44 protein-coding genes (1 of these 44 cut by a window edge) are annotated in these 57,671 nt (G+C 43.1%); 20 read left to right on the top strand and 24 right to left on the bottom strand.

The annotated features are described in order from the left end of the window. Positions 1-320, bottom strand: partial view of a 30S ribosome-binding factor RbfA gene (gene rbfA, locus F0145_RS11760; protein WP_150088598.1) — the 5' portion only. The gene continues 73 nt to the left of window position 1, outside the view; only the first 320 of its 393 coding nucleotides appear in the window; the start codon lies at positions 318-320; its stop codon lies off the left edge, out of view. A gap of 165 nt (positions 321-485) precedes the next feature. Here rbfA and F0145_RS11755 point away from each other — a divergent pair, with 165 nt between their 5' ends. Then, the gene (locus F0145_RS11755; RefSeq protein WP_150088597.1) at positions 486-1,892 is read left to right on the top strand and encodes an LTA synthase family protein; all 1,407 of its coding nucleotides are present in this window, start codon (positions 486-488) and stop codon (positions 1,890-1,892) included. A gap of 75 nt (positions 1,893-1,967) precedes the next feature. Here the strand turns inward: F0145_RS11755 and rpiB are convergent, their stop codons facing one another. The 4 genes from rpiB to F0145_RS11735 all read right to left on the bottom strand — a co-directional run bounded on the left by rpiB (position 1,968) and on the right by F0145_RS11735 (position 8,906). Beyond that, positions 1,968-2,402 (bottom strand): ribose 5-phosphate isomerase B, encoded by a 435-nt coding sequence (gene rpiB, locus F0145_RS11750; RefSeq protein ID WP_150088596.1) that lies wholly within the window; start codon positions 2,400-2,402, stop codon positions 1,968-1,970. 329 nt (positions 2,403-2,731) lie between these two features. Then, positions 2,732-3,568 carry a twin-arginine translocase subunit TatC gene (tatC, locus tag F0145_RS11745; protein ID WP_317133174.1) on the bottom strand — a complete coding sequence of 279 codons (837 nt, stop codon included), beginning with the start codon at positions 3,566-3,568 and terminating at the stop codon, positions 2,732-2,734. 25 nt (positions 3,569-3,593) lie between these two features. Then, the gene (locus F0145_RS11740) at positions 3,594-4,865 is read right to left on the bottom strand and encodes a serine hydroxymethyltransferase (RefSeq protein ID WP_150088595.1); all 1,272 of its coding nucleotides are present in this window, start codon (positions 4,863-4,865) and stop codon (positions 3,594-3,596) included. 414 nt (positions 4,866-5,279) lie between these two features. After that, positions 5,280-8,906: a beta strand repeat-containing protein gene (locus F0145_RS11735; RefSeq protein ID WP_150088594.1), complete on the bottom strand. Its 3,627-nt coding sequence runs from the start codon at positions 8,904-8,906 to the stop codon at positions 5,280-5,282. Between the two features lie 968 nt (positions 8,907-9,874). Here F0145_RS11735 and F0145_RS11730 point away from each other — a divergent pair. Then, complete coding sequence (locus F0145_RS11730) at positions 9,875-11,059, top strand: S8 family peptidase (RefSeq protein WP_150088593.1); 1,185 nt, start codon at positions 9,875-9,877, stop codon at positions 11,057-11,059. Between the two features lie 422 nt (positions 11,060-11,481). On the opposite strand, the gene F0145_RS11725 is transcribed toward F0145_RS11730, so the two are convergent. The 6 genes from F0145_RS11725 to F0145_RS11700 all read right to left on the bottom strand — a co-directional run bounded on the left by F0145_RS11725 (position 11,482) and on the right by F0145_RS11700 (position 20,239). Further along, positions 11,482-11,706: a hypothetical protein gene (locus tag F0145_RS11725; protein ID WP_150088592.1), complete on the bottom strand. Its 225-nt coding sequence runs from the start codon at positions 11,704-11,706 to the stop codon at positions 11,482-11,484. Between the two features lie 906 nt (positions 11,707-12,612). Continuing rightward, complete coding sequence (locus F0145_RS11720) at positions 12,613-13,041, bottom strand: hypothetical protein (RefSeq protein ID WP_150088591.1); 429 nt, start codon at positions 13,039-13,041, stop codon at positions 12,613-12,615. Between the two features lie 420 nt (positions 13,042-13,461). Continuing rightward, complete coding sequence (locus tag F0145_RS11715; RefSeq protein ID WP_150088590.1) at positions 13,462-18,024, bottom strand: IPT/TIG domain-containing protein; 4,563 nt, start codon at positions 18,022-18,024, stop codon at positions 13,462-13,464. A 518-nt stretch (positions 18,025-18,542) separates the two neighbouring features. Further along, the gene (locus tag F0145_RS11710) at positions 18,543-18,785 is read right to left on the bottom strand and encodes a hypothetical protein (RefSeq protein WP_150088589.1); all 243 of its coding nucleotides are present in this window, start codon (positions 18,783-18,785) and stop codon (positions 18,543-18,545) included. A 26-nt stretch (positions 18,786-18,811) separates the two neighbouring features. Beyond that, positions 18,812-19,276 (bottom strand): hypothetical protein, encoded by a 465-nt coding sequence (locus F0145_RS11705; RefSeq protein ID WP_150088588.1) that lies wholly within the window; start codon positions 19,274-19,276, stop codon positions 18,812-18,814. A 108-nt stretch (positions 19,277-19,384) separates the two neighbouring features. After that, entirely contained in the window at positions 19,385-20,239 is an 855-nt protein-coding gene (locus F0145_RS11700) for an SDR family oxidoreductase (protein WP_150088587.1), read from the bottom strand. Positions 20,240-20,513: 274 nt separating this feature from the next. Between F0145_RS11700 and F0145_RS11695 the strand changes: the two genes are divergently transcribed. The 7 genes from F0145_RS11695 (at position 20,514) to F0145_RS11665 (ending at position 26,549) form a co-directional block, all read left to right on the top strand. After that, positions 20,514-22,223: a GH39 family glycosyl hydrolase gene (locus F0145_RS11695; RefSeq protein ID WP_150088586.1), complete on the top strand. Its 1,710-nt coding sequence runs from the start codon at positions 20,514-20,516 to the stop codon at positions 22,221-22,223. Positions 22,224-22,363: 140 nt separating this feature from the next. Continuing rightward, a complete protein-coding gene (locus F0145_RS11690) occupies positions 22,364-22,615 on the top strand; it encodes a 4a-hydroxytetrahydrobiopterin dehydratase (protein WP_150088585.1) in 252 nt (83 codons plus the stop codon). A 127-nt stretch (positions 22,616-22,742) separates the two neighbouring features. Then, the gene (gene rsmI, locus F0145_RS11685) at positions 22,743-23,432 is read left to right on the top strand and encodes a 16S rRNA (cytidine(1402)-2'-O)-methyltransferase (RefSeq protein ID WP_150088584.1); all 690 of its coding nucleotides are present in this window, start codon (positions 22,743-22,745) and stop codon (positions 23,430-23,432) included. A gap of 16 nt (positions 23,433-23,448) precedes the next feature. Continuing rightward, positions 23,449-24,696, top strand: coding sequence for an Lnb N-terminal periplasmic domain-containing protein (locus tag F0145_RS11680; RefSeq protein WP_150088583.1), 1,248 nt, complete (start codon positions 23,449-23,451; stop codon positions 24,694-24,696). A gap of 19 nt (positions 24,697-24,715) precedes the next feature. Further along, entirely contained in the window at positions 24,716-25,522 is an 807-nt protein-coding gene (locus F0145_RS11675) for an inositol monophosphatase family protein (protein WP_150088582.1), read from the top strand. A 34-nt stretch (positions 25,523-25,556) separates the two neighbouring features. Then, positions 25,557-25,730: a FeoB-associated Cys-rich membrane protein gene (locus tag F0145_RS11670; RefSeq protein ID WP_150088581.1), complete on the top strand. Its 174-nt coding sequence runs from the start codon at positions 25,557-25,559 to the stop codon at positions 25,728-25,730. Between the two features lie 480 nt (positions 25,731-26,210). Continuing rightward, the gene (locus F0145_RS11665) at positions 26,211-26,549 is read left to right on the top strand and encodes a hypothetical protein (RefSeq protein ID WP_150088580.1); all 339 of its coding nucleotides are present in this window, start codon (positions 26,211-26,213) and stop codon (positions 26,547-26,549) included. Between the two features lie 64 nt (positions 26,550-26,613). Here the strand turns inward: F0145_RS11665 and F0145_RS11660 are convergent, their stop codons facing one another. The 5 genes from F0145_RS11660 to radA form a co-directional block, all read right to left on the bottom strand. Further along, entirely contained in the window at positions 26,614-27,537 is a 924-nt protein-coding gene (locus tag F0145_RS11660) for a mechanosensitive ion channel family protein (RefSeq protein WP_223815994.1), read from the bottom strand. 6 nt (positions 27,538-27,543) lie between these two features. Further along, positions 27,544-27,978 carry a putative signal transducing protein gene (locus F0145_RS11655; RefSeq protein WP_150088579.1) on the bottom strand — a complete coding sequence of 145 codons (435 nt, stop codon included), beginning with the start codon at positions 27,976-27,978 and terminating at the stop codon, positions 27,544-27,546. A 14-nt stretch (positions 27,979-27,992) separates the two neighbouring features. Beyond that, entirely contained in the window at positions 27,993-29,015 is a 1,023-nt protein-coding gene (locus tag F0145_RS11650) for an SPASM domain-containing protein (RefSeq protein ID WP_150088578.1), read from the bottom strand. 182 nt (positions 29,016-29,197) lie between these two features. After that, positions 29,198-30,586, bottom strand: coding sequence for a TlpA family protein disulfide reductase (locus F0145_RS11645; RefSeq protein ID WP_190277531.1), 1,389 nt, complete (start codon positions 30,584-30,586; stop codon positions 29,198-29,200). Positions 30,587-31,216: 630 nt separating this feature from the next. Next, positions 31,217-32,593, bottom strand: coding sequence for a DNA repair protein RadA (radA, locus tag F0145_RS11640; RefSeq protein WP_150088576.1), 1,377 nt, complete (start codon positions 32,591-32,593; stop codon positions 31,217-31,219). A gap of 735 nt (positions 32,594-33,328) precedes the next feature. Here radA and F0145_RS11635 point away from each other — a divergent pair. Beyond that, a complete protein-coding gene (locus F0145_RS11635) occupies positions 33,329-33,715 on the top strand; it encodes a DUF7793 family protein (protein ID WP_150088575.1) in 387 nt (128 codons plus the stop codon). 255 nt (positions 33,716-33,970) lie between these two features. Beyond that, positions 33,971-34,258 carry a GNAT family N-acetyltransferase gene (locus F0145_RS11630; RefSeq protein WP_150088574.1) on the top strand — a complete coding sequence of 96 codons (288 nt, stop codon included), beginning with the start codon at positions 33,971-33,973 and terminating at the stop codon, positions 34,256-34,258. Between the two features lie 357 nt (positions 34,259-34,615). On the opposite strand, the gene F0145_RS11625 is transcribed toward F0145_RS11630, so the two are convergent. The 7 genes from F0145_RS11625 to F0145_RS11595 form a co-directional block, all read right to left on the bottom strand. Then, positions 34,616-35,596: an outer membrane beta-barrel protein gene (locus F0145_RS11625; RefSeq protein WP_150088573.1), complete on the bottom strand. Its 981-nt coding sequence runs from the start codon at positions 35,594-35,596 to the stop codon at positions 34,616-34,618. Positions 35,597-35,952: 356 nt separating this feature from the next. Beyond that, positions 35,953-36,930 carry a DUF5777 family beta-barrel protein gene (locus F0145_RS11620; protein WP_223815992.1) on the bottom strand — a complete coding sequence of 326 codons (978 nt, stop codon included), beginning with the start codon at positions 36,928-36,930 and terminating at the stop codon, positions 35,953-35,955. A 19-nt stretch (positions 36,931-36,949) separates the two neighbouring features. Continuing rightward, the gene (locus tag F0145_RS11615) at positions 36,950-37,522 is read right to left on the bottom strand and encodes a YceI family protein (protein WP_150088572.1); all 573 of its coding nucleotides are present in this window, start codon (positions 37,520-37,522) and stop codon (positions 36,950-36,952) included. Positions 37,523-37,533: 11 nt separating this feature from the next. Continuing rightward, the gene (locus F0145_RS11610; protein WP_150088571.1) at positions 37,534-37,893 is read right to left on the bottom strand and encodes a hypothetical protein; all 360 of its coding nucleotides are present in this window, start codon (positions 37,891-37,893) and stop codon (positions 37,534-37,536) included. Between the two features lie 117 nt (positions 37,894-38,010). Beyond that, positions 38,011-38,478, bottom strand: a complete 468-nt coding sequence (locus tag F0145_RS11605) for a CHRD domain-containing protein (protein WP_150088570.1) — start codon at positions 38,476-38,478, stop codon at positions 38,011-38,013. 89 nt (positions 38,479-38,567) lie between these two features. After that, the gene (locus tag F0145_RS11600; RefSeq protein WP_150088569.1) at positions 38,568-40,010 is read right to left on the bottom strand and encodes a hypothetical protein; all 1,443 of its coding nucleotides are present in this window, start codon (positions 40,008-40,010) and stop codon (positions 38,568-38,570) included. Next, positions 39,988-40,554 (bottom strand): RNA polymerase sigma factor, encoded by a 567-nt coding sequence (locus F0145_RS11595; protein ID WP_223815990.1) that lies wholly within the window; start codon positions 40,552-40,554, stop codon positions 39,988-39,990. The genes F0145_RS11600 and F0145_RS11595 overlap by 23 nt, the downstream gene beginning before the upstream one ends. 366 nt (positions 40,555-40,920) lie before the next feature. Between F0145_RS11595 and F0145_RS11590 the strand changes: the two genes are divergently transcribed. The 8 genes from F0145_RS11590 to F0145_RS11555 all read left to right on the top strand — a co-directional run bounded on the left by F0145_RS11590 (position 40,921) and on the right by F0145_RS11555 (position 55,692). Next, entirely contained in the window at positions 40,921-41,529 is a 609-nt protein-coding gene (locus tag F0145_RS11590) for a hypothetical protein (protein ID WP_150088568.1), read from the top strand. A 201-nt stretch (positions 41,530-41,730) separates the two neighbouring features. Continuing rightward, a complete protein-coding gene (locus tag F0145_RS11585; protein WP_150088567.1) occupies positions 41,731-42,024 on the top strand; it encodes a hypothetical protein in 294 nt (97 codons plus the stop codon). A gap of 195 nt (positions 42,025-42,219) precedes the next feature. Beyond that, positions 42,220-47,520 carry a translocation/assembly module TamB domain-containing protein gene (locus F0145_RS11580; protein WP_150088566.1) on the top strand — a complete coding sequence of 1,767 codons (5,301 nt, stop codon included), beginning with the start codon at positions 42,220-42,222 and terminating at the stop codon, positions 47,518-47,520. Positions 47,521-47,539: 19 nt separating this feature from the next. Beyond that, positions 47,540-49,924: a translocation and assembly module lipoprotein TamL gene (tamL, locus tag F0145_RS11575; RefSeq protein ID WP_150088565.1), complete on the top strand. Its 2,385-nt coding sequence runs from the start codon at positions 47,540-47,542 to the stop codon at positions 49,922-49,924. Positions 49,925-50,078: 154 nt separating this feature from the next. Further along, complete coding sequence (locus F0145_RS11570) at positions 50,079-50,807, top strand: DUF72 domain-containing protein (RefSeq protein WP_223815988.1); 729 nt, start codon at positions 50,079-50,081, stop codon at positions 50,805-50,807. Positions 50,808-51,151: 344 nt separating this feature from the next. After that, a complete protein-coding gene (locus F0145_RS11565; RefSeq protein WP_150088564.1) occupies positions 51,152-54,226 on the top strand; it encodes a PD40 domain-containing protein in 3,075 nt (1,024 codons plus the stop codon). A gap of 637 nt (positions 54,227-54,863) precedes the next feature. Next, complete coding sequence (locus F0145_RS11560; RefSeq protein WP_150088563.1) at positions 54,864-55,229, top strand: hypothetical protein; 366 nt, start codon at positions 54,864-54,866, stop codon at positions 55,227-55,229. 145 nt (positions 55,230-55,374) lie between these two features. Beyond that, complete coding sequence (locus F0145_RS11555; RefSeq protein WP_150088562.1) at positions 55,375-55,692, top strand: hypothetical protein; 318 nt, start codon at positions 55,375-55,377, stop codon at positions 55,690-55,692. Positions 55,693-55,738: 46 nt separating this feature from the next. Here F0145_RS11555 and F0145_RS11550 read toward each other — a convergent pair whose 3' ends face one another. Beyond that, the gene (locus F0145_RS11550; RefSeq protein ID WP_150088561.1) at positions 55,739-56,755 is read right to left on the bottom strand and encodes an SDR family NAD(P)-dependent oxidoreductase; all 1,017 of its coding nucleotides are present in this window, start codon (positions 56,753-56,755) and stop codon (positions 55,739-55,741) included. Between the two features lie 232 nt (positions 56,756-56,987). Here F0145_RS11550 and F0145_RS11545 point away from each other — a divergent pair, with 232 nt between their 5' ends. Next, entirely contained in the window at positions 56,988-57,539 is a 552-nt protein-coding gene (locus tag F0145_RS11545; protein ID WP_150088560.1) for an inorganic diphosphatase, read from the top strand. Positions 57,540-57,671: the final 132 nt, after the last annotated feature.

Raw genomic sequence — 57,671 nt, 5'->3', positions numbered from 1 at the left:
TCCATGTGCGCGGCGTATTCGGCACTGTCATCGAGGTAAAATATTAATTCGGGAATTACCCGCACCTGGTTTTTTATGCGTTGGGCCAGCGCGTGCCGAATGGCTTTGGTATTGGTTCTGATTACCTGCAATACCTCCTGCTGGTTATTGGCCAGTAACAAACTCAGGTAAATTTTAGCTACGCCCAAATCCGGCGATACCCGCACCTGGGTAATAGATACATAAGCGCCATTAAATAAATGCGAAACATCGCGCTGAAATACTTCGGCTAATTCTTTTTGTAATACCCGGCTAAACTTTTGTTGTCGTTTACTTTCCATAGAAGCTGCAAATATCATATTATTTTCCCATTTTTACCTCTTTTATCCGGCTTTAGTTATGAGTTGGCCACTACCCTGCTGCTACTTGGGCTTATTCTGTACAAAGTCTGGTTGCTGGTTGGGTTTAGGTTGGCTTGTAACAAAAGCGCCAAATATTTCGGCTCCTTGATAAGTTATTTTAAAGGCATATTACTTTCGCGGCTTCTGGTGTTAATCCTGCTGTTTCTGGCCATCCGGATTCCGCTCATATTATTTAATTTTCCGGTTTCGCTATCCGAACTGAAGTACATGATTTTGGGCGAACGCCTGGCGGCTGGCGCTACTTTATACCGCGATGTGTACGACAATACGGCCCCGCTGGCAGCTATTATTTACCAATTGCTAGATGTAGTTTTTGGCCGGAATATTCTGGTTTACCGGTTATTGGCATCGGCAATTATATTCTTACAAGGCATGCGCCTGAATTCTATCTTGAACCAGAACGGAATTTTTGCGGAAAAAAGCTTTTTACCAGCCCTCCTCTACTTTGTGTTTGGCAGTATATTTTTTGAGTTCGATATGCTGTCGCCGTTATTGGTGGGATTAACTTTTTTAATATTTGCGCTTAATTATTTAATTGTACCGTCTAAAGAAGGCAGCAGCAATCCCAAACTATTTAAAGCGGGCTTTTTAATTGGGCTGGCGGCTCTTTGTTATTTGCCCTTAATGCTTTTTCTGCTTTGGGCTTTTATGGCGCTTATTTATTTTGCCTTTAATGCGTTCCGGAGTTCGCTGCTATTACTCTGCGGCTTTTTATTTCCGTACGCAGTGGCTTATACCTTTTTCCTGTACGCCGATTCGCTGCCCAACTTTGTGCAGTTTAATTTGCTTTCGGCCTGGAGTTTATACATTAATATGTTATTAGCGCCGCTGGATCTAATAAAAATTCTGGCTATACCGGTGCTGTTTTTAAGCTTTTCGGTATTTCACGCTATTATCAATGCCCCTACCCTTAATTACCAGCTTAAATTCTTACAATTAATGTTGTGGTGGGTTTTCGTTGCGGTGCTCGTTACCCTGGCCGGACAAACCATTTCGGCGGTTTCGTGGCTGTTGTTTTTACCGGCGGCAGCTTATTTTGGCACCTATCTTTTTCTGCGCTCCGGCCGCTTATGGATTACCGAGCCTTTTTTTCTGGTGCTGTTGGGCAGCCTCCTGGTTATTCGGTATAACTTTTTATTGCCCTCCATGCCTTATACCAAAATAAATATTTCGCACCTGTTGTTACAACCCAATGCTAAATATAGGGCGGTACAAAATGCGCACGTGCTGGTTCTGGGCAATAACTTAAATTATTACGCTTACAACCAATCGGCTACGCCTTACTTAAACTGGCAATTAGCTAAACAAGATTTCGGGCAGCTTAATACGTATTACGGAATATTTAAAATCCGAAGAAACATAACGGTTTCGGAACCAGATTATATTATAGACGAAGTTGGCTTAATGCAGGAACTGACCTACAAAATTCCGGATTTATTTTCGCGCTACGAAAAAATTGGACAAGACGGAATTTATAAACGGGTGCGGTAAAGGAGAAATAAAAGAGGCGCAATATTTTTCGGTAAAAGAAAATATTGCGCCTTTATCTTTATTCAGGCTATTGTATTAGCAAGGAATTTTATTTACCCGGGTAGCATGGCGGCCACCTTCAAAATTGGTATTTAAAAATATATTTACCATTTCGCTAGCTACCTCTTCTGATACAAACCGGGCCGGAATGCACAATACATTGGCGTTGTTGTGCTCGCGGGCTAATTTGGCTATTTCTGGTACCCAACACAATGCGGCCCGTACTTTAGGGTGTTTATTGGCAGTTATAGCCACGCCGTTGCCGCTGCCGCACACCAGAATAGCCGTATCAAATTCGCCGTTATCAATGGCCGAAGCCAACGGATGAACATAATCCGGATAATCTACCGAAGCATCGGACCCCGGACCGAAATCCTGCACTTCGTAGCCATTGCGCTGCAACTGGTCTATTAAAAAGCTTTTATAGGTATAACCGGCATGATCGCCCCCAATCGCTATTTTCCGGGCCATACTTTTAGTTTTATTTTAAGTTAAATATTTATTCTTAGCCGTTAATACTGGCGTAATTTCTTTTCGATTATTTAAATCTGATGTTCCACAAAAATTAAAACAATTCACGCAGAAGTCCTTTCCTATCACTTCTGCTATTCTGCAGAATTCGCAAAATTCCAAAAGAATCTTATCGGCTACCTGCTCATAAGATTCTTTCAGAATGACAGGGGTGAGTAGACTTTAGTCCTGTATTTTATGCTTTTTTGCGTTACAGCAGTTAAACTTAATAATTAATCAGGTTTTACCCGTTAACGGCTGCTATTTCTTACCTAAACGCTGCTCTTAATTTAATCAGTCTGTTGGTTTAAGCGTTTTAAGGTGCTGCGTTGTACCCCCTTGGCAATCAGAATACTTACCTCGTATAACCCAATTAGCGGTAAAGCAAAAATGGTCATACTTAATACGTCGGGCGGCGAAATTAAAGCCGCTATTATCAGAATTACCACAATGGCATGGCGCCGGTATAACCGCATTAATTCCGGCGAAGCAATGCCGGCTTTGGCCAGGAAAAACACAATCATGGGCAACTCAAACATAATACCGCAAGCCAGCGTCATACGCGTGAGGGTACCAATGTAAGACGATAAATCGAACTCATTCAGAATAGATGGATCTACCGTGTAAGAAGCAAGAAAGTTAATGGATAGGGGAGCAGCAATAAAATACCCAAACAGCACCCCGGTTATAAACAGAATGGTTACAAAAAACACGGCACCCCGCGAATTTTTACGTTCGTTGGGATAAAGGCCCGGTTCAATGAAACGCCAGATTTCCCAGAAAGCGTACGGGAAAGCCAATATTAACCCAATAATTAAGGAAACGGTAATGTGGGTAGTAAACTGACTGCTCATTTCCCGCGATTGCAGGGTAAACGGAATTTTATCGATGCATAAACCTTTATTACCCAAATAATTACCTAAATCGCATAGTTTGCGATAGGTATAGAAATCGGGGCGGGAAGGGCCCAGGATCATATAATGGAAAACAAAGGTTTTGGCCATAAAGGCGCCAACCGCAAAAACTACTATCGACGCTAATGCCCGTAAAATATGCCACCGGAGTTCTTCCAGGTGGTCAATAAACGACATTTCGTGCTCGCCGGTTAATTCCTCTTCTTCCGCCACGGGTGCCTGATTCTGCTTTTAAATATTAACTAAATAAAGGAAAATTCTTCATCCAGTTATTAATTTCACCTTTAACAGCCGAAATCTTGGACTCATTTTCGTGGTTTTGCAGCACGTCATCAATTAGGGTAACCACCCGCTCCATATCTGCTTCTTTTAAGCCCCGCGTAGTAATAGCCGCTGAGCCAATGCGCATACCGGAAGTTACAAACGGCGATTTATCATCGAACGGCACCATGTTCTTGTTAATGGTAATATCGGCTTTAATTAATGTATTTTCGGCTTGCTTACCCGAGAGGTTTTTCGAGCGCAAATCAATCAGCATTAAATGGTTATCGGTGCCGCCCGAAATAATATTGTAACCGCGGTCGGTGAAGCCTTTGGCCAGCGCCTTGGCATTTTTCTGCACCTGAATAATGTAGTTTAAATAATCATCAGATAAAGCCTCGAAGAACGAAACCGCTTTAGAAGCAATTACGTGCTCTAAAGGTCCGCCCTGGGTACCCGGGAAAACCGCCATATCCAGCACCGATGACATCAGGCGAAGCTCACCTTTGGGAGTTTTCAGGCCAAACGGGTTTTCGAAATCCTGGGCCAGCATTATCATACCACCCCGCGGGCCACGCAGCGTTTTGTGGGTAGTTGTAGTTATAATATGGCAATATTCAAAGGGGTCGTTTAATAAGCCCCGGGCAATTAAGCCCGCAGGGTGGGAGATATCGGCCATTAACAAGGCACCTACTTCGTCGGCAGCGGCCCGTAAGGCTTCGTAATTCCAGTCGCGGGAATAAGCCGAGGCTCCGCAAATAATTAACTTTGGTTTTTCGCGGCGGGCAATATCCGCTACTTTTTCCCAGTCTATCAATCCGGTATCGGGCTCTACGCCGTAAAATACCGGCTGGTACAGTTTACCCGAAAAATTAACCGGCGAGCCGTGGGTTAAGTGGCCACCATGCGCTAAATCGAAACCTAATATTTTATCGCCGGGGTTTAATACTGCCAGCATAACAGCAGCATTGGCTTGGGCGCCTGAGTGCGGCTGCACGTTTACCCACGCCGCGTTAAATAATTCCTTGGCCCGGTCGATGGCTAATTGCTCTGCCTGGTCTACAATTTCGCAGCCTCCGTAATACCGTTTGCCCGGTAATCCTTCGGCGTACTTATTGGTTAGTTCGCTGCCCATGGCCTGCATTACTTGTTCCGAAACAAAGTTTTCGGACGCAATCAGTTCCAAACCATGCATCTGGCGCTCTTTTTCCTGGCGGATTAAATCAAATATTAGGCTGTCTTTTTGCATTTTACTAGTTATAATAGGGCGCAAAATTAAGGTAAGAACTTTAATAAACCAATTGCTTTTATGCTTTAAGTAAATATCTTTTAAGATAGTTACCCAGACATAGCTACCGGCAGGAGAGGAGGCTGAAAATTTATTCCTTTTGCGGTCAATAAAAACAAATAAGAAATATTTACCAATAAAGAATATTCTGAAGACTCGCGTTAATTAAGACAGGAGAGGAGTAACCTAAAAACCGGGACAAAATTTATGTTCTTTATTAGTCTAATAGTTCTAACGTGTTGCTAATTTATTTCTCTTGCTTTACAAAAGTTTTTTGATGCAGAGCCTAGAAAGAAGTAAAACCAGAAGCAAATAAAAAAGGAGGCCTAAGTAGAGCCTCCTTTTTATAATTATGCCTATTACGCTGCGTAATAATTACCGAACTATTACTTTGGCGGTTTGGGTTTGATTGTTTTGCAAATCGGAGCAACGTATTATGCACAAGCCTTTTACTTTAGCTGTAATCCGAATTGGAATAAATAACTCCTGAACATTGGTTTTTAATTCAATGGGCAACTGGTAAAGCAAACGGCCCTGCATGTCGATAACCTCAATCAGGTAGTGCTGTTTGGCATTGCCGGTTAACCAAATATGCAGTTCTTCCTGGTTACTTAACGGATTCGGGAACACGTTCATATTAAAAGCCGGTGCCGTGCGAACTGATTTACTTATAATGCCGGTGTAAGTAAATTTCTCATCTAAATCAACTTGTTTCAGGCGATAATATACGGTGCCGGCCAGCACGTTTTTATCGGTATAAGTATAAGATTTAATTTGTTTGCTGTTGCCGGCGGCTTGCACCTGCGCTATTTTTTCAAAATTACGGCCATCGGTAGAGCGTTCCACGATATAATAATCGCTGTTGTGCTCGGTGGCCGTTTCCCAGCTTAGTACTACCTGCCCATTAACTACAGTAGCTTTCCAGGTAATGAGTGTAACAGGCAAAGGTTTAAAAATGGCTTCTTCGCCGCATTGCGTTACATTACCATCGTCTGGGTCGGTATCAAAAGTACCCCATTCGATTAAACCATAATTGTTATCTACAAAGTTTTTACCTGCTTCCCGGCTGCTATCACAAATATCAATACCGCCTTTTATAACCGCGCCTTTTGCATTTTCAGATATTCCGGCAATGGCAAAGCTTCCTAAATCACCATCAATCAGGGCTTTGTTATAAAAATCGGTAACGGTAGCTACGCCAAAGAAATTTGTAAAATGCCCCTCAATATTGTTGGTAAACTTGCCATTAACTACCAGGCTTCCAATGCCATCCATACCATTATTCAGGAAGATTGCACTGGTAGTTAAATCTCCTTCCACAACCAGTTCGCCGGCGTTCTCAATATTTACTTCGGCTTCGCTGCTAAAATGCTGCGCTATGTTTAAGGCACCATAATTAGTTATAAAATTACTGCCCGACCCTTTTACAACTGTTAAATCTGTTGCTATTTGAATAGTGCCGTTATTCGTTATATTACCTTCATTTACAACCATAGCGTTGCTTACCTGAAGCGTGCCATTATTAGTTACAGTAGCTGCAACATTATCGTCTTCGGTGTTAAGGGTAATTGTGCCCCCAACCTTTACAGTACCTGATGCATTATTGGCAAGCGTTCCGTTTAAGTTAACATCTTCGCTAACGGTAAGTGAACCGCCGTTAATAGTTAAGGTAGTACCGTGGTCGATGGTAATATTTTTGGCTACGGCACTCCCCGATGTTATTACGGGTTTCCGGGTACCGGTAACCGGAATAACCACTTCGGAAGTGCTAACCGGCACCAGATTACACGACCAGTTAGCCGGATTATTCCAATCGGTTGAAACTGTACCCAGCCAGCGGGAAATAATTGTTCCTACCACCACTTCATCGGCCCCAATAACCGGGTTAGCAGCCCGGGTGTCTCCATCAATATCCTGGGTTATGCCGGCAATAGCGGGTCCTTTAACAGGCGTATAGCACGAACTCAAGTGCAAATCGGTAGCCGAAACAAAGCGTGGGTCTTCGCTAACAGCAGCACTTTCCCGGGTTGGTCCTAAACGGGTTTTATAAGCCGAAAGCGTTTGAACCGCATTGGTGCCATCGTAAAATAATAGTTTTTTAGCAGAAGGTGTCCCGGCAAATAACAAGTTGTTGTTAGAAGCAGCCGCAATATTGGTATAAGAAGTACTGCTTTTAAACAGCGCTACTGCCCTGGTACCCGTCGAAACGCTATAATTATTATACAGAATATTGTTGCGCATGTTTACACTGCCGGGTGTGGCGGTAATATATAGCGTAGCCGAAGAGTGTGAAGAAGTAGTAGAAACGCCGCTTAAGTGCAGGCTGTTAAAGAATAAATTAATGGTAGTACCACCTTCTAAACTAATAGCTCGCACCGATGGATTGGCCGCAGAAGCATTAGCCCGCAAATCCGAAACCATATTATTAACCACATTATGGGTACTGCCGCCTTTGGTTAAAATACCATTTACAATGCCGCCGGTACCGGTTGAAGCATTATTAAAATTAGAGATTAGATTATTGTAAATATTGCTGGTGCCGGCATCTACTTCTATGGCCTGAATAGTTGCGGTGCTGGTACTGGTGGCAGTGGCCGTAAAATTAGTAAGGGTGTTAGCATAAATATTGGTGCTGGCCGCAACTTCGGTATGTATGCCTATTAATTTACCGGTGGTACTGGCCGTACTAAAGCCCAATAAATTATTTTCATAAATATCTACGCTGCTATTAGGGCCAATTACGTGTATGCCGGTTATTGCGGTTCCTACGCCCTTGGTAATATTATTATTAAACACTTTAGCTCCTAGCTGCTGCCCCATATGAATGGCTTCGTCGTTGAAGTCTGTCAGGGTATTGCTGAAGGTCTCGCTACCTATTTCGTTGCCGGAATCGTAATAAGTATTATTACCATTTAAATAAACAGCATAGGCCACATTCTGAATAGTATTATTATAAAAACTATTGTAGCTGTTGGCACCAGCGGCCGATGTGGCCGTAGTGTTGTTGGCAAAAATACCGTAAGTAATATTGGTATTGTTTTTATCGAGGGTAATACTGCTGTTGGTAATGGTATTGTACATGCTGCCGTTAGTAGCAGTATTATTAAAATGAATACCATGTTCCATCTTGGTAGTTGCAGTAGTATTGGCTGGGTTATCCTTAAAAGCAATACCATCAAAGGTGATATAATCGCCGGAGTTAATGGTAATAATATTATCCAGAGCGCCCACGCCGCCGGTACCTTGTAATATTGGGTCGGCTGCGCTGCCCGATTTTTCAAATGTAATAGGATTAGCGCTGGTACCGGTGGCCGTAATAGTTAAAGGGGCTTCATTAAATGTTTGACCCGAAGCAACCTGGTAAGTAACCCCACCATTAGCTACTCCATTAGCATTCAGGGCGGCTATAGCAGCACTAAAAGAAGTAAAGTTGCGGGAACCCGTACCGGTTTTGTTAATGGTATACACATTAAATAAAGGCGCTTCTATTGTTCGGGCTCCGGTTGGAGCAGTAGTAGAAGGTGTACGGGTAACGCCAGCTATAATAAGCGAAGTACATCTGGCATCTACCAGGTTACCTGCCACCGCAGTAGCCGGAATATCATAAGTAAGCCAAAAATAATTAGTGCCCGCTACTAAAGCGCGGGTACCAGTAACCGAAAAACTACCATTAGGAGCTGCCACTACCGTACCAAACTGATTAGTAGCAGCAAACGTAGCAGAAGTGCCGGTGTAAAAAATACGGGCATTGCTTATATCTGCGGCACGCGTAGTTCCCAGCGTACTTAAGTTAAACCGCGAAACACTTAGTGCATTCGTAGAGCCGGAAGTAACAATCCGGATGCCAATTACCTGTTGGTTAATAGACCCGGATAATACCTTAGTTGTATTCTGAGTTACGGTACTGGATGAGTAAGTCATCTGCGCACTGGCAATTAGTGGGGTAAGTAGCAGCAGTATAACCAGCAACGGTAATAGCTTTTTCTTGTAAAAATTAATCATATGCGTTCAAGTAATTAATAAAAGGAAATATTTTTATAGATTTTTAATGGTGGAATAACTTTACCAGGAGAGATATTAAAATTATAAATATTACTACTACAAGCAGCCGAAAATATTAATCAATATAAGTATAGCACTTGCATTTATATTATATAGCATTCTTAACACACCACCAACTCCTATACAACCAAAATATAACTCTACAATTATAGCTGATTTAATATATAAAAAATTTTATATTCGACGAACACCCGTTTTTACTCGACGAACACAGTTAAAATCAGATGAAAATGGCTATTTCTTAGGTTAATGCTATTTATAAGGCACCCGAGGATCATTTTGGTTTGCATTAAAAAATTTAACAAAATAAATATCCCCTATGTGACATTATCCCCAATAATTAAAAAACACCTCCTTTCATTTATAACTTTTTTCAAAATAATATTTATTATATATAACAAATCACCCCAAATATTTTGTGATAAATTTAATATTAATGATCGCTTTATAAGTTTAAACAGTAAAATCAACCGAAGAGGCGTTAATATTGCACTATTATTGCTATTGCAATACAACATTAACGTTATTAGAATAGCCGGATTAATTAATTGTTATTTAACTTTCTACACCCTGTAATTATATAATCCTAAACATAGCAATGAATAACGGGTAATTTATTGGTTATAAATTTTAATAAAAGCAATTGCAACATAACATCCAATTTGCATTATTAAAAATAATCGCTTTGAAAATCAACAAGTTAATAATTATTTTATTATATAATATTGCTACTATATTTATTTATTATTAACATTGCAACACTATTACACAAAAACAATAACCAAACTCCCCCTTTAAATATTAATGTTTAAAATATTCAAGCACCGGATTATTCCCAAGCCTGAATAAATTATTATAACCTCGTATTAAAATAAATTTTTTGTATTATTCCTTAATTAAAAACCCAAATGAATTTGAGAAGAACTTTTTACACAAAAACACTTACTTGTATTGCACTAGCTTCGGCTTTTACCATGTATGGCTGCCAGAAAGATGATTTTCAGGCTAGCCCTGAATTAAAAGCTACGGCTGTTGCTAATGCCTTACAGGCAAATAATAAAGTTGAAGGCCAGTATATTGTGGTATTTAAAAACAACGGCAAAAAAGCACAAGGCATAGTTAAGTCGTTAATTGCCAGAGGTATTATTAGCCCAGTCGAAAAGTCTGATATTCTGGAAGGCGTTGTGAATGGATTTGTAGCTAAATTATCTGCAAACCAAGTAGCGCAACTTCAGAAATATGCCGATGTAGCGGCTATTGAACAAGACCAGTATCTTACTTCTGACGGAGTAGCGAGTACTACTACCACAACCAATACTTACACTGTTTTACCTGGCGAAACTGTGCCGCAAGGCGTAGCAATGGTAGGTTACGGTGATGGCACCGGCAAAACCGCCTGGATAATTGATAGCGGTGTTGACATTAATAATTCGGATTTAAACGTAGATGTAGCCCGCAGCAAAAGCTTTCTGACAGGTGTTACCAGCGTACAGGATGGTTACGGTCACGGCACCATGATAGCCGGTATTATTGGGGCTAAAAATAATGGCACCGGTATTATTGGTGTAGCGCCAAACGCCACTATTGTAGCCTTACGCGTAGTAGACAATGCCGGAGTTGGCACTGCTGCTAATGCCATTAAAGCCGTAAACCATGTAAGCACCTACGGCAAAGCCGGCGATGTAGTTAATATCAGTGGTTCTTCTGGGGTATCAGCTACTTATGATACAGCCGTTAAAACAGTAGCCGCCAAAGGTATTTTCTTTGCTATTGCAGCTGGTAACAGCTCCGTAGATTGCATTAACAATTCGCCGCAGCGGGTAAATGTTACCAACGTTTATACCGTATCGGCAATGGATTACAATAATTATTTCTGGACCGGTTCTAACTTTGGTTCATCGGTAGATCTTTCTGCCCCAGGTGTAAATATTACTAGCTTAAAGATTGGTGGTGGCACTACTTACGGCACTGGTACTTCGTTTTCTGCGCCACACGTAGCCGGCTTATTGTTACTACAAGGTAATGCTATCGGTACCAATGGCACCGTAATCGGCGACCCTGACAGCACACCAGACCCTATTGCTCACTTTTAATATATTACCTTTCGTAAGTATTTTTTACTTAATACAAAACCAAAACAAAGAAGCCGCTTTATTGCGGCTTTTTTTGTTTTGGTTTAAACTCATGAAATAATATTTATACTAAAGCATTGCTGCGTTTTTCAATAAAGCAAAGGCTGTACCTTCCATTGCGGTCATTCTGAAAGAATCTAATTGGCGACTTGCTGGTAAGATTCTTCCAGAATGACCGCGGTGAGTGAATATTTAGTTATAATTATTTTATTTAAAGCATCCTACCTGTTTAATATGGGTATAATATTTATATTAAAGCATTCTTGCGCTTCTGAAAACCAGAACTGCTAACCCGGCTTACTTAGAGTTTAAAATAGCGGGATGCTGCCGTTAAATAGAGAGCATCCCGCCCAATGTTTTAAATAGTGTTTTATGGTAGTGCCTTATAAACAAATAGGAATAGGCACAATGGCACATTTGGGTAATATTACGGTTTTCTTAAAATCGGCTTCTCCGTTTCGGGTTAAAGGATGGCAGAAAAAATAATACCTATCGTCTACATCTTCATATATTTGGTGCTTATCGATGGTATAAACATAATAGTTATTATTCCCGCGTAATTGCACCGGTGAGTACCGGGTGTAATCAACATTTCTTAACCTAATCATATTAATAACTAATTTTTTATTTAAGCTTTCAGCTCGTTTATTATTTCTTATTTAGTAGCTTCCTAAATAATTATAGCTACTTGCTTGTATATTACTAATTCAAGGAACAGCTTCCGGGTGGCTGGTGCCATCTTATTAAACTGGCATGTGCCGTATTAACCTAAAGCTGTTCTAAGCATATCCTAAACCGGGTTACTCCTGGCCTATGATAAACTGGTTCTTATAGTTTTATTGGCGTTTTAAGGGTATTGGGTTCAGCGAAAGATTAGTATTCAAAAAAACTTCGGAGAAGAATGGCCTATAGCTTATAGGCTGAATAATGGTATTTGTAATTGTTAGGAATAAGCCAGTAACAATTAGAGTAATCGTGAACATTATTGTTATTTATTAATATATATAAAAAACTATATACTAACCCCGTGCCAAATTCCTTTTTGAAATATAACCTATTGTTATTCAGCATTTTAAAATATTACCTAATACTTTTTCCAATAATATTTAAAACTATATTAAACTAAACATTAATTTATAATTAGAAATATCCAATTATCACCGCGTTAATTTGTAATTAATATGGGAAATTATAGAACCAGATATTTGGACGAAAACAATTAAATATTCACAAAAACCAACTATTAACCCGTTTAAACAAGCTATAAATTGTACTTTTAAAAACTTCAACTTAAGTCAACAACTTTAAGAGCATGCAAAAAAGACAATTCCATATTTTGGAACGCTTAAAATACATAATAGAAGATGGGAGATTTTAGCGATATAGCTGGCAAAATAGTAAATATTACCGCTATTTACTTACCTGTGTAAGTTTAGAATGATTGGGAAAATTCCAGATACTGGAATAAATCTGAATAGAGAATAGGAAATGGAATATTAATTCTTTAACCCGAATCAGGCAATATTATATTGCAAATAGAGTTTGCCTTCAATGGTTAATTTCACCAAAAGCTTTTCTGCTACTGCTTTCGGTTCAATCCATCCTTCGGCTATCAGGTACTGCGTAACGTTGGCTAATTGCTCCCAGCTTTCGGTTTCCAGCCCTGGTATGTCAAACATATCATGAAAGCGCTCGGGCTCTGTATTTAAAGTATTCAGAATAACCTGCGTCAGAAAATACAATTCTTCGGATGTGGTTGTTTGGTATTCTAATGCAACCGCAAAATTAGCATCAGGTATTCTTTTTGACTCACACCGATAGTAACTTCTAATCTCACCACCTTCGGCTACTTCTAAACCGGTAAACTGGCTAAAAAAAGAATCTTGTAAGGAACTCAGCGTATTTGAGATATTGTAGCCTGGCAAATGCGTTCTGCCTTTCATTTCACTATTCAATGATCTATTAACAAATACCAATGGGTTCATCTTTTCACTTTTAAGCTATACAAATATATTATATGTAATATATATAATAAAGGACAATGTGCCCACTCGCGTAACATTAAATTTACTGGATACAACACACCTAATTAACTCTTATTTACTTCATTATCAGTCATTTGCAAATTTCTAATTTTAAAAATTAATACGATTTTTTAACAAATTAAAAAGTATATAATGTATCTTTTTTGAAATTATTTTTAAAGCAGGTATTGCCAGGCTGCTGTTATTATGCTTTTATCAGCAAGCTCTTTACTCATAACAAGGCCAGATAATTAGCCTACTTAAGTATATTAAAAGCAGAAACCATAAAAAAAGGGAAGCTTTTAGCTTCCCCCTTTAAACATTAAGTATAAATTCTTCTTACTTTTTAACCATTTTCAGGTTCTGCTGAAAATTATTAGTAGTTATGTTGATGATGTAAATGCCGGATGGATATTGGTTGCCCAAATTGAACCTTACATCGTTTGAGCCTTTAGTTAAGGTTACCGTTTTCTCCATTACTTTTTTACCTACCGCGTCGGTAATAGTTAAGCTGGCAATCTTCTGCGCGTCGGCATTAACTACTACTGTAAAACTTTCATCGAATGGATTGGGGTAAGCGGTTGCGGTTATGGCAATTTGCTCTTTCTTATAAGTTACTGCTTTAACTGCCGAGTAAGTTTCGGTGCCATCAAAATCAACCTGCTTTAAGCGATAATAAAGTACATCGGCTGGCTTGGTTTTACTGTCTAAGAAACTATACTGCTGCAGTTCTTTGGAGTTGCTGTTTTTAGAATCTACAAAACTTACTGGTTCAAAATTTTGGGCATCGGCAGAAACCTGCACCTCAAAACCTTTATTGTTGAGTTCCATGGCAGTAGCCCAGTTTAACTGTACATTCTGGCCCCGGCGTGTAGCGGTAAACTGTACTAATTCTACCGGCAGCAAAATACTTTGTTCGCCTAAAGTCCAGGAAGAGAAACCAGTTACTCCCATTAGAGAAATTGTTCTTTGAACCGGAGTGCGCGTATACGACCCAGCTTGCTCCAACCAAGGATTAGCTCCTTCTTTCTTATACATGCTCAGTTTTGCTTCATCCTGTCCCGATGATAGTTCGTTAGGTGCATATTTAAGGGTAATAGCGGTATTTAGGCCAGTACTGTTAGCCGCCGTAATGTCATAAACCCGTGTAATGCTTTGTCTTTCTTCGTTTAGCTGTATAGCGGCAATACCGGTAGAACGCACCACTCTGGTAGTACCAGGGCTTAAGCTGCCGGCCGTTGGGGCAAGTGTAAGCCCAACGCCGCCAAAGTTCTGCGTAAAACCTGCTGTTACGTTGCGGGTAGCTTCTACTTTACCCATTATATAACTGGTTTGGCTTTCGCTAAGGCTAGCCGTATTATTTAAAATAATTCTGTTTGCACCCGTATTAATGGTAGCGGCTATTACGTTTACATTACCATTTACCGGAATATTGCCGGCTAAAGACTTTGCAGCAGTACCAGCCGCAACTAAGTTATGATAGGGCAGCACCGGAATAATCTGCGAGCCCCCGTTAAATTCTACCGTATTATTGTTTGCACTATAGGTAACAATAGTGGCCGGAATGGTAAATGCTTCTGCTATCTTAATAGTACCAGGTGCCAGCGTAACGGTGTTGCCGGAGCGATTGCCCGAAATAATTAAATTTCTGTAATCAATGGGGCTTACTGTTTGAGCTCCTAGGGCATTATATTCTACAACAGATCCTGCATTTAGCACCGGGGTTACACCACTGTTGAGAGCAGTAGCTGCTCCGCCGGCAAATCCTTCTTCTACGTTGGTTTTAATAGCACCATCTACTATTACCTGACCAGTACCGGAAATTTGTTTTCTTAAATCAACGGTGATGCCCACCGGAACATTTAACCGGGCATTTGCGCCTAAAGTTAGTATTCCGGACCCATAAATAATTTTTGTACCATTAACGCTCATATTTATGTTGTTAGCAGAACCCGGGTTGAAGTTTAGGGCTCCGGCAACAGCATTAATATTACCGCTTATATTAATGTTACCAGATAAGTTAAGATTAAAATTAATAGCATTTGTAATGGTAAGGTTGTTCAGGTTTAAATTACCGATACCTGCCACTGTTTGCTCAAAAGCAGCATTATTTAACTCAAAGTTACTGTAAGTACGATCATTTAAATCCGGCGCAGTATTGCTTTCGTGCCGATACAAGCTACCCGGATCGAATATTAAAACCGAGTTAGGAGCGGCTGCACCAAAAGGAGAGCCTCCGGCTGCATTCCGGTAAGTAGCGCCCGAAGCAAAGCGTACGGTATTCAGGTTGATGGTACCAAACGGATTGCCGGAGAAATTTAGTCCTGTCCGGAAAGTACTGCCATTCTGAAAAATTAAGCCATCTACTTCTTCGGTAAATATGCGGTGTTCTGCTATACCGGCACCACCTCTTAAAGCTAAGGTTCCGGCTATTACACCTGTTTCGCCGGCGGTAACCCTTAAAGTAAGTTCCGCATCCGGCGAGGTATTATCTATAGTTACAGACGAGTTAGCCGCAATATCTAAATCTGCTCCGGTTACGCCATTATCTAAAATTAAGGATTTATCGGCTGCCACATGCAGGTTGGCAATTACACTGTTAATAAATTTAAGCTGACCAACGGTTTGAGAAGAGGCAAAATCCAGGTTTACAGTTGGGTTGGTGGTTTTGCTACCATCAAAGATTAATATATCAGCATTAGTAAGGGTATTACGTACAGGAGTCCAACTATTCGGGTCAGTCCAGTTACCTGAGCCTACGTTCCAGGTATACGTGGTATTAGGCACAATAACATTAAATATATCGCTGGAAGCTGCTCCCCCAGCAGTAGTTACTGTAACTGGCCCCGAAGTAGCACCGTTTGGTACCTGCACGGTTATCTGGCTGTCATTGTCTACGGTAAAGGAAGCCGAAGTACCATTAAAGCTTACATTTACCGCATTGGCAAAGTTAGTTCCGGTTATGGTTACTAATGCCCCTATTTTACCGGAAGACGGAGAAATACTTGTAATTGCTGGCGCCGGTACTACTAAAGTAAAAGTCTCATTGTTTGCTGTGCTGCCAGTAGTAGTAACCGTAACAACAACCGGTCCGGCAGCAACGCCAGTTGGCACTTCCGCAATAATTTCACCATCGCTGATTACTTCATAAGCCGCTATTTCCCCATTAAATCTTACATCGGTAGCACCTGAGAAATTAACGCCCGTTATGGTAATTATTTCTCCTGCCATAGCTGCACTTGGCGTTACTTCAGAAATAAAGGGTGCCGACACAACAATCGTAAATGTTTCACTGGTAGCGGTACCGCCCGTTGTAGTAATTGATATAGGCCCTGTAACAGCGCCAACCGGTACTTCTGCAATAATTTCGCCATCGCTATTTACTTCGTAAGCAGCTGGCAGACCGTTACTAAAACTTACATCGGTAGCACCGGTAAAGTTAATACCGGTAATGGTAATAATATCGCCTACCGAACCAAAATCCGGTGAAATGGCATGAATTTCCGGAAGCAGTAAAACGTTGAAGTTATTAGCACTGGCAACTGTACCGCCCGAAGTAGTAATGGTAATAGATCCGGTAGTAGCACTTGCCGGTACAGTAGCGGTAATCTGAGTGTTGCTATTTACGGTATATGCCGCTGGCACAGCGTTAAACTTTACACTAGTAGCCCCGGTAAAATCGGTACCCGTAATAATTACCGTTTGCCCAATGGGTCCGCTGGCCGGCGTAAAACCCGAAATTGTAGGTGCCGGCTGCGATACAACGGTAAACGTTGGTCCATTAACTGAACTTTTTGCGTTAGAAACATTAATAGCACCAGAACTAGCACCTGCCGGTACGGTAGTGGTTATTTGCCCATCGTTATTAATAACAAAGCTGGCAGCAGTACCATTAAAGGTAACATCGGTGGTATTAATTAAGTTAGTACCCGAAATAACTACCGTATTACCTATCTGGCCGGAAGCCGGAGAAATATTACTTATAGTAGCCGGCAAGATATCAGCACTACCGGTTAAATTAATGGTATAGGTACCTTCGTTGCTATCGTTATTTAAAACTGTAATAGTAGCTGTTTTATTCCCGAAACTGGTAGGCGCAAAAGAAACCGTATAAGTAGTATTACCGCCAGGCGCAACCGTAGCGGACGTAGCACTCTGATCAATTTTAAATTCATTTGCATTAGTGCCGGCAATAGAAACAAGCGGCATACCAGATAAATTTAAATCTACTGTACCCGTGTTTAGGATGGTGAAAGCAATGGCATTACCGGTTGTTTTAACATTTTGCGTAGCAAAGGTATAGGTACTTCCAGTAAGGTAATCTACAGCTCCTTGCCTAATATTTATTTCTGGCCCGTTGTTAGCTGCTATATGAACACCATCTAGTTGAAAATTTTGTGTTCCATTTTTGGCTATAAACCGGAACCGAATATACCGGGAAGTACTACTGGGATAATCGGTGATGGCAGTATTAGCATTAGCTCTTTTTAAATCTGCAGCAATTGTTCTTAGCACAGTATAAGCCGAACCATCAGCAGATTCTTCAACCAAAACAGTACCGCCAAATGCAGTACTAATTCCGGAATAACTGGCAAAATAAGTAAGCGCCCCGGGAGAACCGGTAAAATTGACAATAATATTATCGCCAACACCATCAAAATTAGCGGTACCGCCGCTCGAAGAAGCCCCAATAGAATTACCGCCCATTTCAGAACTGTAATCTACGCCCAAGCCAGTTTGTGTCCAGCCAGTTTTATTCATGCCTTGCCACGGGCCATCATGTCTGGCCGGCAGCGTTGCCTGGCCCAGAGCATCTGTTAGGGATAGACTTAGCAAAACCAACCAAGCCCACAAAAATAGGCTTCTGGTATGCACCCTCATAAACTGTAGATTTTTTTTCATACGCACTTACTTTTTTACTAACTATTAACCTTCTATTTATCTAGAAACAAAAACATTTATTAAAATTCATTTTTATACTTTTCGTATAAATTGCATTTTAGCACGCAATATAATTTTAATTATTAACATGCTATAATATATTTTTCAAAAAAAATATACAAAATAAATAATATTAGTTATACAATATTATTTATATGAAAATTATACAATATATATAGGCATTTAAAGTGCACTAAGAAATATATAGTATTATAAAACCCAATTAATGCCGCAAGCCACAATTACAATATTTCACTAAAACATAAATAATAGCCAGAACAAAGCTTAGCTTTTTCAAATAAATAAATCTCAAATAGCAATATTATACCGGGTATAAATTATAATTATTTAAACATCAACTTAAATTATTATTAAACTATATATAAAGCTGGGAGCAGATTTGCATTCGGGAAAAGCACAAAAAAAAGCTCCTGCCAATTAAGACAGGAGCTTTTTAAACTATGAGGTATTATTAATAATTAACCGTAAGGTGGTTTATCAATTTTTGGTTTGTTTGTATTCCGGTTCGGATGGCTGCCTAATTTGGTATCAATAGTTGGCTCATCTATATCATCGGTGTACTCGGCGCGTAATCTTTCGTGCAGTTCATCTTCGCTATCGGGGCTTACCGGCTTTACGCCGGCGTTGCTTTGGCCGTTGCCGGCCGGATCGCCGGTATGCTCTTTAGACTGCTTATTGGTTGAATTGCTTTTATAAGGCATATCTTTTTTCTCCTTCCATCATTAGGTTAAATATCATCATCGTCTTCATCTAAATCCTCATCCAGATCCAGATCGTCGTCGTCCAGGTCATCGTCAAAATCCGTATCATCAAAATCAGTGTCATCAATATCGTCGTCGCCAACATCATCTATGTCCACATCATCTAAATCATCTTCCTCATCCAAATCATCTTCATCCGCTCCAAGTTTGCTGTTAATAGAGCTTCTGCCATTTAACTGAGAGCTTACCGGAATGCCATCGGTGTGCACATTCGGGTCTACAGTATCTTCGTTAATCGAAATCGCTGTGGCACCATCACCGGTATCTGTGCCAAAACCATTGCGGCCATCGCGGTCGCCGAAACCACCCCGGGCATGGTCATTTTTTGGAGGATCCGCGCCCGGAATGATATGACCGGCTTGCATTTCTTCATAGTCGGTGTTGCTTTCAATCACCCGAACACGTCTTTCGCTATTCTTTACTGGTGCCATAACTTTCTTTATTATGCTGTTATTGTAATAACTAGTTTAAGGTTTATAAATACACGAGAATCGTAATTTCTGTTTTTTACTCAATTTAGGCTATTGGGGTTTAATTTTTTACCCTGCTACTAATTCGCCGCCGTTTACATGTATTACCTGGCCAGTAACGTAAGAGGCATCTTCGCTAGCCAGAAAAACATAGGCCGGCGCTACTTCAGACGGCTGCCCCATGCGCCCCAATGGCGTATTTTTGCCAAAATCTTCTACATTTTCCAGCGTAGCCGGAATCAGGGGTGTCCAGATGGGGCCTGGAGCCACGGCATTTACCCGAATGCCTTTGCTGGCCAGGTTTTGCGAAAGCGAACGCGTAAAAGTAGTAATGGCGCCTTTTGTAGCCGAATAATCCATTAGATGGCTGCTGCCCCGGAAAGAAGTAACCGAAGTAGAATTTATGATAACATCGCCTTTTTGCAGATGTTTTAAAGCCGCTTGCGTTACAAAAAAGAAAGAGAAAATATTGGTCCGGAAAGTTTTTTCTAATTGCTCCCCGGTTATTTCTTCCAGGTTTTCCTTTTCGTGTTGTTCGGCCGCGTTGTTAACCACAATATTTAAACTGCCTAGCTCATCTACGGCTTGCTGTACCAACTGCTTACAAAACTGTTCATCGCGCAGGTCGCCGGGCAATAATAAACATTTCCGACCTTCGGCTTCCACCATTTTTTTAGTATCCTGGGCATCTTTGTCCTCATTTAGGTACACAATAGCTACATCGGCTCCTTCGCGGGCAAAATGTACGGCTACTGCCCGGCCAATACCGCTATCGCCGCCGGTAATCAGGGCAACTTTACCTTCTAGCTTATTGCTTCCTTTGTACGATTGCCGGATAATTTCCGGCTCTGGATTCATTTTGTGCTCTTTCCCCGGTTGCTCGGCCTGATGCTGGTCGGGCACCGACGTTGGTTTATTTTCCATAGCTTGGTAATGGGTTGAGGGTTGGTCGGTTAAAAGGGTTTTCTATACGACCATCTAAACCACTGGTTTTGTTTAAGCCTGAATTTATCCGAAATAATGCTTAAATATTTCCGGAATAAGGCGGTTTGCACCCAATCTTGTTTTATAAATTTCTTTTAGTAGCTTACCTTATTAAATTTTAGAGCCTGAAATTAAGAAATACCTAATTATAATAATGCCCTGCTTTGTACCCGGTGGCAGCATAAAAAGCGCTACCCGTAACCATGTTTTTGTAATGAAGAAAACACTTCTGCTTTGTTGTATAATATTACTAGCGGCCTGTCCATTTAGCGGCTGGAGCCAAAGCCAAAACAATCAGGCAAATCCAGAACCTGTTACCATAGAAGTAAATTTAGCGCAGGAAAAAGGTAAGCTAGACCCGGTTTGGGCGTGGTTTGGGTACGATGAACCCAATTACACCTACATGAAAGATGGCAAAAAACTGCTCTCGGAACTGGCAGCTTTAAGTCCGGTGCCGGTATACGTACGGGCACATAATTTACTTACTTCCGGCGATGGTACACCTGGTTTAAAGTGGGGTTCTACCAATGCTTACACCGAAGACCAGAACGGCAATCCGGTTTATAACTGGACGATTGTTGACAAAATAATGGATACGTACGTAGAGCGGGGTATGCGGCCACTGGCCCAATTAGGCTTTATGCCCGAAGCTTTATCTACTAAACCGCAACCTTACCGGCATACCTGGCAACCCGGCCAACCCTACGAAAAAATATATACTGGCTGGACTTACCCACCCAAAGACTATAAAAAGTGGGCCGATTTAATTTATGCCTGGGTACAGCACTCCGTAGAACGTTACGGCAAAGAAAAAGTAGAAACCTGGTATTGGGAACTATGGAACGAACCCGATAGCCCGTACTGGTCAGGCACCGTAGAAGAATATTGCAAGCTCTACGATTATTCGGCTGATGCGGTAAAACGGGCTTTACCTACGGCTAAAATAGGCGGGCCGCACGTAACCGGGCCGGCCGGTAACCGGGGCGCTAAGTTTCTGCAAACCTTTTTAGAACATTGCGTGCGGGGCACCAATTACGTAACCGGCCAGAAAGGCAGCCCCCTCGATTTTATTGCTTACCACGCCAAAGGAGCGCCGCGCCTGGTAGATGGCCGGGTACGCATGGATATGGGCCGGCAGTTGCGCGATATTTCTAAAGGTTTTGAAATAGTAGCTTCTTACCCGGAGTTAAAGCAGTTACCTATTATTATCGGCGAATCGGACCCGGAAGGCTGCGCAGCTTGCGGCATGCAAACCAACCCCGAAAATGCTTACCGTAACGGTACCATGTACGCCAGCTACACCGCCGCTTCTTTTGCCCGCAAATATGCGTTGGCCGATCATTTTGGCATTAATTTTAAAGGTGCCGTATCGTGGTCTTTTGAGTTTGAAAACCAGCCCTGGTTTTACGGCTTTCGCGATTTAGCCACCAACGGCGTAGATAAGCCAGTACTGAATGTGTTCCGGATGTTTGGCATGATGCAAGGCAACAGGGTAGGGGTGAGCGGGAATTTAGCTTACGATTATTTAGCCGTACGCGACCAGAGCATAAGAGGGCCGCAACCCGATGTAAATGCCTTAGCCAGTAAAGGTGCCAATACTGCCGCGGTAATGGTTTGGAACTACCATGACCTGGATGTGGCCACACCGGCCGTACCCGTAACAATAAATATTAAGGATATCCCCGCTAAAAAAGTAACGCTCACCCATTACCGCATCGATCAGGAACACAGCAATTCTTACACAGTTTGGCAAAAAATGGGTTCACCGCAAAATCCTACCTCTGAACAAATTGCGCAACTCGAAAAAGCCGGACAACTACAAACATTGGGCAAGCCTAAAAAACATAAAACAAAAAACGGTTCGTTAGCTCTAAATATGTCGTTGCCCCACCAGGGAGTTTCTTTACTAAAATTAGATTGGTAAGTAAGTTAACGGTTATTTATTAAAAATTAAAGGTTGAAAATTATGTGAGTGGCAGCTGCCATAAAGTATATTATTATTGGTCAGAGCTCCTTTATTTTGGTTAAAATTATTGTGGTTTAGAACTATAAACAACTAATAAAATGTGGCAGGAAGAAGATAATAAACTGAAGCGTTCTTTTACCTTCAGGAATTTTAAAGAAGCATTTGCCTTTATGACCGAAGTAGCCGAAGTAGCGGAGAAAATAGATCATCATCCGTGGTGGGCCAATGTGTATAATAAAGTAGATATAGAATTATACACACACGATGCCGGCAACACCGTAACCATCCGCGACCACCGGCTGGCCGAATCCATCGACCAAATAGCCGCCAAATACACTTTAAAGAATTAATCTATTTTACCAACTCAATTTATTCAACAATCCGGTGGGATAAAGTAACCCTCCGGGGAAATAGATTATCCAGATATCCGGTGCCGGCTAATTATTTTCTCTTGACTTAATTATTTAACTTTGAGCCATGTCAGCAGACGAGGAAACCCGTTTATATTTAGTGCCCACGCCCATCGGTAACCTGGAAGATATTACCTTGCGGGCTATTCGGGTGTTAAAGGAAGTAGATACGGTATTGGCCGAAGATACCCGTACCAGCGGCAAGTTGCTGCACCACCTGGGCATTGATAAACGCATGCACAGCCACCATTTGCACAACGAACACAAAGCCGTAGCCCACCTGATAGAGCGTTTAGCCAAAGGCGAAAAAATGGCTTTGGTTTCGGATGCCGGTACGCCGGGTATTTCGGACCCCGGCTTTTTACTCGTACGTGAATGCTTGCGGCATAATATTAAATTTGAGTGTTTACCTGGCCCTACAGCCTTTGTACCGGCTTTGCTAAAATCAGGCTTCAGCGCCGAGCGTTTTACATTTGAAGGTTTTCTGCCGCAGAAAAAGGGCCGCCAAACGCGTTTGCAACAATTGGCTACCGAAACACGGACCATGATATTTTACGAATCGCCGCACCGCCTGCTAAAAACGCTTACCCAGTTTAGCGAATATTTAGGTCCGGAACGGCGGGTATCAGTATCGCGGGAACTAACCAAATTATTTGAAGAAACCATTACCGGCACCCTTACCGAAGTGCTCGCAGCTTTTGAGCAAAAAGCCATTAAAGGCGAGTTTGTAATTGTGGTAGAAGGTACCGATAATTAAAAAACCAACAGTATCTATGCGCATTAAGGCACTTTGCTATACCTTCATCTGTCTTACTTTTTGCTTCTTCCTGAGCCTGCTTCATCCGGCCAAAGCCCTGGATTTATCGCCGCAGGCCCAAATAAGTTTAATTACGGTTTCGCCGGGCGAAGAACTTTATTCTATGTATGGGCACAGTGCCATTCGGATTTACGACCCAACCATGGCCCTGGATATTGTTTTTAACTACGGCACCTTCGATTTTAACACCTCTAATTTTTACGTAAAATTTATCCGGGGTAAGTTGCCTTATAACCTCTCCATGAATTATTACGAAAACCTGAAGCAAGGCGCCATTCAGGAGAACCGGTCGGTTTACGAGCAGGTTTTTGACCTAAGCCCCACTGAAAAACAGAGGGTTTTTGCTTTACTGGAAACCAATTATTTACCGCAAAACCGGGCATATTTTTACGATTTTTTCTACGACAACTGTGCTACCCGCATCCGCGATGTGTTTATGAACGGCATAGGCAATAATTTAAACTTTAAACACAAGCCGCAGCCAGAAGCCCCCACTTTCCGGCAACTAGTAGATATTTATCAGCGTCCGCACCCTTGGGTAGATTTAGGCATTGATTTACTCATGGGCCTACCCGCCGATAAACTGGCTACTCCGCTGCAGCAAATGTTTTTACCTGATTTTTTAATGGAAGGCTTTGCACCGGCCCAGGTAACAGCGTTAATCAAGCCAGCGCAGGCTGGTGGCCAAGCAGCAGCAGGCCGACCTTTGGTAAGCCGGGTGCAACAGGTGTATAAAGCCCCTGCATCGTCAGCTACTCCCACTAAATTTACCCCAACTATATTTTTCTGGATCTTGTGCGCGATGGTAGCAGTTATTACATTTTTACAGATAAGAAAAAAAGTAGCTCGTCACGGAATAGATGTATTGCTTTTTGGTTTGGCTGGGCTTTTGGGAATATTATTAACCTTTTTGTGGTTTGGCACCGATCACCAGACTTTCGGGAATAATTTAAATTTGTTGTGGGCTTTTCCATTACACTTGCCTCTGGCATTTATGTTATTAGGCCGCCAATTATCACCGTTTGTTAAAAATTATTTCCTGGTTTTTTCCGTTTTACTGGTTTTAATTGCTTTAATCTGGAAAATATTTCCCCAGGATTTTCACCCGGCCGTATTGCCCATCGTAATAATGCTGGCCCTGCGGGCCTGGTATATTGCCAAAGCGGCGCCAAAACTCCGGAAAGGAGCTAACCCGTACAAATAATTTATTCAGCATTAACCTTATGAATTTAACCCAACTTCGCGAGCAGGTAATTGCCATTACTAAAAAAACCGGCCAGTTTATCCGGACCGAGAGCCAATCTTTCGACCCCAGTAAAATAGAACATAAAGGCGTAAACGACTTGGTATCGTATGTAGATAAAACCGCCGAAGAGCAAATTGTAGCGGGGCTGAAAGAAGTATTTCCGGATGCCGGTTACATTACCGAAGAAGGTACCGCCCAGGATAAACACGATGTTTACAACTGGATTATCGACCCGCTCGATGGCACCACCAATTTTATTCATGGCTTACCTATTTTCTGCATAAGTATTGCTTTAATGGAGCGCGGCGAAGTAGTTTTGGGCGTGGTGTACGAAGTAAACCAAGACGAATGCTTTTCGGCTACCAAAGGCGGCGGCGCTTTTTTAAACGGCAATCCTATACAAGTAACTAAAGTGCAGCACCTCCGCGACAGCCTGATGTGTACTGGCTACCCCTATACCGATTTTGGTTTGCTGCAGGTATATTTACAAATGTTAGGCGCTTTTATGGGCAAATCGCACGGGGTACGCCGCCTGGGCTCAGCTGCCGCCGACCTGGCTTATGTAGCGGCCGGCCGGTTCGAAGGCTTTTTCGAGTACAACCTGAAACCCTGGGATGTGGCGGCCGGCATACTGCTGGTACAGGAAGCCGGCGGGCGTGTCAGCCAATTTAACGGCAGCCCCGGCGACCCGGTTTTTGGCAAAGAAACCCTGGCTACCAATGGCTTAATACACGACGAAACCTGCAGCCTGATTGGCGAGTACTGGAACCAAACCGAAAAATAAACTTTTATTTCTCCACTGGAGTTATCAAAGCATCATGATTCAGCAAATAATTATTTTATTACTTTTTATTGCGGCAGCATTGTACGTAGGCCGGCTGGTGTATAAAAGCTTTACTGCCAAAAGCGGCTGTGCCAAAGGCTGCGGCGCCTGCTCTACCATCGATTTTAATAAAATAGATAAACAAGTTAAAGCTGCGGCCGGCAAGTAATTACTGGTAGCAGCTTTATTTTTTCTTCTAATCTAAATAATTGCTTAAAACAGTTATTTACATGCACTTTATCTCAATTCTCTGACTTTGAATTGCCCCTGACTTCAGTCAGGGGTGCCCAATATTTCTTAAAACCCGGGGCTAAAGCACCCGGGCAATGCAAGGTTGCGCTTAACCTGCTTGCCTATGGTGCCGCCACAGCAAGAGCAATGATTTTATCCAATTAATAATCTAAACAGGTACCTAAATTTTACAGCGTAGCTGTTACTGGGTGCATTTGCCCAAATAAGCTTAACTGCGCAATAATTTTTGCCTGTAATATTTACCAATCTATTCATCCCAAATACCGGCACTTTCGTTTAAAGAAACTGGAATATTGCCGGTAAGCTTAAATTTTTAGGTTTTCTGCTGAACTCTTACCGGTTTTTACGTATAGTAGCCATACTATATTAGATTCAGACGTACTAACCATATATTGCTATGCAAGACAAAGAAGAATTAACAACCCAGGTTAAATTAGAGGCCAAACTTAACGCCGAAGGGTTTACGAAAGATTTTCGGGTAACCGACGAAGGGCGCCTTTGCTCTTTAGACAACGACAGAACTTACAGCCCGGAAGAAGTAAAAATTGTAAATTTCTACCGTTTTGAAGGAGAAACCAACCCCGATGACATGGCTATTTTATATGCCTTAGAATGCACCGATGGCACCAAAGGCACCATTTCTAACTCTTACGGTCCTTTGGCCGATGCCGATATAGATGCCTTCTTGGTACAGGTAGAAGACTTAGGTAAGCGAGTGGATGACCACGGTAAATAATCTAATAAGCGTACTTTGAAAATTTAAAAGCGGGAAAATTAAATATTATTTTCCCGCTTTTCTTTTAACTGCCCTGCCCGTTTTCAGGATTATCTTCTTTTAATATTTGTAACTGTTCCGGCAACCTTTCGCTGCTTTTACCAGCAAAATCGAGCTTACGCATTGGGTACGGAATTTGAATGTTATGCTCATCAAAGCACTTCTTAATTTTAATAATGGCTTCGCTGCGGGCCGATACATAATCGAATTGCCGGCTGTAATGAATCCAGAACCGCACCAGAAAATTAACGGAACTCTCCCCAAATTCTTCGTACACCACTTCCACGTCTTTATGCTCTACCATGCCCCGGATATTTACAACGGCGGCTTTTACTATTTGCTGCACGCGCTCTAGATCCTCGCCGTACGAAACTGCACCTTTTACATCTACCCGCCGGATGCCATAGTGGGTATAAATTACCATCACGTTTTCGAAAACTTTGCGGTTAGGTACTTTTACCAGCTCGCCGGTAACCCGCCTAATATCAATGGTACGTAAATTTATCCGCTCAATGGTACCAAAATAATCGTTAGATTCTACTACATCGCCCACGCCAAAGGGCTTGCGCACCGCAATAATTACCCCCGATATAAAATTGGTGGCAATATCCTGAAAAGCCAGACCTAAGGCCAAACCAATAATACCAACCCCAGCCAGCAAAGAGGTTACCGTTTTATCAAGTTGCAGAATACTAAGCACAAAGAAAATCCCAATTAGGATGGCGGCGGTATAAACCACAGAAGCCACCAAATTATTCAGGGCCACACTATGCGAAAAGCGGGGCAGTACTTTTTCGGTGGTTTTCTGAATAATCCGCGCTGCTACAAACGTAAAAACCAGCACCATGAGTGCTATTACCAAGTTGGGCAACATTAATATTAAATGCCGCACCCACAACTCCAGCTTATGGTATAAAAGGCTAATAGCTTTGTTTATCTCCAGCATCATTATTACTTATTTTTCGAGCCGCCACCGATAGCCGCAGTTTAAGCAGGTTAATTTTATTCGGGTACGCATTGGGTAAAGAAACAAGATAGATTTTATTAACGGCCAAATACCCGTTATTTGTTTTTGTTTTAAGTTATGTGAGTTACAAACCGGGCACGTGAGCGCTTCGTAATCTTCAGATTCATCGGTGGCGGTTATTAAACCGTGCCTGATTTCATTTATTAAGGCTGAAGCTTTTTCCTGATCCTGGGCGCGTACCCGCAGTTTTACACCACCATAAGCAATAGAATGCCAGGGCTGGTTGCTAATAATATTTTCATCGGCGATTACGCTCGGAATTCCTTCGGCTTCGAGGCGGTTGCGGTAAATATGGGCTTCTATGGCCTCCGGAAAAGTAGCCACTGTTACCAGTACAATATTGTTGTCTTCTCCTGCGTCCATATTTTAGTGGCGTGCTATCCCCAAACCTTGGTACCCTGCGTACAATTGCGGCACATGTCTATTTCACTCCGCGACTTCAGAAGCGATTTACGGAATTGCCGGTAAGGAGTTCCGCGCCACAATTGCTTAAAAGGCTGGCTTTTTAAATCGCCGAGGCGGTGTTCGGCATCTTTATCGAAACAACAAGGTACCACCAGCCCATCCCAGGTTATAACGCAGGAGTGCCACATTTTCCAGCAATGGTTCAGCAATTTATTTTTAATGGTATAAGCGCCGTTGGGCTGCTGCTGGTACCTCGAATAATAATCAATGGTTGGTATCAGGGGCGAGCCTTGCGCATAATCGTAAATCTGGGCCGTTTTAAACCATACATCGTCTACCTCAAGTTCTTTCGCCAAATTTTTTACATCATCTAACTGGTGCTCGTTGGGCCGCACTACTAAAAACTGAAATATGATAAACGGCTTTTTCGATTTTAACTTTTTTTTCCATTTCACCAGGTTGCGGGTACCTTCCAGTACTTTATCCAGGCGGCCGCCCACCCGGTAAGCCTGGTACACGTCCTGCGTAGTACCATCTATCGAAATAATAATGCGGTCTAAGCCAGATTCTACGGTTTGGCGGGCGTTGTCGTCGGTGAGGTAATGGGCATTGGTAGAAGTAGCCGTATAAATACCTTTGCTGGCGGCATAATTAACCAGTTCCAGAAAACGAGGATGGAGGTAAGGCTCGCCCTGGAAATAAAATATTAAATACCATAATTGCTGGTGCAACTCATCAATGGTTTGCTTAAATAAATTATCGGGTAGCATACCGGTGGGGCGCGTAAACGACCGCAAACCGCTGGGGCACTCGGGGCAGCGCAAATTGCAACTGGTGGTTGGCTCAAACGAAATACTAATAGGGCTGCCCCAGAAACGCGGCTGTTTTGTAATTTTCGAGAGCAAATAACTACCCGTAACCTGCACCACGTTTACCGCCCGGCGTAAAGTCAGTTTCGATAATAAATTAAGCCCATCGGTTATGCTACTTCTCATGCAAATTAATTAGCGGCGGTTATCCACCAGAAAAAATAAAGCTAAAATTAAGATTAACTCCGCAAATAAAGCGTAGCCGTTTGCAAATTATACTTTTACGCTTAGCTATAAATACAAAACCCGGCCGGTTTAAAAAAACCAGCCGGGCTTAAGTATATTTATTTAGTATAATTTCTGAGTATTTATTTCTCCATGGCGTGCATAATCTGCTCTTTGGCGCCAGCGTTGCTCGGGCGTTTGGCTTTGGTGCTGATAAAAGTACCGTCGGTATCAATTAAAAAGTAAGAAGGCATATCGGCAACTTTGTAGGCTTTTGTGATGGCTTCCTGGTTACCGCCGTATAACTGCACGCCTTTTAATTTACGGCGGGCAATGGCATCGCGCCAGTAGCCTTCGTTTTCATCCATGCCAATATTTACAAAAACCACGTTTTCGTTGGCCAGTTCTTTTTCGAGTTCAATGGCGTAAGGTACATCTAACTGGCACAAACCGCATTTGCTGTTCCAGAAGTTCAGATAAACCAGTTTGCCTTTAAAATCGCGCATGCTCATTTCCTGGCCGGTGCTGGATTTCAGTTTAAAATCGGGGGCGGGGCTACCCAAAGCAAAGCCTTTGCTGGTATTATAGGAAACCGCTAAAAACTCATTCAGATCTTTATTGGTATTTAGCTTTTCAAAATCATCGAACATGCGGCTGGTGTATTGGATAAAACCATAGCGGATAGATTCGTGCAGCACATTAGCCAATACCAAATTACGCGGCTCACCGGCCAGCTTTTCTTTTGCCAAATTGTAAATAGCCTCGTAATAATCTAAATCGGCAGGGCGGTGGTTAGCAGCAGTCGCCTGAAAACGAATATAATTTTTTAAGTAGCTTAAATACGAGTGGCTTTTCACGCCCGGCGCATTATCCAGTTTTACATCTTTAAAAAAGCCGTAATAATTGTCCGATAATTTAATGGGGCCACCCAGTACTTTGGTCCGCAGTTCGTTAAAAGTAAGCCGGTCGTTGGCGTAAGAATATGCTATTTCTGCCATTATATAATTCCGGAAAGCATCCGAAACCGGGTTTTTAGCAGTATATTTTTCAAAGAAATTCAGTTGGTCTTCTTTCCGGAAATCTAAAAATTCCACAAAGCTTTTTTCTTTCAGGGTAATATTTTCTGGCAGCACCTGGTAATCTTCGTTTTCCAGAAACTTCTGGTTATAAGCCAGCAGGAAATTATTCTCGTTGGCCCCTTTACCTTTAAATTTAAGGCTTTTCATGAGGCTACCGCCGGTAAACCGCGCTTCCAGCTCATCGCCGGGCTGCAGAAACAAGCTGATAGCTTCGTCTTCGTACACAAAATCAACTACCGAAGCATCTTTCAAAGGCACCTCTACCGAAAAGCTGCCGGTGGCATCTAACTTACCAATGCTTTGCGCTTCCTGCGCACTCAAGGGGTTAGGATTTACGCCTATTTGAATACTATCACTTTTTGGTTTCGTTACTTTCCCAACCAATAATGCCCGCTGGGCCCAGGCTAAATTTGTTAACAACAAAAAAGAAAAAAAGAGTAAATGTTTTCTCATACCAACTAAATATAATTTTCGGTTTAAAGATAAGTCTAAAATACAATACATAGCACATTTTATAGTTAAATAATATAACTTTCTTTATATGATGCAATATATTACCAAATCTATTTACCTTGTTTTATTACTAAATCAAAAAAGACTATATAAATGCAGCTTGTTTGGAGTGGTTCGGGAGCTTACTGGCAATATTCCTATTTATTGCCGTAGCGTATTACAAAGATGGGCTGGCTTTAAGTCGATTAAAAATTTTGTTTATTGAACGACTTATAGCTGGACTTAAATGACGATAAACACTCTTTAAATAATTAGATAGAAACAATTTAATATTTAGATATAAGAACAATAACTTTTCAAAGGGCAATACCCTTATTAGTAGGTTAAAGCGCTTAATTTATTGCGGTTATGTTGAGCTGGCCGGAATAGCTAAATTATTATTTTTTAATGCTGTTAAATGCTGTGATAGATCCTTCGGCAAGCTCAGGATGACGCTATAAGCTACCCTTAAGCGCAGTTCCAGGTTTTTTGATAAATATTAGTGCATAAAAAAAGCTGCTCCGTTAACAGAACAGCTTTATATAAGGTAAGCGTTTACGCTTTAAATTTGCGTGTTGCGTTAAGCTTTACTTAGCCAAACAAGCCACTAATTACTTCATCTAGTTTACTAACGGCGTGTACTTTTATGCCATAGCGCTTCAGGTCGAGGCCGCGCACGTTAAACTTAGAAATATAAATTTCCGTGAAACCCAGTTTTTCCGATTCGGCAATACGCTGGTCTACCCGGTTTACCGCGCGTATTTCACCGCTTAAGCCAACTTCGGCCGCGAAGGCAGTGGTATTGGGCACCGCAATATCTTCAAAAGAAGAAAGGATAGAGGCACAAACCGCTAGGTCAATAGCTGGGTCTTCAATTTTTAAGCCGCCGGCAATATTTAAGAACACGTCTTGGGTACCCAACTTAAACCCGCCTCGTTTTTCCAGAACGGCCAGCAACATATTCAGGCGTTTGGCATCGAAGCCGGTAGAAGACCGCTGGGGCGTACCATATGTAGCCGGGCTAACCAAACTCTGTACTTCAATGAGCAAAGGCCGGTTGCCTTCTAAAGTAGCGCCAATGGTGATACCGCTAAAGTTTTCTTCGCGTTGCGAAAGCAATATTTCAGAAGGATTACTTACTTCGCGCAAACCAGTACCCTGCATTTCGTAAATACCTAATTCGGAGGTAGAGCCAAAGCGGTTTTTAGTGGTGCGCAAAATACGGTAAGTCATGTGCCGGTCGCCTTCAAACTGCAAAACCGTATCTACCATGTGCTCCAATATTTTAGGTCCGGCCAGGTTACCTTCTTTGGTTATGTGCCCGATTAAAAATACCGGGGTGCCGCTTTCTTTGGCGTACTTCAGCAACTCGGCGGTACACTCGCGCACCTGCGAAATACTGCCGGCCCCAGACTCAATAAAGGACGAATGCAGCGTCTGGATAGAATCGACAATCAGCACATCGGGTTGCAGTTGTTCTATCTGCTTAAAAATATTCTGGGTGCCGGTTTCGGTTAATATAAAGCAGTTCGGGTGTTTGGCACTGAGGCGCTCGGCCCGCATTTTTATTTGCTGGTCGCTTTCCTCGCCCGAAATATACAGCACCCGGTTATTTTTCAGGCTCAGGGCAATCTGCAGCATTAAGGTAGATTTACCAATACCCGGCTCCCCACCAATCAGCACCATCGAGCCCGGAACAATACCGCCGCCCAGTACGCGATTTAGCTCCTGGTCAACCGTCTGGATACGCGATTCTTCGAGGTAACTTATTTCGGCAATGGGGCGGGGTTTGGCCGCAACCTGTAACGAACTGGACGACTTCCAGGAACCGGCGGTAGTTACATCTTCGCGCTGCAGCACTTCTTCTACATAAGTATTCCACTCGCCGCAAGCTGGGCACCGCCCAATCCACTTCGCCGACTGCGCCCCGCAATTCTGACAAAAATAAGAGGTTTTTAATTTAGCCATTAATTATATAAACCCCGGTTTAAAGGGGTGAGTTAAAACTTTACAAACCATACAAGATACGGCTTTTTAGCCTTTTTAACAATTCTAACCCCACGGAATACTGGGGGTTTCTTTGCCTAAAGTGGTTGAAGCAATCAGCCACGTAATTCAAAAGGCAGTTGCTTAATTAACCAGCAGATGGAGACATAATTAAATAAACCAGTTTTGAGCGTATCGGGCATTCGCTTATTCAGCCCTAGCAGTTCCCTACTAAATTTGGGTAAGGCTTTTATAAAAAGAAATTTAATGCCGATTCTGAAATTTTATACTATTTATTTTATAGTGTTCAGTAAGAATGCGAAACCAGTAATTTCGCAAAGTCAGTTGTGCGTAGCCTTAGTGAGTTATGCGTAGAGTTAGCGCAGCGCTCTACGCATAACTCGGAAAGCCAATCTCCTGATTGGCGTTTAACCACAGCCCTCGGTAAAAGTATTCGTGGCTAACTTTCGATTGTGGGAGCACAGACCGAGGAAAAGTAGAAGAAGGGTTAACATTATTTGTATAGAAACGCCCGAGATTACTGAAACTTACCAAGACCGATAATTATTACCTTTATAGCGTAGTTACGCCAATCGGGAGATTGGCTTTCCTAAAAATGCGTAGAGCGCTGCGCTAACTCTACGCATAGCACAGAAGTATACAACGGAGCGAAAGCAAATGGTTAAAATAAACAGACGAAAATCAAACTTTAGATAAATGACAATACCAAACGACAGACAAATATTTGACGGAGAAATAGCAACGTATTGGTTTGAGGAAGGAATATTAGTTTCGTTGTCTAAAAGCCCTAAACGCACCTTTGAAAATATAAGAGGGAATGTGGCTTTGGTAAAACAAATTACAGATAATAGAAGATTTCCTCTATTAATATACCTAGCTGATTCTCCTGTTCCGGATAAAGAAACACGCAAGTTTTCTACCGAACAATTGCCAATTATTTATTCTGCCATGGCCATGGTGGCTAAGCCCGGACTTTCTAAATTTATTATGAATATTCTGTTCTCCTTAAAACCACCTCCAATTCCGATGAAAAGTTTTACGGACGACCAAGCTGCGAAACAATGGTTACAACAATACACTTAGATAGTAGTAAGACCTAGGTTTTAATTGATAGACGAGTTGTTAACTGTAACTTCTTGGAAGCGGGCACACCGCAGATGCACAAATCAGCTTTATGTAGGTTCTCTCAAAAGATAATGCTGTTCGGTTAAATAATGGCACTACTGCTAAGTCCTGTTCGTTAGTTGTTGTCGGCACTAAAATATTAGTAAAATCCAGAATTTATTAACCCTGCCGGATTAAGGCCGTACATCCGTAGCTATGTAACAAACTACACCTATGGATATTAATATACAACACGATAAAGAAGCACAGGAATTTACAGCACAATTAGAAGGCGACCAGGCAGAACTAGCGTATGCATTGCCCGAAGATGATGTAATTGATTTTCAGCATACGTTTGTACCGGAAGATTACCGGAACGAAGGCGTAGCGAACCAACTCATTGAGGCGGGACTGAATTATGCAAAAGAGCAGAAATTTAAAGTAATTGCTTCGTGCCCGGCTGTATCGACTTATGTGCGGCGGCACAAAGAGTACCAACCGCTTTTAAAGAATTTTCTGTAATAAATATTTTTAAAGCAAAGCGGCCGCAATATTTAATATAACTGGCCGCTTTGCTTTTAGAACTGCTCTAACCTGTTCCTGTATAAATATTCATCTGGTAGCGCAAAGGGGTTTAACAGCAATATTTTTGCAGGAGTAGTAAAGTTGGGAATTCTTTTACCTTTATACAGCAGGTAAATTATTATAAACTCAACCCAATTACTAGCTGATACGAAGACAGCGTGCCTATTTTATTCACACCTGAAAAGAGCCAAGTATTGTTATACCTAGCCTCTAATTTAAGTTCTTTTGAATTAGAAAAAGGTTCTAAAGCAACACCAAATCCTCCTGTAAAGCCCATGTTCGTTTTTTCGATGTCTACCTATAATTATGCTCAATGGTGCTAACTTTTTTGTTTCCGCTCTGCCCTAATAAACGATTAAAATGAGGCCCTGCATTTATATAAGGTTTTAACTTACCCTTTAAAGAATATTTAAATAGAACCGGAATTCTAGCAAATCTGGTAGAAAAATCAATTTCTGTCGTATATAAATTGGCATAATCAAAAGACGCATGCCCTTTATAATTATGAAGTTCAGCGCCTACTAAGACTGACAAATTTTTATTAAAACCAACTTCACCAAAAAGACCAATATTTATATTCTGGTAAGCTCCATAATTAGCTTTATCGGTTGCCGGCCAGGTTAAATTCATGGTACTGTTTGATATACCTCCCGTTATCCCTTTTTTAAAAGTCAGTTTCCGAACCTTTTTATATTCTGTAACCACCTGCTGGGGATGCATACATTTATTAAACTCCAGAAACAACTTAGATAAACCAGCAGATGTATATTTATATTTTGTTAAAAATTTGGAATCCTTAAAATCTACAGATGAGCATTCAGGTAAGCCAATTTTTAAGGCTCCGTAATAAGATGCCTTTTTTAAAAGTCTGATATCACCCTCCTTCGTAGTAAAGAGAAAATAAGTATTGTTTTGCCCGGTTGTAGCTTTATATAAATTAAAACCTCCTTCTACCAAGACTTTTAAGAAGATAACTTTATTAATTAAGCTATCCGGCACCAAGGCCGATATAAATTTTTGATTTTCAAACCCAACTTCCTTAACCTCTTGTGGTTTGTACACTTTAAATGTTTTATCTTTCCCATGTTCTTTATAGGCAAATCCATCGGTCATTTTACGCTCATTACCAATTTTTATAAGACCATGAATAGTATCGCCGGTTGCTTTAATAAAATAACCTTCTTTTACCTGGGATTTACCTTGCATTACTACACCTAAAAACAGAATTAGAGCAGAAATATATCTCTTGAAATTTAAAGCCATAGCATATTTCATTAAGGCTCTAAATATATAAATATAAGCCTAATATCATATACCAGTTCTGGCAAAAGTTCAAAATTTTAATTTTAATATTATACTATCTTATGGGTCGTAGTTTTTAGATTCAGACTAGTACAAATTAATTTTAAAAAAAAGCTAAAGCACAAACGAACTTAACTAGATATAGATTAATGATATTAGCCTAAATCAGTAAGCATTAATAGTTGCTCCAGAATTCTGGTATGATAAAAATGATTTCGCCTTACAGGAACATTACTTTACACCTTTGTGTAAATAATATTCCCGTAAGGCGTATTAACTTCCTTTTTAGTAATGCAATAAAACTGCCGGCTAACAAAACGAAATTAGTCTTACCACTTCTTTTCTACTTTCTTATCTTTATCAAAAGAGAAAACCCTGGAAATATTAAAGCCAAAATAAATACCACCGTCGCCCCACTTGCTTAAGGTTTGCGGAATAAAAAACTTTTCGATCATGCCTTGCGCATTGGTTAAATGCAGTTGAAAGACGTGACCGCCGGTTTCAATATCAAAACCCAACGAAAATGAATTAATATAATCGTCGGCGGTAGCACCGGGCAACACGTAAAAATATTCGGCATTTAGCGAGGTGCGCTTGGTAAGTTTATACCGACTGCCTGCGCCCAGGGCATACACGTTGTTTTCGTCGCGGTTAGTAGAAACCAGGTTGCGGTGCACCAGGGTAGGCGAGAGTTGCAGCGAGAACCGGTCGTTAAACTTACGGGCGATCAGCAACTGGTAAGTGTAAGCCAGCCGCGACGAGAAATCTTCGTTTTTTTCGGGATTATCGAAGCGAAGCGTGGTAATAGCTGTGCTGGCAAAACCGGTTACGGTAACGGGTGCCGCCCAGGTATCGTCTTTTTGCCGGAGCAGCTTATATTTTAGGTAACCATCGTAAGTTTTTTCTAAAGAACTGCGGCCAACGCCCACCGAGAACCTATCGGTGAGGCCGTACTCCAGCGCCAGCCGGATAGTAGCAGCATCTAAGCCAAAAAAGTTATAAGCGCCGCCATCTAAAGTACCAAACCGGTGCGAAATCATGAAAAGCAATTCTTTGCCCGGTATGGTTTGCACCGAATGGCCGTTAATTATGCGGGTAGCTTTAAACGTAGCGGTTGTGTAAGCCGTAGCAGCGCTGTCGGCCTCAGCCAAAGCCAGTAGGTCGTTCTGGGCGGCTAAGCTTACGGGCAACAATAAAAAAGAGGCGATGTATAAGACTTTCGCAAATTTATGGGAAAGTCCCCCTTTAGAGGGATTTAAAGGTAAAAACGAGAATTTTGAGAAAGTACTTTTATATATTCTTTTCATAAGTGCGTGCGTTTTAGTATCAGGGTTGTTTGGCGGCATTGGCCTGGTAGGGCTCGTACAACATATTTATGGTAACCTGTATAATTTCGGCAATGTGGCCCCGCACTAATAAGGGAATTACAATATTGTAATCTTCGGGCTTAATGTTTATAAATGATTGCGCGCCTATCCGGCCGCCTTTTACTTCCAGCGTACCATCGGCATCAATGGGTTTGGTAACGCCGTGAATGGTTAACTGGCCGTTTACTTTTACTTTGTAAGTACCATCCTGCTGCAGGTTTACGTCTTTCATATTCTGAATATTGCCCTTAAAAGTGCTCTTCGGATATTTATGCGACTCGATGTAATTTTCGTTGAAGTGCTCCTGCATTAATGATTTCCGGAACTGAAAAGCTTTCATAGGCACCGAAAAAACCAGTTCGCCGGTGCTTACATCCAAAAAAGAAGAAACTTGTTTGTTATGGGCCTCAATATTTTCGAGAATTTCTTCCGAGAAAAAAGAAATACTGCCCGTGCGGGTAAAATAACGGCTTTGGGCCTGCGTACCGGAAGCGGCTAGCAACACGAAGAATAGCCCCATTATCCATTTCATTATCTTTTATTTTAATTGTTCAGCATACCGGCATCTACCCATTTCTGAATTTTGGCTATGTCGCAGGCAGGTAATTTTTCGCCGCCTTTGGGCATTTGCGGATGCCCGGGCTCGTGGTTGATAACGGCCATTAAATGATGCCCGGCCTGATGTTTTACTTCTTCGTAAGAATCCAGAATAACGCCGCCTTCCTTTATAGCCGAGGCATGACAGGTGTAGCAATTGCGCTGCAAAATTGGTTTTACATCGGTTAGGTAAGTAGCGGTAGTAATCTGGCAGGGAGCGGCGGGTTTGCCATAAAGTTCTTCTTCGTTATAATTGGTGCAGGCAGTTACAACCAGCAACAAAAGGGCGGGCAGATACTTTTTCATGTGCTAATAGTATTAATTTGGAGAAGCCGGGTGGGTGGAAACCCGCTCCTCCTTTATTAATATTAATTTAAATTGCAGGTAAAGAATAATCTTGCTTTTATAAGCGCAGGCAAAGATTTACTTTACCAGTTGCCCCCGTATTTCGCCGCCCGGAAACTGCGCGCTGTGTATATTAAAGTACCAGAGCCCGTTTAATAAATCAGCTTCTTCGGCATCGGTAAGGGCCCGGGTAGTACCGGTTATGGGCGAGGCCCAAGCAGGAGGGGTGCCGGTGCCAGCTACGCCAATTACCACTGGCCCCGAAATAGAGGGATCAGCTTTGTGAAAGTGCATATTGGTGGCGGTAAAGCCGCTCCAGGTTACGTTATAGGTAATCATTTTGGTATCTTTGTTATAAGTACCATTAAAAACACCGGTGCTGTTGGTAGTAACGGCCGGCCGCTCGTTTGCCCCAGTCATGGCAATATTCTGGAATTTTACTTCATTACTTGGGGTATCATCGTCGTCGTCGCAGGCACTTAACGCCACCGCAAACGATAAGCAAAAGAATACAAACCAGGCAGTTGTTTTAAAATAGTTTTTCATGATTTCTGTTTTTTAAGTTTAAAATTATTTAGGCAATAGACTGCTGGTAACTGTTTAAGAGCAGTTAAAAATGTTTGTTTAAAAGCTATTTATCTCGGATACCGGTAACTAAGCGAGAAGAAAATACCGGCACTGGTTAGTTTTATTTTGCCGGCGCCTACCCCAGCAAGCGGCACTTTTACAAAAGGCTCCACACCCGCCGTTATGCCCGGCGCCAACCGGCGACCGTAATAACCCGACAGGTTGTATATACTAAATAAGTGCCGGTTTTTATTTTTAACTTCGTAATAACTGTTGTAACCGTTACCGCCGCCGTAAGGCAAATATTTGTAGGTATATTCCTCATCTTTCATGATATAGCTGGATAAACCGGTATTTACCGCCACCACCGCTATATTGCCTTGCCAGATGTTGTACCCAATATTTACCGGAATATCCAGCACATAGCAAACCGCCGAAATATCATCGGGCTGATGCTTGTTATACCAGTACCCTTTGTTACCGTAATCGTCGGGTTTGGCATCGTAAATTTTGCGGGCTCTTACAATGCCGGTAGCCAAGCTCCACCTGCTGTTTAGGCTATAGCCCAGCAATATTCCGGCATTGGTACTAATACCACCAGGGTTAGCAAAACCTACCGTACTTAAATCGGGCGCTGCCAAAACGCTTATGCTAAACCGGTTTAGGGCTAATAATTTTCTGGTTTTATTAGCTTTAGTGCTATCGCTTTGGTTTTGCGTTAGGTTTGTTGGGTTTGTTGCCGTCAGGCTGCTGTCAGGCTTTACCAGCTTGTCTGTTTCGGCTATTTTGGTTGCTGCTATTTTATTTGCAACAGAATCAGTAGCTGGTACCACAATATTTGAATTTGCCGTTGCCTCCTTGGTTTCGGGCGCAATTGGGGTATTTGTTTTACTAGCTGCTGGTATATTTCCCGGTTCTGTTTTACCCGCTAACAAAATAGCTTTCCGGGCAATATTAAACCTACTTATTTGGTTGCGTTTAGCTGGTTTGTCCGCAATATTGCCCAATGGTTTATTCAAAGCAACCTTCCTGCTTTGGCGAGCTATTACCTCAGAATTATTATTTAGACTAGCGGCCTGGCCGGTTTCTGGCGTTAATACTACTTTATTCTTGCTAGTGGTTTTACCTGTTAATACTTTAGGCGGAATATTTTTAGTTACCCTCGATTCTTCAGGCGGATTATTATTTAGTACTTGTGGTTCTATTTGCGCGGCAATTTGGGTTTGCTGGGTTTGGGTAACTTCTTTATTTTGATTTAACGCTTTATTTTGGGTTAGCTGGTTGTAGCCTACCCAAACGCCAACTCCGGTAAACAAAATAAATAATATTAATCCTCCCCAACGCCACCAGTTGGTTTTAGCAGCGGTAGCAGAAGTGGTTGCCCCGGCTTGGGTGTCCAGCTTTTTTTCCATTGCCCGCCAGGCATCCGGGTCAAATTCCGGATGATACCCCGAAGCCGCCCGCCGGAAAAGGTCGTCTAATTCATCTTCAGGCATATTTTCGGTACTCATCCTTTAAAATTTTTTTTAAGCGGGCCTGCAAATTGGCGCGGGCCTTCGATAAATTTGATTTAGAAGTACCCACCGATATCGACAGCAGGGTAGCTATTTCTTCGTGGGTATAGCCATCTATTACATATAAGTTAAATACCGTTCGGTAGGCCGGCGATAATTCCTGCACCATCCGCATTAGGTCTTCGTAGCTTAGTTGGTCTTCGGCACTCGGGTACAAAGTATCCGGCTCCAGTTCGGTTACATCCTGGGCGTAATAATGCTTTAAATTATGCCGGTAATTATCCAGCGCCGTGTTTATCATTATTCGCCGCACCCAGCCTTTAAAAGATTTTTCGGGGTTGTACTTGCTCACTTTGGTAAAAATTTTTAAAAACCCATCATTCAACACCTCGGTTGCCTCCTCGCGGGTTTGGGAGTAGCGCAGGCAAATGCTCATGGCATAGCCATAGAAAAGCTTATACAGCTTTCTTTGGGATTCCCTGTCTTCCCCAATACAGGCCTGTACCAGGTTCAGCAAATCGGTATTGCTAATTTCCCCCACGCGTTTATGTTGTTTGCGCCCCCAGCACGGATGTTTTTCCGGAAGGGTTGCCTGTAAAAACTTAATTTATTAAAATTTATCTTAAGTAACTGAATATTAAGCTATAAATATATCGCTGCGCTTACTACCCAAATCAGATTATTTAAGCCGCTCCTATTAAATTCTCCTTATTTTTCTATCCGGAAAAGTTTGCTACACGTAAAAATTAATCTTAGAAACTGCTTAACACGCAGGTAATAAACTACTTTAGGCCAGACAAAAAGGGAGGTATCTGCGGGAAGCGAAAAAGAATAGGAATAATATTTTTCCTTAAGCCGAAAATCCAAAACTGGCTAATCCTTATGTTTCACTAAAATATGTAAAGCGATGAAAAATCTTCTGAAAATAGTACCGGCAGCAGCCTTAGTTTTTTCTTCTTATGTGGCTTTTGGCCAGAGCAGCGGTACTACTACCAAAGAAAGCAAGCAATCCAGCACAACTACCACCTCTAAAAAAGCAGCTTCGGCTACCCGCACCGAAAGTGCAGTGGGGGCTCCTACCCGGGCCGATGACCAGTTAAACCAGGGCGACCCTGGTAATCCGGCCAATAAAGCTACTTCGGCCCAAGCCGGTACCAACAACGCGAGCCAGGGCGTAAACAAAAAAGCTACTAAATCTGCCAAAACCATAAAAACTAAAAAAACTACCAGTAACGGCACTACCAGCAGTATTTTTGAAAGAACCGGCACCAACCGCGCTGGCGGTATGGCGGCCATGGTAAACGCCGCCGAAGCCGATGCCATGACCATTCAGATGCAGTTGATGAGCGATAAAATGCGATACATGAACCGGAAAATGGAGTTGATGAACAGTGTTATGCAAAAGCAGAAAAACCTGAAAGAGGTGCAGGGAGAATTAAAAGAACTTGACCAGGAAATTGCCAGCCTGGATAACCAAATGAGCCATCTGGAAGAAGATACCGGCCACCAGAATTAATAAATCACCTAGTTTACAAAGCCAGCCTTATTCGCTGGCTTTGTTTTTGGAGCAATTAAGTTAAGCGGTTACCCAAATAAGCTAAATTATTGTACTACTGGTAACCTTATAAATTCTGAGTTGTAGGGCCATTAAACCGTATTATTTATAACTAAACCACCAAACAGACCGTAATAAAGCTATATAAAGATACGTAAACAGATGATTTTAAATATATTAACTTCTAAAAAGCTAAATATCAGCCTCCTTATTTTACTTTCGCCCCTAATATTTAGCTGCTCGGCGCTAACCGGCGGGGCCGCTTCTAACGACCCAACTGTTATTGCCCAGCAACAACAGGTAGATTATCTGGAACAAGAAGTAAAAGATCAGAAACGCCGCACCGACGAAGCAGAACAACTTTATAAGCGGGAACGGGATTTATTGGATGCTAAAAAGAGCGAGTTAAAAGCGGCTGAACGCCTTTTAAAAGTTTACCGCGATCAGGCAAAATAAGTAAATCCGGCGCTTGTTAATTAATATAAATTTTTCCTAAGTCTAGTGCTAGAAGAGCCGGCATTTTGCTGGCTCTTTTAACGAAAATACAATTGTGCTATAAATTAAATACAAATTTTTAGGCCCTTGTTTGTTCACTTTCCCTACGTTCTAACGTAATACAATCCGGAAGCAAATTTTACTTATTCTATCCCCTTGACAACAGATCAAACACCTGCCAAAAAATCGACGGGCCGCACCGTCCTGAAAGTCCTCTTGTGGATTATCGGGATACCCTTGCTTTTGGTTTTGCTGGTAATAATTGCCTTACAATTTACCGCTACCCAGAATTTCCTGGCCGATAAAGGAACCGCCTGGCTATCAAATAAACTAAAAACCGAAGTAAAAATAGGCCGCGTTAAAACCGATTTCCGGAACAGCTTTGTGCTGGAAGACTTTTACATGGAAGACCAGCAACAAGACACCTTGCTTTATGCCGGTCGCCTGGGCCTCGATATTAATTTCTTTTCGTTGCTTAATAGCGAGATTAATATTAGCTCGGTTTCGTTACGCAACGCAACGGCGCATATTAAAACCTTTATGCCCGACAGCACCACCAATTACGATTTTGTGCTGAACGCTTTTGCCAGCGATACCGCCACGGCCCAGCCCGTAGATACCACCGCCGCGCCTTTTACCTATAATATTGGCGATATTGAACTGGAGAATATTTTCTTCACCATGAGCGATCAGATTTACGGCAACAACGTCCGGAGCCGCATTGGCACCCTGAAAGCCAGCATGAACGAGCTAAACCTGGAGAAAGAAATTTACCGCCTGAACGACATCAACCTAAAAAACAGCTACGCCAATATTGTACAAACCAAAGCGGCCCCACCCGATACCACCGAAGCCAAACCGCTGACCATGCAGTTTGGCATGGGCAAAGTAACCTTGGAGAATATTAAACTCAATTACCAGAATACGGTAGCCCTGCAACGCATTTTATTAAACGTGGGCCGCACCGAACTCGACCCCGGCAATATTGATATACCCAACGCCAAAGTAGATTTAAATTCCTTTACGCTCCGCAACACCTCCGCCGCTTACTTCCAGGACAAATATGCCCCCGACGATTCGCTGGCCATTAACCCGGCCCGTATAGCCGAAAACCTGGACGAAGCCGTCGAGAAAAAAGAAGGCGAGCCGGTAAATTGGGTCATGAGCCTGAAAAACCTGGATGTAGCCGGGCTGAACGTACAGTTTGGTAATTACAACACACCCGAGCTGAAACGCGGCATGGATTTTAACCACCTCGATTTCGCGGATATTACCCTCAACGCCGATAATATTTATTACAGCGTGGATCGCATGGCTGCCGACCTGAACAAAATGAGCCTGAAAGAAAAAAGCGGGTTTCAGGTAAAAAATTTCACGGCCGATATTAACGTAGATTCTACGCAGGCCCAACTAGCTAACCTGAACCTGGAAACCGGCGAAAGCATTATCCGGCGGCACCTGGCTATTGGTTACCCGTCTTTGGCCACGATTGCCGATAATATTAACCGGCTGACCATTAACGCCGACATGGCTAATTCTAAAATTGGCTTCCGCGATTTACTGTACTTCCAGCCCGCCTTGGCCAATAATCCTTCTTTCCGGAGTATTTTAAACAAGCCGCTTTACGTGGATGGCCGCGTGACCGGCCGGGTAGATAATTTACGAATTGAACGCTTGCAAATGGCTGGTTTAAATGGCACCGCTGTAAATGCCAGTGGCACCATTACCGGCTTGCCCGAGGTTGATAAAACCCGCCTTAACTTAGATATTAACCGCTTTACCGTAGCCCGCGCTGATGTAATGGCTTTCTTACCGCCCGGTACTTTACCAGCGGGTTACCGCATTCCGGAGCGTATTACGGCTAGTGGTGGCATTAAGGGGGGCATGGAAAACCTGGAACTACAAAACCTACGGATTACCGCCGCACCCGGCACCAACCTGCAGGCCAGCGGTACCATCCGCAACCTTACTAATCCCGATAACCTGTACGCCAACCTGAATATTCAGAATTTTTCGACCACCCGCCGGGATATTCAGAATTTATTACCCAAAGACCTTATTCCGGCCAATATTCAGTTACCCGAGCGCATGGCCCTGAAAGGAGGCTTTACCGGCTCTTTAGAGAATTTTACAGCTACGCCGGTAATTACTACCTCGTTTGGGAATGCCACCGCCAACCTGCGCATGCAGCCCGGCGAGCGCTACAACGGCACCGTAAGTCTGGATGGTTTAGATTTGGGTAAAATCATGAAAGATACCACCATGGGTAAGCTTACCGCCGATGCCCGGGTTAATGGTACTGGCTTAACCCCCGAAACCATGCGGGCCGACATTGATGCCACGGTGCAATCGGTATTTTACAATAATTACACCTATAATAATATTGCCATCAAAGGCACCGCCGACCGCAACTTATTTAACGGTACGGTAAACATGAAAGATAATAACCTGGCTTTCAATTTTGATGGAGCCGTTAACCTGCGCAACGCCGAGCCTAGTTATAATTTTACCTTAAACCTCGACGAAGCCAACCTGCAAGCCCTGAATTTTTACGGACAGCCGCTGCGCCTGCAAGGCAAAGTGGTGGCCGATATGCGCGGTGCATCGCTGAATACTTTAAACGGCACTTTCGATGCCGGGCAACTCAATATTCGGCAGGGTCCAAAAACCTACCAACTCGATACGTTGTTCTTGCGTCTGGCTAACCAGGTAGGCCGCACCGATATTACCCTGCGATCCGATTTAATGAACGGGTTCTTCCGGGGCGAAAACAGCGCCGAAGATTTAGCCACGGCTTTTTCTAAGAAAATAGATTCTTACTTTAATATTCAGGATGAACCTTTTCCGGCCAATATTAACCTCGCCGATTTCAACTTTGATTTCCGTTTCCGGCGCACCGATTTATTAACCTCCGGTTTAATTCCCGAATTGAAGAAATTTGGTCCGGGCGTACTATCGGGCTCTTACACGCAGGCTAACCAAAATTTGCAGGTAAACGGTTATTTGCCGCGCATTGTGTACACCACTTATAACCTCGATAGTCTGCAAATACGCCTTAACGGCGACGCCGATAAACTGGACTACGCCGTAACCCTAAACGAAATTTCGGATACTACCTTGCTGGTGAAAAACCTGAAAATGGGTGGCTATGCTCAGGACGATAACTTAAAAGTGCGCTTGGCCATTGCGGAAGATAACGGTAAAGATCGGTTTGCCTTAGGTGGCTTGCTTAATTCGCTGCAAAATGCTTACCAGTTTAAATTTACGCCCGGCGATGTAGTCTTTAACGGCGAGCCCTGGAACGTAACACCCGATAATTACCTGCAATATTATAATAACGGTTCTATCTACGCGAATAATATTAGGATGGAGCAGGGAGGCAATTCACTGGCAATAACCAGCCTGGGGGCCAGCCGTACCAATGCACCGCTGCAGATTACATTTGGCAATTTCGACTTAGCCAATATTTCGCGGGCCATCGAGCGCAACGATAGTTTACTAAACGGCGCCATTAACGGTAATATTACCTTGCGCGATATTACCACCAAACTGGGCTTTACTTCTGATTTAACGGTTAAAAACTTTGCTTTCCAGAAAAACCTGATCGGTGATATTGGTTTGCAGGCCAGCACCGCTCCCGGCGACCGTTATAATGTACTGGCAACCTTGGCCGGCAACGGCAATAATTTAACCGTTAACGGGTATTACGTAGCCCAAACCACCGATAATGCTTTAAACCTGACGGCCGATATTACCAATATTAACCTGGCGGCTTTTCAAGGGTTTACCATGGGCCAGTTAGAAGATATGTCGGGCTCTTTGGTGGGCCGCTTAAATATTACCGGCAGTTTGGCGCAACCCAATATTCGGGGGCAGGCTACTTTTGCCAACGCTACGTTTGTGCCTACCATGCTGGGCTCGCCTTTCCGCCTGAATAACGAAACCATGACGTTCGACGAGCGGGGTATTAATTTCTCTAACTTTACCTTGCTCGATTCAGTAAATAACAAAGCCGTAGTAAACGGTACCGTATTTACCCGCGATTACCTCAATTACCGCTTTGCGCTGGATGTAACCACCAACAATTTTGTGGTGATGAATTCTACCGCCGCAGATAATCCGCTTTATTATGGCAAATTAATTTTGGATACCAATGCCAAAATTGCCGGTGAAGAAAACCAACCGGAGATTACCGGCCGCATAAAAGTAATCGATGGGTCGGCCATGACCATGGTCATTCCTTCGTCGGCGGCCGGCATGGTAGAACACGAAGGCATTACGCAATTTGTAGACATGAGCGATACCTTGGCCGCGCGTTTAGCCGAACTCCAAAAACGCGATACGTTAACCCAAACCGGATTGCTCGGCTATAATATTAGTGCGGTTATTGATGTGTCGGATGATATTCCGTTTACCGTAATCATGGACGAAGCTACCGGCGACTTTATTGAAATCAGGGGTAGGGGCGAGCTGAATACCGGCATGGACGACGACGGCAATATTAGCCTGAGTGGCCGCTACACCGTAACCAGCGGCAAATATCAGCTTAATTTTTACGGTTTAGCCCAACGTGAATTTAATATTGCCCGTGGCAGCAGCATTACCTGGGCCGGCGACCCATTAGTAGCCGACCTGGATATTAAAGCCATCTACAATGTAAAAACCGCACCTACCGAATTAATAGAAGCCCAACTTGCCGATGAGGATGCGCGTAACAGGTCGCGCAACCAGTTACCTTTTGAGGTACTCATTAACTTAAAAGGCGATATGCTGAAGCCCGATATTTCATTTGATGTAACCTTACCAGAAACACAGCAGGGTACAGATGCCGGCCGGATCGCTTATCAGCGGTTACAACAAATCCGGCAAGATCCTTCGGAAATAAACCGGCAGGCTTTTTCTTTAATTGTGTTGGGCCGGTTTATGGGTACTGATCCGCTGCAATCGGCTGGTGGTGGTTCGTTGGCTGCTACGGCTCGTTCCAGTGTTAGCTCTTTGCTCAGCGACCAGTTAAATAAACTTACCGGGCAATATTTGGGTGGCTTGGGCCTGGAATTAGGTTTAAATTCTTACCAGGATTTTTCTGAAACCGGCACCGGCCAAAACCGCACAGATTTAAACGTGGCGCTGAACCAGGAATTTTTAAATAACCGGTTGGTGGTGCGGGTAGGAACCGATGTAGGTATTGAAGGTAAAAGTTCTCAGAGTGGCAACGCCGGGTTTGCCGGAAATTTATCGGTAGAATACCTGATTACTCCTAACGGCCGCTTACGTGTGCGGGGCTTTAAGCAAAACTCTTACGAAGACCTGGCCGAGCAAGAAGTACAGGAAACTGGCCTGGCCCTCATTTTTACCCGCAACTTCGATAACCTTTCCGATATGTTTAAAAACTTAGGAAAATCCAGAAGAGGCAATAACCGAAACAAAAACGAAATAGAACCGCTTGTCCAGAATTAAATATTACCGCCTTAACAATATGATTGGCTCACGCCTTAACCCGAAATCGCCCCGGTTTTCTTACCCGAAACTGACTTTGTCGGTTTTAAGTATATTTTGCCTTTTTTACCTAAGTGGTTGCAGCGGCACCAGCAAACTGCCCGAAGGCAAGCGCTTGTACACCGGCGCCAATGTTAAACTCGAATCGAAAGAAAAAATAAAGGACGAAAGTGCTTTATCTACCCAGTTGGCCGCTACCATTACGCCCAAACCTAATACTTCTTTTCTGGGCATTCGCCCCGGCTTGTTCTTTTACAACCTGGCCGGCACGCCCAAAAAGAAAAAAGGTCTGCGCAGCTTCATTAAAAACAATTTAGGCGAAGAACCGGTCTTTTACGATTCGGTTAATAACGAACACATTGCGGCTTTAATGGTAAACCGCTTAAACAACGCCGGTTATTTTAACTCTACGGTGGGTTACAAAGAAAACGTAAAAGATAAAACCGTAAACGTTACCTATACCGCACAGGTAGCAAAGCCCTACACCATTAGCAGTATTGTTTACCCAACCGCCGCCAGCGATTCGCTAGACCAGCTTTACCGCGATATATCCGCGTCGCAGGCGGCGAGTCTGTTAAAAGCAGGCGATAATTATAATTTAGCTACGTTTACCGCGGAGCGCGTTCGGATAGATGCTGAACTGAAAAACAAAGGTTATTTTTATTTCGACCCGGACCTTATATTATTTAAGGTAGATACCACCCAGAATAATTATACCGTAAATATTTACCCAACCATTAAGCCCGAAGCACCCGCTAAAGCCCTGGTGCCTTATAAATTAGGCGATGTGCGCATTTATACCAACTATACGTTGCGGATGGATAGTACCGCCTACCCTAATCCGCCGGTGCGGGTACAAGGTTACCATTATTACCCCGATGAAAAATCGCTGAAAGCTAAACATTTACTGCCGTCCGTTTTTCTGGAAAAAGACAGCCTTTACAGCCGCCGCGACCACGCGCTTACGGTTAGTCGCCTTATGGGCTTAGGCTTGTTCCGGTTTGTAGATTTGCAGTTACGCGACAGCGATAGTTTGGCGCAGGCCCTGAATGTAAATATTCGGTTAACGCCTTCGCGGCTGCAATCGATGCGGGCCGAATTTGAAATGGTTACCAAAACCAACGGCTTTGCTGGTCCGGGTTTTAACGCCCGTTACCGCCACCGTAATTTAATGCGCGGCGCTGAGCAGCTACAGATTAATTTTAACATTAGCCAGGAATCGCAGGTAGGCGGCAATAAAAACCGGAGTGGTTCCGATACCGGCAACACCGAAACCAAAAGCGGTATTAATTCTTTTATGTTTGGTACCCAGGCCCAACTGGATATGCCGCGCTTCATGACGCCCTTTAAAACAAATAATCTGCGTTCTGAATTTGTGCCTAAAACCCGCTTTACCTTGGGCTACAGCTACGTTAACCGGGTAACTTTTTACCAGATGAACGCCTACAATGCTACTTACGGCTATGTCTGGCGACCGAAATCGCGCATTACCCACGAAATTACCCCGGTAAACCTGCAATTTGCGCGCCTGAGCAAGGTTGGCCCGGAGTTTCAGGAACGGCTAAACCAAAACTTGTTTTTGCGCCGCAGCTTCGAAGAGCAATTTATTGTGGGTTCTATGTATAACTTTACCTACAACACCCAGAACCAACAGCAACACAGAAACGATTTTTTCTTTAACGCTAACATTGATTTATCGGGTAATTTACTCAGCCTGTTTACTTCTAAAGTGCAGGGGCAAACCGAAATTCCGAATACTTTTGTAAAACAGCCTTTTTCGCAATATTCCCGGGTAGCACTGGAAGGCCGTTATTACCAGCAACTTACGCGCGGCAGCCGTTTGGCTTCCCGTATTATTATTGGCGCTGGTATTCCGTATAAAAATTCCGAAACTTTACCGTATATCAAGCAATTTTTTATTGGCGGCTCTAACAGCATCCGGGCTTTCCGGCCCCGCGAAGTTGGTCCGGGCACTTACTCGGTTACCACAGATCCCAACCTACAAGATAACGCCAGCAACGGCTTCTTCGACCAGACCGGCGATATTAAATTTGAAGCCAACGCCGAATATCGGTTCGATATTATTCCGTACCTGAAAGGCGCCGTATTTGTAGATGCCGGTAATATTTGGCTGGCCCGGGCCAGTGCCGACCGCCCCGGCGGTGAATTTATCTTTAGCAAAGCCTTAAGCCAGTTAGCCGTTGGAACCGGAGCCGGGTTGCGCATCGATGCCGAGTTCTTTGTGCTGCGTTTTGATTTAGGTGTGCCGGTGCGTGATCCCATTCAGGCCAGCCCTTACGTGTTCACCTTCCCACCCGAACGTAAAAGCATGGTACTCCACATTGCCGTTGGTTATCCGTTTTAATATTGAACAGTTAAACAATAACTTTCAAGAAGCCTACACCTGTCATTCAGGAGGAACCTATGTAGCAGGTAGCCAACAAGTTTCCTCCTGAATGACAGGTGTGGGATCAGTATGTAAAAAAGTTTTGAAGATATTTCAAGATAAAAACTAAGCATTGAGCGGAATTCACATTGGAACATCGGGCTGGCATTACAAGCACTGGAAGGGGCTGTTCTATCCGGTAGGTATGCCGCAACAGGAATATTTAGCCCACTACCTTAAATATTACCAAACCGTCGAAATAAATAATTCTTTTTACCGCCTGCCCACTTACGAAACCTTTGCCAATTGGCGCCAAGCCGTACCCGATAATTTTGTATTTGCGGTAAAAGCCAGCCGGTACATTACCCACATGAAAAAGCTCAAAGACCCGCAAGCTTCTTTGGCTAATTTCCTGCAAAACGTAACTGCTTTAGAAGAAAAACTAGGGCCTATATTATTTCAGCTACCGCCCCGCTGGCATTGCGATTTGGAGCGCTTCCGCCAATTTCTACAGGCCTTACCCTCCGGTTTGCTATACACCTTCGAGTTCCGCGACCAAACCTGGTACAACGAGCCGGTATACGATTTGCTGCGGCAATACAACGCTGCTTTTTGCATTTACGATTTAGAGCAGCACCTCTCGCCAATTATCGCCACTGCCAATTTTGTTTATATCCGGCTCCACGGCCCAGTGGGCAAATACAACGGCAGTTACTCCGACGAAGCCTTAATGGGTTGGGCCGAAGCCGCCCGCACCTGGCACGCCGAAGGCAAAGCCGTATATATATATTTTGATAACGACATTGGCGGCCACGCTGTAACCGACTCCCAACGGTTAATTGCTCTTTTAAACCCTAGCTAAATTTAATTCCTCTGGTCTGACTTTTGCATAATTTTCTGGTAGATAAACAACCTGATATTATTAGAGATGCTGCGCCTGAAAGCAAGTATTTTTATTTGATTATTTGTTAGACTTGCATACTACATAATATTCCGAAAAAAACAGCGTTATTTAACCGTATAATCCTAATATTATTGGCTTAACCATAAAGCCGATCAGGATAACAACATCCTTTCATTCAAGTTATTAAACTTAAATAAGGAACAAGGATAAATATTTAATCTATTTGCAAAATCCTAAATATGAAATAATCAAAAACACCTAAAAAACGTAAATTTTAAGGCACTAATTTAATATTGAAGAAGATGAAAAAGCAATATTTTTCCCTGGTGGTGCGCAGGCTTTATTTAGTGTTGCTGGCCATTGGCGTTTCTGCTCCGGTGGCCTTCGGGCAATATTTTGGCCGGAACAAAGCGCAATACAAAAAACTGGATTTCGAGGTACTGGAAACCCCGCACTTCGAAATTTATCATTATTTAAAAAACAAAACCGTACCCAACGAACTAGGCCAAGCCAGCGAGCGCTGGTATACCTGGCACAGCAAAATACTGGGGCACCGGTTTAAGCAGCAAAACCCCTTAATATTTTATAACCACCACGCCGATTTTCAGCAAACCACAGTTATCTCGGGTTTACTGGGCACTGGTACCGGCGGGGTTACCGAGGGTTTGCGCAACCGGGTTATTATGCCGCTTACGGCTTCTAACCAACAAACCGACCACGTACTAGGCCACGAATTAGTACACGCATTTCAATACGATATGCTCTTGAACAACGACTCTACCAGCGCCAACAACCTGAATAATATTCCGCTTTGGATGGTTGAGGGGCTGGCCGAGTACATGTCGATTGGCCGCGTTGATGCGCATACGGCTATGTGGATGCGCGATGCGGTTTTGAACAAAGATATTCCGACGGTAGATGACCTATACCGGAAACAGCATTTGTACTTTCCGTACCGTTATGGTCAGGCGTTGTGGGCGTATATTGCGGGTTTGTACGGCGATAATATTATTGCGCCGCTGTTCCGGGCCACCGGTAAATACGGCGTTACCCGGGGTATGCTATTAACGTTGGGTTCCGATGATAAAGGAATTTCCCGGGCCTGGAAAAATGCCTTAACCGATTATTATGCGCCCTTCATGAAAGATACCACGGCCGTAGTGGGCAAGCGTTTGATTTCGGAAAAGAACGGCGGCCAAATGAACGTTTCGCCGGCGTTGAGCCCGGATGGCAAATACGTAGCTTTTATTTCGGAACGGAACGTAATTTCTACGGACCTGTATATTGCCGATGCCCAAACCGGTAAAATTATTAAGCGCATTTCCAATAATTTCCAGCGGTCGCACATCGATGAGATTAGTTTTCTGGAAGCCGCCGGCACCTGGTCGCCGGACAGCAAGCAGTTTGCTTCTATTATTTTCTCGAAAGGCCGGACTAATTTACTGGTGCTGGATGTGGCGCGGGGCCGTACCGTTCGTGAGATAGAAATACCCGGTGTAGAATATATTAATAATGCGGCCTGGTCGCCGGATGGTCGTTCTATATTAATTTCGGGTTTGGTAGAGGGCCGCAGTGATTTGTACCTCTATGACCTAAACACCAGGAAAGTAGAAAACCTAACCAACGATGCGCATTCTGACCTGCAACCGGCTTGGTCGGCAGATGGCCGGCAAATTGTATTTGCTTCGGATAGGGGCGACGCCGAGCATATAAATTTAGGAGGTTACAGCGCGTACCGTTTATGCACCTTAGATTTAGCTACCCGCCAGGTTAACGTGCTGGATATATTTCCGGGAGCCGATAACCTGAACCCGCAATTTGGCCCAGATAATAATCGCATTTATTTTCTGTCTAACGCCGATGGCCTGCGCAACCTGTACGAGTATAATCTAACTGAAAAGCAAGTTTACCGGCTTACCAATTACTTTACTGGCATCAGCGGTATTACGGCTTTTTCACCAGCGTTAAGCGTTTCTTCCCAAACCGGACAAATGGTGTATAACGTGCTGCGCAACCGGCAATACAGCGTGTTTGGGGCTAATGTAAACCAATTTACCCGGCAACCGGTAGCTACTAACCAGGTAAACCTGGCCGCCGCTACTTTACCACCCGCCGATAAACTGGCGAACGATCTGGTAGGTAATAATATTCGTACCCAAGCCCGCAACAAATTGGCCGATTCTATGGCCTTTACCTCCCGGGCCTACGATCCTAAATTTGAGCTAACTTATATTGGTGGTTCGGCTGGTGGGGGTACGGCTACTTACCGGGGCCAGGGTCCGGTAGCGGCCGGTGGTGTGGCTACTTTGTTTACTGATATCCTGAATAACCACCAGGTAATGGGTGCGGTACAGCTAAACGGTGAAATATACGATTTAGCAGGGCAGGTGGCTTACCTGAATCAGAAACGGAAATTTAAATGGGGAGCCAGCATTGGCCACATTCCGTACGTATACGGCGGCGCCTTTTATGCCCAGGATACCATTCAGGTAGGGGATGGCCAAATGGAAGTTTTAAATTCCGGCTTGGTGTTGCAGCGGATGTTCCAGGATCAGGCAGCTCTTTTTGGTTCGTATGCTTTCTCGCAGACCAAACGCTTTGAGGTAAGCACCAGTTTTGCCCGCTACAGCAACCGCGTCGATATTTATAACACGTATTATGATGCTTTGGGTCGGTATGTGGGGGAAGATCGTGAAAGAGGCGAGTCGGCGCCTGGCTTTAACTTAGGCCAAACCAGTATTGCTTTTGTGGGTGATAATTCTACTGCCGGCGTTACCTCACCGCTAAATGGGCACCGGTTCCGGTTCGATATTGGCCGGACTTACGGCGGCATTAATTACAACACCATTTTGGCTGATTACCGCAAATATTGGTTTACCCGCCCGGTGGGGTTTGCGCTTAGGGCCATGCACTACGGCCGTTACGGCGGCGATGCCGAGCGGATGTTCCCGCTGTATTTGGGTAACGAATATTTTGTGCGGGGCTACAACAACGCTTCGTTCCGCGGCGACATGACTCCCGATGAAAACAGCTTAAGCATAAACCAGGTAATAGGTAGCCGCTTAGCGGTGGCCAACGCCGAAGTACGTTTGCCTTTTTCCGGCCCCGAACGGTTATCGCTGATTAAGTCGGGCTTTTTGTTCTCGGACCTGGTATTTTTTGCCGATGGTGGCTTGGCCTGGAGCAAAGCCGACGCAGTAAGCATGAGCGCTAAAACCGCTAGCCGCAATATGCATTATCCGGTTTACAGCACCGGCGCTTCGCTACGGATTAACCTGTTTGGTTACATTATAGTAGAGCCGTACTACGCTATTCCGCTGCAACGAAACGGATTCCAGCCAAACTTTGGATTCTTCTTGTCGGGTGGTGGTTTCTAAATTTTAGAAATAAAATGTATATAAAGTTTTTGTAATATAAAATATTTTATATATTTATGTAAATATCGGTAAAGAACTTCCTGTTTTCATACCTATATAAGCCTGGTGGTACAAAACGCCAGGCTTTTTTATGAACCAGACTTAATATTTTCTTTCCAGAATTGTAGATTAAAAGTGCCGGCACCAATTGCCTGTACATAAAACAGAGCATTAAAGCCTTTGGCGTAGGCGGGAATTTTTAGGCTTTTACGTTTACTAAAAACACCCATGTCCGGTACCCAGGCTTTCCCGGTTCTTTCTATATTCCAAACCACCGCTTCCTGTACATTCGATTTAAAATAATATCCACTAATATCGTACCCGGCCGCTTGGGCTAACCGAATATATTTTATTCTTTCCAGGGCAGTAGGATTACAAATATTCTTTTACCGCCCTCTTCAAAGCGCTGCAGATATTAAATAATCGTATTTAACTGCTCTTAAAATAACTTAATAAAATAGGGTTAAAATTAGCTTAACTCTAATTACATGCGGTTTAACCGGCAAATTTTTGACTTTAACGAATATTTTCTTACTACTAAGTTTGCCTTATTACATTTGAGTAGACCAATTAAAAAACTCAAATTTATTCCACAAGCATGAAAAAATTATTTACTCTGCTGGCTCTTGTATTTTCGGTAAATTTTGGCATTCTGGCCGCTGACAGAACGCCACAAGCTATAGATGCAGAAGCAACTGCTCAAACCCGGGCATTAGAAAAATCGCTAAATTTTAATGAGTACGAGTACATTCAGATTAAGAAATTAAACAAACAACGGCTGCTGGATTTGTATGGCGCTAAAGCCGAACTAGCTACCGATAGCAATGCCTTAGCTTCTAGGCTGGCACAAATCGAGAAAAACTTTGACCAAGCCGTTTTGAAAGTATTGCATACCAATGTTCACTCGGTTTATGCGCAATTGCGGCAAACCACTTCTGCCGAAACCCCAAATGGCGTTTTTTAAGCATTGTTGAATTTTAAATTAAAAAGAGAAGCCTGTAAAAACAGGCTTCTCTTTTTTACGACTATTACTAACTCCTGTCGACTAATAAATTTATACCGAGAAAGCTGTAATTTGCCACCAGATATATGCCTGCCGGCAGAACAAAATGACGAAAGTAACTTCCAGCCTACCAGACAAAATATTGGCCTTTATTTATTTTATTGGCTTCGAAGTTCTCGTTTACTATATTCTGTCGTACTTGCTCTTCGACCAGGTTGAGAAGAACCCCGATGAAAGCCAATCTATTATAGTACAGAACTGGAATAGCTTTGTATACTTTGTGCTGCTGTATGCGGCCATTGTTATTGGTACCATGCTGTTACTTACTTCGGCCTTGCCCCGGAAAAACAAACCTCGCGTAATGCGTTATTTCTGGCTTTCGTGGTTGGGTTTACTTATAATGCTGATGCTGGGCTTTAATTAGAGCTGCTGGCACCTAAACAATGTTTAAGTACCTTTCACAACTATCCTCATTCATTATTCCGTTCAGCGGCATTATCGTGAATAGCCTGGGCCCAACCGGGTACTTTATCTGATTTACTTTCTTCGCCAGTAGCACGTTCATTGTTGCTACCTGGGTCAGGCAATATTTTATCCATCAGGGCAAAATATTCGGTCATGAAGCCCGGCGAAATGCCGTGTACCAGTTTCGCCAACTTCCCGTAAACACTCAGCGTTAGTTCGGCATCGCCGCGCCGGCAGGCCCTTACAATCTTCTTCGCCGATTTTTCGGCACTCATCGAAATTAACGGGAAAGCGCCAATGGTAGCAAACCAAGCATATTCTTCTTCGTGTTTTCCTTTTACAATGGCGTGCCCCACGCTGCCGGTGCGCATTAACCACGGGTTTATGGTGGTAACCGGAATATTATAATCGCTCAGCTCGGCCCGTAATCCTTCCGATAAACCTACCAAGGCAAATTTGCTGCCGCTGTAAGGGATCATATGCGGTACACTTACTTTACCCCCAATAGAGGCAATATTTACGATGCGTCCTTCCCGGCGTTTTTTCATGCCCGGCAATACGGCCAAAGTCATGTACAGCGGTCCCCAATAATGGGTATCCATTGCCTCGCGGAAATCAGCAAGGGTTTGGTTTTCCAGCGGCCCCGCCTGAATTACTCCGGCGTTATTTACCAATACATCTATCCGGCCAAAATGGGATTCTACTTGTTGTACAAAGTTGTTTACTTCTGTTTCATGTCGCACATCGCACGGCAATGCCAGCACCTCGGTACCACTGCCGCTTAATTCCTGGCGAGCAATTTCCAGTTCTTCGGCATCGCGGGCACAAATGGCCAAACGCGCACCTTCTTTGGCAAAACGCCGGGCCAGCACCAATCCCAACCCACGGGAGCCACCGGTAATTATTACTACTTTGTCTTTAAAATTATAGCTGTTTCGTTGACTGGTGAGTACCTGGTAACCCAGGAAAGCACCGGCTCCAGCCAGGGCTATCCACGTATTTCTGCGTTGTTGATCGTTCATGTTATTTAGGGTTAAGGTTTTATGGGTTGTACGCCCTACACACGTATATCGTTCGATAGAAAATAATTGAAAGCCTCCGTTACAACCCAAGCTACTAAAACATTTCCGCCGCCGCTGCAACACAACGCTTATTGGTTACCGTTAAAGTAAGTTTTCGGATAGCAAACTGGCGGAAAATATATTCTCTTTTGCTCTGGCTAATCCGCAAACGCTAAAATCAACTTGTAGAAATATGGCCTCTGTTGTACAAAACTTACCTTTCCTAGACGCAGAAAGCGGCGCTTATAACGTAATAATTGAAACGCCTAAAGGCAGCCGGAATAAATATACTTACGATGAACAACTGCAATTATACCGGTTGAAAGGTGTACTGCCGGCCGGCGCTAGTTTCCCTTTCGATTTTGGCTTTTTACCCGGTACCCACGGCGAAGACGGCGACCCGCTGGACGTACTGCTGCTCATGGATGAACCGGCTTATCCGGGTGTGTTGGTACCAGCGCGGTTAATTGGCGTAATTGCCGCGGAGCAAACCGAGCACGGCAACACCGTCCGGAATGACCGTTTACTGGCTGTTTCTACTATTTCGCGCACGCACCAATCGCTACAGGATATTAAAGACGTGGATAAACATTTACTCACCGAGATTGAGCATTTTTTTAAATCTTACAATGCTATTAAAGGCTATAATTTTGAAGTAATTGGCCGTTTTGGAGCGAAACGTGCCCAGGCGTTGGTTGCTGCGGGTGGTAAGTTGTTTCAGAAAATGCAGAAAGAAGGGGGATGAAAAGGATTATCTTTTGAAAGATTTCATCTTTCAATGCTTTGGTGCTAACTATCTTCTGACGCCTAAGTTGCCTCCTGCCCGGCGGGGCTCGTTTGGTCATTCGGGCTGCTCATCTTTCCTTTGCTCGTACCT

It is taken from the genome of Adhaeribacter rhizoryzae (genome assembly GCF_008629685.1).
GTDB classification, from domain to species: domain Bacteria; phylum Bacteroidota; class Bacteroidia; order Cytophagales; family Hymenobacteraceae; genus Adhaeribacter; species Adhaeribacter rhizoryzae.
This window is presented reverse-complemented; position numbering and strand designations above follow the sequence as displayed.

Excerpts from the sequence above, each read along its gene's own strand:
- F0145_RS11585 (WP_150088567.1), top strand. The coding sequence starts at position 41,731 with ATGATTTTAAATATATTAACTTCTAAAAAGCTAAATATCAGCCTCCTT.
- F0145_RS11630 (WP_150088574.1), top strand. The coding sequence starts at position 33,971 with ATGGATATTAATATACAACACGATAAAGAAGCACAGGAATTTACAGCA.
- F0145_RS11670 (WP_150088581.1), top strand. The coding sequence starts at position 25,557 with ATGATTCAGCAAATAATTATTTTATTACTTTTTATTGCGGCAGCATTG.
- F0145_RS11665 (WP_150088580.1), top strand. The coding sequence starts at position 26,211 with ATGCAAGACAAAGAAGAATTAACAACCCAGGTTAAATTAGAGGCCAAA.
- F0145_RS11675 (WP_150088582.1), top strand. The coding sequence starts at position 24,716 with ATGAATTTAACCCAACTTCGCGAGCAGGTAATTGCCATTACTAAAAAA.
- F0145_RS11660 (WP_223815994.1), bottom strand. The coding sequence starts at position 27,537 with ATGATGCTGGAGATAAACAAAGCTATTAGCCTTTTATACCATAAGCTG.
- F0145_RS11600 (WP_150088569.1), bottom strand. The coding sequence starts at position 40,010 with ATGAGTACCGAAAATATGCCTGAAGATGAATTAGACGACCTTTTCCGG.
- F0145_RS11645 (WP_190277531.1), bottom strand. The coding sequence starts at position 30,586 with ATGAGAAAACATTTACTCTTTTTTTCTTTTTTGTTGTTAACAAATTTA.
- F0145_RS11655 (WP_150088579.1), bottom strand. The coding sequence starts at position 27,978 with ATGGACGCAGGAGAAGACAACAATATTGTACTGGTAACAGTGGCTACT.
- F0145_RS11635 (WP_150088575.1), top strand. The coding sequence starts at position 33,329 with ATGACAATACCAAACGACAGACAAATATTTGACGGAGAAATAGCAACG.
- F0145_RS11695 (WP_150088586.1), top strand. The coding sequence starts at position 20,514 with ATGAAGAAAACACTTCTGCTTTGTTGTATAATATTACTAGCGGCCTGT.
- F0145_RS11735 (WP_150088594.1), bottom strand. The coding sequence starts at position 8,906 with ATGATTAATTTTTACAAGAAAAAGCTATTACCGTTGCTGGTTATACTG.
- F0145_RS11550 (WP_150088561.1), bottom strand. The coding sequence starts at position 56,755 with ATGAACGATCAACAACGCAGAAATACGTGGATAGCCCTGGCTGGAGCC.
- F0145_RS11610 (WP_150088571.1), bottom strand. The coding sequence starts at position 37,893 with ATGAAAAAGTATCTGCCCGCCCTTTTGTTGCTGGTTGTAACTGCCTGC.
- F0145_RS11690 (WP_150088585.1), top strand. The coding sequence starts at position 22,364 with ATGTGGCAGGAAGAAGATAATAAACTGAAGCGTTCTTTTACCTTCAGG.
- tamL (WP_150088565.1), top strand. The coding sequence starts at position 47,540 with ATGATTGGCTCACGCCTTAACCCGAAATCGCCCCGGTTTTCTTACCCG.
- F0145_RS11710 (WP_150088589.1), bottom strand. The coding sequence starts at position 18,785 with ATGCCTTATAAAAGCAATTCAACCAATAAGCAGTCTAAAGAGCATACC.
- F0145_RS11560 (WP_150088563.1), top strand. The coding sequence starts at position 54,864 with ATGAAAAAATTATTTACTCTGCTGGCTCTTGTATTTTCGGTAAATTTT.
- F0145_RS11620 (WP_223815992.1), bottom strand. The coding sequence starts at position 36,930 with ATGAAAAGAATATATAAAAGTACTTTCTCAAAATTCTCGTTTTTACCT.
- F0145_RS11590 (WP_150088568.1), top strand. The coding sequence starts at position 40,921 with ATGAAAAATCTTCTGAAAATAGTACCGGCAGCAGCCTTAGTTTTTTCT.
- rsmI (WP_150088584.1), top strand. The coding sequence starts at position 22,743 with ATGTCAGCAGACGAGGAAACCCGTTTATATTTAGTGCCCACGCCCATC.
- rpiB (WP_150088596.1), bottom strand. The coding sequence starts at position 2,402 with ATGGCCCGGAAAATAGCGATTGGGGGCGATCATGCCGGTTATACCTAT.
- F0145_RS11715 (WP_150088590.1), bottom strand. The coding sequence starts at position 18,024 with ATGAAAAAAAATCTACAGTTTATGAGGGTGCATACCAGAAGCCTATTT.
- F0145_RS11650 (WP_150088578.1), bottom strand. The coding sequence starts at position 29,015 with ATGAGAAGTAGCATAACCGATGGGCTTAATTTATTATCGAAACTGACT.
- F0145_RS11545 (WP_150088560.1), top strand. The coding sequence starts at position 56,988 with ATGGCCTCTGTTGTACAAAACTTACCTTTCCTAGACGCAGAAAGCGGC.
- F0145_RS11555 (WP_150088562.1), top strand. The coding sequence starts at position 55,375 with ATGACGAAAGTAACTTCCAGCCTACCAGACAAAATATTGGCCTTTATT.
- F0145_RS11700 (WP_150088587.1), bottom strand. The coding sequence starts at position 20,239 with ATGGAAAATAAACCAACGTCGGTGCCCGACCAGCATCAGGCCGAGCAA.
- F0145_RS11725 (WP_150088592.1), bottom strand. The coding sequence starts at position 11,706 with ATGATTAGGTTAAGAAATGTTGATTACACCCGGTACTCACCGGTGCAA.
- F0145_RS11730 (WP_150088593.1), top strand. The coding sequence starts at position 9,875 with ATGAATTTGAGAAGAACTTTTTACACAAAAACACTTACTTGTATTGCA.
- F0145_RS11740 (WP_150088595.1), bottom strand. The coding sequence starts at position 4,865 with ATGCAAAAAGACAGCCTAATATTTGATTTAATCCGCCAGGAAAAAGAG.
- F0145_RS11720 (WP_150088591.1), bottom strand. The coding sequence starts at position 13,041 with ATGAAAGGCAGAACGCATTTGCCAGGCTACAATATCTCAAATACGCTG.
- F0145_RS11680 (WP_150088583.1), top strand. The coding sequence starts at position 23,449 with ATGCGCATTAAGGCACTTTGCTATACCTTCATCTGTCTTACTTTTTGC.
- F0145_RS11605 (WP_150088570.1), bottom strand. The coding sequence starts at position 38,478 with ATGAAAAACTATTTTAAAACAACTGCCTGGTTTGTATTCTTTTGCTTA.
- F0145_RS11615 (WP_150088572.1), bottom strand. The coding sequence starts at position 37,522 with ATGAAATGGATAATGGGGCTATTCTTCGTGTTGCTAGCCGCTTCCGGT.
- radA (WP_150088576.1), bottom strand. The coding sequence starts at position 32,593 with ATGGCTAAATTAAAAACCTCTTATTTTTGTCAGAATTGCGGGGCGCAG.
- F0145_RS11705 (WP_150088588.1), bottom strand. The coding sequence starts at position 19,276 with ATGGCACCAGTAAAGAATAGCGAAAGACGTGTTCGGGTGATTGAAAGC.
- F0145_RS11625 (WP_150088573.1), bottom strand. The coding sequence starts at position 35,596 with ATGAAATATGCTATGGCTTTAAATTTCAAGAGATATATTTCTGCTCTA.
- F0145_RS11565 (WP_150088564.1), top strand. The coding sequence starts at position 51,152 with ATGAAAAAGCAATATTTTTCCCTGGTGGTGCGCAGGCTTTATTTAGTG.